We start from the raw sequence: 56371 nt of genomic DNA, 5'->3' as shown, positions 1-56371 counted from the left end.
CGGTTGGCGAAGACGTCGCCCGGCAGGAACAGGACCGGCAGGCGGTTGACATGGGCGACGCCCGCCGCCGTGACCATGTTGAGCGCGCCCGGCCCGATCGAGGTGGTGCAGGCCATGAAGCGGCGGCGGAAGCTCGCCTTGGCGAAGGCGATGGCGGCATGCGCCATGCCCTGCTCGTTATGGGCGCGATAGGTGGGGAATTCCTCCTTCACCGCGTGCAGCGCCTCGCCCATTCCGGCGACGTTGCCATGGCCGAAGATCGCCCAGCAGCCGGCGAAGATCGGCAGCGTCTCGCCGTCCACCACCGTCTTCTGCGCCATCATGAAGCGAACGACCGCCTGCGCGACCGTCAGGCGAAGGGTTGCCGCTGCCATCGTCTTCCTGTCCTTCCGATTCCCGTGTCTCTTCCGGCCGGTCCGGCCGGCCCCTACGGGCTCCGGTCGATCGGAGCGGAACCCGTATCGGAGCCCGCGCGGCCCCGGAACCTGTCTGTCCCCGGCCGCCCGAAGGGATCGGCCGGGAACGGCGTCAGTTGTAGAAGGCCGGCTTCGCCCGCGTCTCGATCGGCACGATCTGGCCGGTGCGCTTGGCCTCGACGCAGGCATCCGAGGTGACGGCGGCGAAATAGCCGTCCCAGGCGGTCGGCCCGTCGACCCGGCCGGCGAGCGTCGCGTTCACCCAGTCCTGGAATTCGACGTCGTAGGAGTCGATGAAGCGCAGCTTCCAGTCCATCATGATCGCCTGCCCGGCGATCTGGTTCTTGCGCATCGGCACGGTGGCGGGCTCCGGCAGGTTCGCCGTGCCGTCCTCGCCGACGATCTGGCACTGGATGTCGTAGCCGAACTGGCAGTTCACGAAGATCTCGGTGTCGATGACGACGCCCGACTTCGTCTTGAGGACGACGATATAGGGATCGTCGAGGCCGTTCAGCGCGTGGCGCGAGCGCTTGCCCTGGATGACCTGGGCCGAGACGTAGTCGTCGTTCACCAGCCAGCGCAGCACGTCGATCTCGTGGATGAAGGTGTCGGTGATGCCCATGTCGCCGACATAATGGGCGGGCACCGAGGGGTTGCGATGGGCGCAATGGAGAAGCAGCGGCTCACCGATCTGGCCGGAGGCGACGATCTCCTTCAGCATGCGATAGCCGGCGTCGTAGCGGCGCATGAAGCCGACCTGGACCAGCGGGCGGCCACCGGCGATCTCCGCCTCGACGATCCGCTGGCAGGCCTCGGCGGTGGTGGCGAGCGGCTTCTCGCAGAAGACCGGCTTGCCGGCGGCGATGGCGGCCAGCACGAATTCCTCGTGGCTCGGCCCCCAGGAGGCGACGACGACGGCATCGACATTCGGGTCGTCGATCAGCGCCTGGCCGCTTTCATGGACGCTCGCGCCCGGGCAGAGCTTCTCCGCCGCCGCCCGCGCGCCCTCGGGATTGATGTCGTTCACCGCCGTGACGGTGGAGCCGACGAGCTTGCCGTGCAGCCGGGCGATATGTTCCTGGCCGATGGCGCCGGTGCCGATCACGCCGATCCTCAAGGTCATGGTCTTCGTTCCGTGGAATGGACTGGTTGCTGCGGTCAGGCGAGGTCGATCCAGGCCCGGTCCCGGTGCGAGCGGGCCATGGCATGGACGGCGTCCTCGATGGCGAACCCCGTGTCGAAATCGACGAGGCGCGCCGGTCGGTCGTCGATGGCGGCGAGGAGCTCGTGCGCCTCGATCACCTTCAGGTCGTTGAAGCCGAGGCCGTGGCCCGGCGCCGGCACGAAGCGGCCATAGGGCGCGTGGACCGGTGCCGTCAACACGGTGCGGAAGCCCTGGAGCCGTTCGTCGCCGTCGCGGGTGAAGAGCTGGAACTCGTTCATCCGCTCCTGGTCGTAGGCAAGGGTCCCCTCCGAGCCGAAGACCTGGACGGCGATGCGGCCCTTGCGGCCCCAGGCGGCGCGATTGGCGACGAGAAGGCCCGAGGCGCCGCTCTCGAGGCGCAGGAGCGCCATCGCGATCTCATGCGTCTCCACCGCCCGCCCCTCGCGGCGCGCATAGGGCTGGGCCTGTTCCGCCATGACGGCGGCGACCGGCCCGGCGAGCCGCCAGAGAATCGAGAGCGGATGGACGGCGAAGTCGTCGAGCGCGCCATAGCCGGATTCGGCGCCGTTCTTGAAGGCGAAGGGCGCCGCCGCGTCCGCCATGAAGTCCTCGTCCATTTCGAGGCGCACATGGTTGACGGTGCCGATGGTGCCCTCGGCGATCAGCGCCTCCATCTGCCGGATCGCCGGATTCTGGATGTAGTTGTAGCCGAGCGCCGCGACGGTGCCGGCGCGCCGGGCCGCCTCGCGCATGGCGGCGGCGTCCTCGCGGCGCGTCGCCATCGGCTTCTCGCACCAGACATGCTTGCCGGCTTCGAGCGCCGCGATCGCCATTTCGGCATGGAAGGGATTGGGCGCGGCGATCGACACCACGTCGACCTCCGGGTCGGCGACGAGCGCCCGCCAGTCCGCCGTCGCCTTGGCGAAGCCGAACTCGGCCGCCTTGGCGGCGGCGAGCTCGCCATTGGCCTCGGCGAGATGGACGAGGCGCGGCCGCCGCGCCTCGCCGAAGGTTGTCGCCACCGCGTTCCAGGCGAGCGCGTGGCACTTGCCCATGAAGCCGGTGCCGATGAGGCCGACGCCGATCTCGGATCTCGTCATGGAAACGGTCCTCCCGCCTTCCCGCTCAGGCCCTGGCCCGCTTGCGCTGGCGATACTGGTCGACGATGACGGCGGCGACGATGATCACGCCCTTGACGATCTCCTGGTAGTAGGCGTCGATCCTGAGGAAGGTGAAGCCCGAGGTCATGACGCCGAGGATGATGACGCCGATGACGGTGCCGGTGATGCGGCCGACGCCGCCGGCGAGCGAGGTGCCACCGATGACGGCCGCGGCGATGGCGTCGAGCTCGTAGGAAACGCCCATGCCGGCCTGGCCGGAGACGGCTCTGGCCGAGGTGACGATGCCGGCAAGGCCGGACAGCGTGCCGGCGATGGCATAGACCAGGATCAGGTGGCGCGCGACATTGATGCCGGAGACCACCGCCGCCTGCCGGTTGGCGCCGATCGCATAGGTGAACTTGCCGTAGCGGGTGTAGCGCAGCGCGACGTGAAAGATCAGGGCGACGACGAGGAAGATGATGACGGGCGTCGCGCCGCCGCCGATCGCGGCATAGCTGTCGGAAAGCATCGAGACCGGCTGGCCGCCGGTATACCACTTGGCCGCGCCGCGCGCCGCCACCATCATGCCGAGCGTCGCGATGAAGGGTGGGATGCCGGTATAGGCGATGAGCCAGCCGTTCACGAGCCCGGCGCCGAGACCGACGAGAAGGCCGGCGATCACCGGCACGATCACCGGCAGGCCAGTGAGCGAGGGATAGACGGCCCGGGCATAGTCGGGATTCTGGGCGAGCGAGGCCGCCACCATCGCGGTGAAGGCGACGACCGAGCCGGACGAAAGGTCGACGCCGGACGTGATGATCACCTGCGTCACGCCGACGGCGATGATGCCGATCACCGAGACCTGGAGGATCATGACGATCAGGCGCTGCTTGTTGGCGAGAAAGCTCTGGCCGACCAGAAGCCAGCCGAGCGCCTCGAAGACCAGCGCGATGCCGACGAGGACGAGGAGGATCGAGATCTCGGTCGGCAGCTTGCGCCGGCGCTTCGTCGGGCGGTCGACGGCCGGAGCCGGCGGCACGCCGCCATGCGTCGCTTCGTGAAGGGTCATCGTTCTCTCCCGGTTCTTCGCGATGCGCCGCCGCCCGGAACGTGTCGATCCGCGACGCTCACCGCCTGGGGTCTCTTCGCGCCTTGCCCGCTCAGGCGGAGGCGAGGTCCATGACCTTTTCCTGCGTCGCCTCGGCGCGATCGAGAATGCCGGTGACGCGGCCCGAATGGACCACCATCACCCGGTCGCTCATGCCGAGCACCTCGGGCAGTTCCGAGGAGATCATGATCACCGCCAGCCCCTCGCCGGCGAGCGTGGAGATGAGGCGGTGGATCTCGGCCTTGGCCCCGACATCGATGCCGCGCGTCGGCTCGTCGAGGATCAGGATCTTCGGCTTGGTCAGCAGCCAGCGGCCGATCAGCACCTTCTGCTGGTTGCCGCCCGAAAGGTTCTCGATCCGCTCATCGAGATCCGGCGTCTTGACGCGCATCGCCTTCGACATCTCGTCGCAGCGCCGGTCCACCTCGCCCTGGCGCACGAAGCCGCCGGCGGTGAAGCGGTCCTGGATCACGGCCATCTGCATGTTCTCGGTGATCGAGAGCGGCAGGAAGCAGCCGGTATCCTTGCGGTCCTCGGTGAGGAAGGCCATGCCGTGGCGCATCGCCACCGCCGGACTGGCGACGCGCACCTCCCGGCCGAAGAGCGTGATCGTGCCGCTCGTCGCCGGCGTCACGCCGAACAGCGTCTCGGCGATGTTGGAGCGGCCGGAGCCGACGAGGCCGGCCAGCCCCAGGATCTCGCCGGCGCGCAGGTCGAAGGACACGTCCCGGAAGACGCGGCCGAGCGAGAGGTCGCGGACGGAAAGGACGGTCTCGCCGATCTTCGCCGCCTCCTTCGGGAACATCTGCGTCAGCTCGCGCCCGACCATCATGCGGATGATGTCGTCGCGGGTGACGGTCTTGGCGTCCTCGGTGCCGATATACTTGCCGTCGCGGAAGATCGAGACCTCGTCGGCGATCTCGGCGAGCTCGTCCATCTTGTGCGTGATGTAGACGATGCCCTTGCCCTGGGCGCGGAGCTGGCGGACGATGCGGAAGAGATGCTCGACCTCCCGGTCGGTCAGCGCCGAGGTCGGCTCGTCCATGATGAGGACGTCGGAATTGTAGGAGACGGCCTTCGCGATCTCCACCATCTGGCGGGAGGCGATGGAGAGGGTCTGCGTCTCGACCTCCGGGTCGATGTCGATCGAGAGGTCGGCGAAGAGCTTCTCGGTGCGCCGGTTGAGCTCGCGATGATCGACGAAGCCGAGCTTCGTCAGCGGCTCGCGGCGGATCCAGATATTCTCCGCCACCGTCATGAAGGGCATCAGGTTGAGTTCCTGATGGATCATGGCGATGCCGTTCTCGAGCGCGTCGAGCGGACCGTTGAGGCGGATCGGCTGGCCGCGCAGGCGGAACTCGCCGCCGTCCGGCGTGTAGACGCCGGCGATGATCTTCATCAGCGTCGACTTGCCGGCGCCGTTCTCGCCCATCAGCGCATGGACCGTGCCGCGCTTCACCCGGAACTGCACGTTGTCGAGCGCGACGACGCCCGGAAACACCTTGCGGACCCCGTCCACCTCCAGGAGATAGTCCGAGCCCGGAACCGCCCCGCTCTCGCGCACCGCCCGCATCGTGGTCGGGCTGATCGTCTGAACCGTCATGCCTTGCCTCCCGGGCGTTCCGACGCGGCGGCGCGCGAGGCGCCGCCCTTGTCTCACTTCGCCTTGGCGTATTGGTCCATGTTGGCGGGCGTCACGAGCTCGAACGGCACCCAGATGTTGCGCTCCGTCGTCTCGCCCTTGGCGAGCTTCACGGCGGCGTCCACCGAGGCGGCGCCCTGCGCCGTCGCGTTCTGGAAGACGGTGACGTCGAGATCGCCCGCCTTCATCGCGGCCAGCCCGTCCGGCGTCGCGTCGATGCCGGCGACGACGACGCTCTTCGGATCGCGGCCGACCGCCTTCAGCGCCTGGATGGCGCCGATGGCCATCTCGTCGTTATTGGCGATCACCGCATCGAAATCGGAGGCCGAGGACAGCCAGTTGGTCATGATGTTCTGGGCCTCGATCCGGTCCCAGCCGGCGGCCTGACGGTCGACGATCTTGATGCCGGCGCAGTCCGGCGTCGCCAGCACATCCTCGATGTCCTTGGTGCGCACGATCGAGGAATGGTTGTTGAGCGGGCCCATCAGCACATAGGCATTGCCCTTGCCGCCGAGGAGCTTGCAGACTTCCTTCGTCTGCATGGTGCCGGACTGCGTCTCGTCCGAGCCGACGAAGGCGGTCTTCTCCGGCAGCGTCTCCAGATCGCCCGGCGGATGGACCGCGTAGACGATCGGAATGCCGGCGGCCGTCGCGAGCTTGGTCATGGCCGGCGTGCCGTCGCCATCGACTGCCGCGACGACGATCGCGTCGACCTTCGCCGCGATGAAGTTCTGCACTTGGTCGATCTGGCGCTGCGGATCGTTCTGGGCGTCTTCGACCTGGAGCCGCACGTCCGGCAGCTCCTTGGCGCGGGCCTCCATGCCCTGGCGCAGGATGGTGAGGAAGACCGAGTCGGCACGGGCGACCGTCACGCCGATCGTCGCGGCGAGGGTCGGCGTCGCAGCAGTCGCGAGAAGTCCGGCGGCGAGCGCCGCGCGGAGAAGGAAAGTCGTCATGAAGATCGAACCGGCTCTGAGGGGATGAGGACGGGGCGCCGGCCGCGCGGCGGCGCCCCGTCGCGGATCGTCAGTTCTTGGCTTCGTATTTCGCCATGTTGGCGGGGGTCACGAGCTCGAAGGGCACGTCGACGACCTTCTCGACCTTGTCGCCCTTGATGAGCTTCTGGATCGTGTCGATGGCGCCCGAGCCCTGGCCGGCGGCGTTCTGGAACACCGTGACCTTGAGGTCGCCCGCCTTCATCGCGGCGAGACCGTCCTGCGTCGCGTCGACGCCGGCGACGATCACGTCCTTCATGCCGGCGGATTTCAGCGCCTGGATCGCGCCGATCGCCATCTCGTCGTTGTTGGAGACGACGGCGGCGGGCTTCAGCCCGGCGGAGATCCAGTTCGTCATCAGGTCGGTCGCCTGGGTGCGCTGCCAGTTGGCCGTCTGCTTGTCGAGGATCTTGATGCCGGTGCAGGGCTCCTTGGCGATCACGTCCTCGACGTCCTGGGTGCGCTGGCGGGCGGCCTGGTTGGAGAGCTCGCCCATCATCACCACGATGTCGCCCTTGCCGCCCATCAGCTTGCAGACTTCCTGCATCTCGAGCGTGCCGGACTTCTTCTCGTCCGAGCCGACGAAGGCGACCTTGGCCGGCAGCTTGTCGAGATCGGCGGGCTGGCGGTTGACATAGACCAGCGGGATGCCGGCATCGGCCGCGAGCTTCGTCATCTGCGCCGTCGCGTCGGTATCGACCGGGTTGACGATGATCCCGTCGACCTTCTGCGCGATGAAGTTCTGGATCTGGTTCAGCTGCTTGCCGATGTCGTTCTGCGCGTCCTCGACCTGGACGGTGACGCCCGACGTCTTGGCCGCGTCCTGCATGCCGTTGCGCAGGACCGTCAGGAAGTTGTCGTCGAAGAGCGCCATGGAGACGCCCACATTGGCGGCCTCGGCCGAGGCCATCATCGCGGCCGAAGCCGCGAGCATGATGAGAATGCGCTTCATCCGGTTTTTTCCTCCCAGTCGTTGCGGACCGCCCTGCTCTCCCGGCGCGCCCGATCCTCTTCCAAGCCGCCGGCCCTCTCGCCGGCGGCCTTGCCTTTCGTCAGGCGGCGTCGGCCCGCAGGCCCGCCGCGACGAATTCCATGCTGGCGGCGAGATCGCCGGCAATGTCCGGGCTCGCCGCCACTTCCGCCGCGAAGGGCTCGAAGGACAGGGGCCCGCGATAGCCGCCGGCGACCAGCGCGCGGATCTGGCCGAGATTGTCGAGGCGGTCGGCCGGCCCGACGAGGACGCGATGCGGATCGCGCATCGTCTCGCGCGGCACGGCGCCATCCTCGACGCCCGAGATGTGGACGAGGCCGGTGCGCTCGGGGAAGAGCGCCGTCTCGCCGGCCACCACATGATGGAACGTGTCGTGGACGAGCTTGAAGCGCTCGGCGCCTCCGACGGCATCGATCGCCGCCACCGCCTCGCCCTTCAGGCGCAACGAACATTCGGCAAAGCCCAGCGGCTCGACGAGGCCGACGAGCCCGGCCTCTTCGAGGATCGGCGCCAGACCCGCCAGCGCCTCGCGCAGCGCGGCCTGCCGTTCCCCGTCGCCCTCGCGCCAGCCTGCCTCGTTCACCGGGCAGAGCACCAGCGCCTCGGCGCCCGCCTCTCTCGCCTGACGGGCGAGCGCCCGCGCCTCGCCTTCCCGCGCCGGCGTCCATTCGTTGAAGCGCTGCAACGCGTTGATGGACAGGATACGCAATCCTCTGGCTTTCGCCGCCGCGCCGGCCTCGGAGGCCGGGCTGCCATCGGCCAGCGCCACGCCCGGCAGGTCGTTGCGGATCTCGACCGCGCCGACGCCGAGGCGCTCGGCGAGCGCGAAGAAATCCGCCAGCCCGAGCCGCGACGCCGCCATGTGATTGAGCGCAAATTCCACCACGCGCGATCTCCCTTCCCGCTGGTCCGTCCGCTCCCGGCGGCCCCGCATCCCGCGCCGCCAATTTGGAACGTGTATATCGTTTTTATTCGATATGGAAATCTGTATTCTATCGCAAAGAAGCCTGTCAAGCCGGATCGCGTCCTCCCGATTTCCGGCTTGCCAGGCTCGCGCGGGAGGGTGAAGAGGATGACGGACGGCACGGAGGTGATGGACTTGGACGCGGCGCCGGAGACCTATGCCGAATTGCGCGACCGCCTGGCGAGCGGCCATGTCAGGCTGTCGAAGCGGCTGAAGCAGGTGGCGTCCTTCGCCCTCGCCCAGCCGGACGAGGTGGCGCTCGGCACGGTGGCGAGCATCGCGGAGAAGGCGGAGGTGCAGCCCTCGACGCTGATCCGCTTCAGCCAGGCGCTCGGCTTCGCCGGCTTCTCGGATCTCCAGACCTTGTTCCGCGAGCGCCTGCGCAATCAGGTCTCGAACTATGACGAGCGGCTCCTGTCGCTGCGCGCCAAGAACGGCGACGCCTCGCGCTCGGCCGTGCTGTTCGACGGCTTCTGCGAGGCGGCGACGCGCTCGATCACGGCGGCGCACGACCGGATCGACCTCGGCGCGGTGGACGAGGCGGCCCGGATTCTCGCGAAGGCCGAGACGATCTACCTCATCGCCCAGCGCCGCTCCTTTCCGGTCACCTCCTATATGAGTTACGCCCTCGGCAAGCTCGGCATCCGCAATGTCCTCATCGGCTCGGCGCTCGGCACCGATGCCGAGACCGTGTCCTTCGCGACGCCGCGCGACGCCGCGCTCGCCATTTCCTTCACGCCCTATGCCTCCTCGACGGTCGCCTTCGCCCGTCAGGTCGCCGAACTCGGCACGCCGCTCGTCGTCATCACCGACAGTCCCTTCAGCCCGCTCGTCGGCGAGGGCCGCCTCTGGTTCGAGGTGGTGGAGGCCGATTTTCAGGGCTTCCGCTCGCTGGCCGCCAGCCTGTCGCTCGCCATGACGCTCGTCGTGGCCCTGGCGGACCTGCGCCGGGAGATGGCGCCGCCGCGCGCGCCGAAGGAAGACGACGGCTGATATTGGAACTATTATTCTAGATTGACGATGATTGAACATCGTGCTTCATAACCCACCCGAAGCCGGCATCGTCCGCGCCGGTCGGGACCGGCCTCGAACGGCCGACCGATGCGCGGCGCCCGGACGGCCGGACCGGACAGGAAGGGCGAAGAGGGGGAGCCATGACCAAGGCACTTGACGTCGTCACGATCGGGCGGTGCTCCGTCGATCTCTATGGCCAGCAGATCGGCTCGCGGCTGGAGGACATCGCCTCCTTCGCCAAGTCGGTCGGCGGCTGCCCGGCCAATATCGCGATCGGCACGGCGCGGCTCGGGCTGAAGTCGGCGCTCCTCACCCGCGTCGGCGCCGAGCAGATGGGCGGCTTCGTGCGCGAGCAGCTCGCCCGCGAGGGCGTCGAGACGCGCGGCGTCACCGTCGATGCCGAGCGCCTGACGGCGCTGGTCCTTCTCGCCGTCGAGGACGAGGGCGTCTCGCCGATGATCTTCTACCGTTCCGACTGCGCCGACATGGCGCTCTGCGAAGAGGACGTCGCCGAGGATCTGATCGCCTCCGCCGCCTCGATCGTCGTCACCGGCACGCATTTCTCCAAGCCCAATACCGAGGCGGCGCAGAAGAAGGCGATCCGTCTCGCCAAGGCCCATGGCGGCAAGGTGGTCTTCGACATCGACTACCGCCCCAATCTCTGGGGCCTCGCCGGCCATGCCAGCGGCTTCGAGCGCTACGTCGCCTCCGACGCCGTGTCCGCCAAGCTCCAGGCCGTCCTGCCGGACTGCGACCTCATCGTCGGCACCGAGGAGGAGATGATGATCGCCGGCGGCACCGGCGATCCGCTCCAGGCGCTGAAGGCGATCCGCGAGGTCTCGGCGGCGACGCTGGTGCTGAAGCGCGGCGCCATGGGCTGCATCATCTTCGACGGGCCGATCGAGAGCCTGGAGGACGGCGTCGCCGGACGCGGCTTCCCGATCGAGGTGTTCAACGTGCTCGGCGCGGGCGACGCCTTCATGTCCGGCCTCCTCGCCGGCTGGCTGCGCGGCAGGCCGCATGCCGAATGCGCCACCATGGCCAATGCCTGCGGCGCCTTCGCCGTCTCGCGCCTGCTCTGCTCGCCCGAATATCCGACCGAGCCGGAGCTCGCCGCCTTTCTCGCCAAGGACCGGATCAAGCGCCGCCTGCGTCAGGACGAGGAGCTGAACCAGATCCATTGGGCGACGACGCGCCGGCCGGGCCCGGAGCGGCTGATGGCGCTCGCCTGCGACCATCGCATGCAGATCGAGGAGATCGCCGACGCTGCCGGCGTGCCGCGCGAGCGGATCGAGGACTTCAAGGTGCTAACCGTCGAGGCGGCCGCCGCGGTGGCCGGCGGCGAGCCCGGCTTCGGCATGCTGCTCGACGGCATCTACGGCCAGCGCGCCATGTACAAGGCGGCCGGGCACGGCTTCTGGATCGGCCGCCCGGTGGAGAAGCCCGGCTCGCGCCCGCTCGATTTCGACCATATGGACGATCTCGGCAGCCATCTCGTCGAATGGCCGGTCGACCACGTGATCAAGTGCCTCTGCTTCTATCACCCGGACGATCCGGCCGAGCTGCGCGAGCGCCAGGAGCGCGAGCTCCTGCGCCTCTGGGACGCCTCGCGCACCGTCGGCCGCGAACTGCTGGTCGAGATCATCGCCGGCAAGCACGGGCCGCTCGGCGAGGACACGGTGGCCTCCATCGTCCGGCGCATCTACGATCTCGGCATCAAGCCGGACTGGTGGAAGCTGGAGCCGCAGCGGAACGCGGCCGCCTGGACGCGGATCGAGGCGGCGATCGCCGAGGCCGATCCCTATTGCCGCGGCATCGTGCTGCTCGGCCTCGACGCGCCGGAAGCCGAACTCACGGAGGCCTTCCGCGCCGTCGCCGGCGTGCCGATGGTCAAGGGCTTCGCCGTCGGCCGCACGATCTTCGCCCATGCCGCGCGGGCCTGGTTCGCCGGCGAGATGGACGACGCGGCGGCGGTGGCCGACATGGCGAAGCGCTTCGCGACGCTCGTCGCCGCCTGGCGGGGCGCGACGAATCAGGCCAAGGCGGCCTAAGAAGCCTGACCCGTGACTCCGGGCCGCCAGGACGGCGGCCCGCTCTCTTTCGCTATCCGGAGGAAGCATGATCCGCATCGGCGCCAACCCGATCTGCTGGTCCAACGACGACAAGCAGGACATCGGCGGCCATATCAGCCTGGAACAGTGCCTGTCCGAGGCGAGCGCCATCGGCATCGAGGGCATGGAGCTCGGCCACAAGTTCCCGAAGAACGGGGCGGCGCTGAAGGCCAAGCTCGGCGAATACGGCATGGCCTTCGTCGGCGGCTGGTACTCGACCTTCCTGCTCGACCGCGACGCGGAGGCCGAGTTCGAGGCGGCGCGCGCCCATATCGACCTCGTGAAGGGCGCGGGCACCGACATCTTCATCGTCTGCGAATGCACGCGCACCGTTCACGGCAACGAATCCGTGCCGCTGCGCGCCCGCCCCGTCCTCACCGAGGCGGAATGGGAGGTCTTCCTGCCGCGCCTCACCCGCTTCGCCGAACTCCTGGCCGGCGAGGGCCTGAAGATCGCCTATCACCACCATATGGGCACGGTGGTGCAGACGGGGCCGGAGATCGACCGCCTGATGGCCGGCACCGGCCCGGCCTTCACGCTTCTCCTCGATACCGGCCACGCCACCTGGGGCGGCGCCGATCCGGCCGATCTGGCGCGGCGCTATCGCGACCGCATCGTCCATGTCCATGTGAAGGACGTGCGCGCCGATGTCGCGCGGCAGGCCGAGCGCGAGGACTGGAGCTTCCTCACCTCCGTGCTCGCCGGCGTCTACACGGTGCCGGGCGACGGCTCCATCGACTATGTCTCGGTCCTGAAGGAACTGCCGGCCTATTCCGGCTGGATCGTCATCGAGGCCGAGCAGGACCCGGAAAAGGCCCACCCGGCCACCTATGTGAAGATGGGCTTCGAGAACCTGACCCGGTTCATCGCCGAGGCCGGACTGAAGCGCTGAGCGGAGCCGCACCATGGCCAGCAGGCTGCATGTGAAACAGAGCGCCGCGACCGGCCGGGTCGTGGACGTCACGCCGGCCAGCGCCGGCTGGACCTATGTCGGCTTCGCGCTCCACCGGCTCCAGCCGGGCGAGAGCGTTTCCGGCGGCGAGGCGGAGCGCGAGGCCTGCCTCGTCCTCGTCTCCGGCAAGGCCGCGATCGCGGCCGGCGGCACCGACTTCGGCACGGTCGGGCGGCGCATGTCGCCCTTCGACGGCAAGCCCTCCTCAGTCTACGTGCCGGCCGGCATGGACTGGCGGGCGACCGCCGAGACGGCGGTGGAACTCGCCGTCTGCACCGCGCCCGGCACGGCCGGCGCCCGGCCGCCGCGCCTCATCGGCGAGGACGACAACACCCAGGAGGTCCGGGGCAAGGGCGCCAATGTGCGCCATGTCACGAACATCCTGCCGGAAACGGCGGAGGCCGACGGCCTTCTCGTGGTGGAGGTCATCACGCCCGCCGGCAACACGTCCTCCTATCCGCCGCACCGGCACGACGAGGACGACCTGCCGCGCCAGTCCTTCCTGGAAGAGACCTATTACCACCGGCTGAACCCGCCCCAGGGCTTCGCCTTCCAGCGCGTCTATACCGATGACCGCTCGCTGGACGAGGCCATGGCGGTGGAGGACGGCGACGTGACGCTGGTGCCGAAGGGCTACCACCCCTGCGCCACCATCCATGGCTACGATCTCTACTATCTCAACGTCATGGCCGGCCCGCACCGCACCTGGAAGTTCCACAACGCCGCCGAACACGAGTGGCTGTTGAAGGGCTGAAGCCGGCAGACGAAGGAACTGCGGGGTCGGAGGCGACGCACCTCCGCCGATAGCCGTCCGCCTTCCCGCTTCGTCATCCCGGCCTTGAGCCGGGATCCATTCCAAGCCCGTAGCGGCGAGGCGGGAGCGGTTGTGGAAGGACGCTTTCCTGAAACGTCATCGCGATGATCTCGCTGAGGCATGGATCCCGGCTCGAAGGCCGGGATGACGAAGCGGAAATGAGGTCAGCCAAGTTGCGAAGCTTGGACACGTTAATTTCCAGACGGCAGAAAGCGAATTCAGCCGCTTCCGATCCTCACGCATTCTCCGGCAGATAGATCCGGAAATCTGTGAGCACCGTCGCTACCTCGCCGTCCAGGCGGCCGAGAAGCCGCGCCATGGTCTCGACCGCCAGACGCGCCTCGAGCTCCGGCTGCTGGTCGATCAGCGCCGCGATCGCCCGCTCGCGCAGGAGCGCGCGGCGATCCTCGGTCAGTTCGTGCGTGACGAACACCGTCTCGCCGGCGCGCCCCAGGCGCCGCAGCGCCTCGACCACCGGTCGCGCCCCCGCCGACATGTGATAGATGCCCCGGATCGCCGGATCGGCGCCGAGCCGTTCGAGCACGAGATGGCCGGCGCGCTCGCCATCCTCGCGGCTCTCGGCGACGGCGGCGACCACGATGCCCGGATGACGCTCGGCGAGGATCGCGCGAAATCCCTCCTCCCGCTGCCGCTGCCCGGCGATGTCGCGCCGCCCGGCGATCAGCAGCACCCGGCCGCCCGCCGCGCCGAGGCAGAGCCCCATCAGGTCGCCGGCCACCCGCCCGGCCCGGCGATCGTCCGGCCCGACATAGGCGGCGCGGCCGCAGTCCGGCAGGTCGGTGGCGAGCGTCACGACCGGACGATGCGCCGCGAAGTCGCGCAGCGCCCGCCCGATGCGTGGCTCGTCCGGGCATGTGACGATCATCCCGTCGACCCGGCCCGCCTGCCGCCGGACGAGCGCGGCGATGGCGGCCGGATCGTTCGGATCGAGATGATGGACGAGGAACTGGAGATTCAGTTCGGCATGCAGCCGGGCGGCGAGATCGAATCCCGCCTGGAGCGCGGCGTGGAACGGATTGCCGGGCCCCTGGATCAGCACCGCCACCCGCAGCGTCCGGTTGGGCCGCAGCTGGAGCGCGCGGTCGAGGCGCAGGCGCCGCGCGGCGGCGAGGATGCGCGCCTCCTTGTCCGGAGCGACGCCGCCGCGCCCGTTCAGCACGCGGTCCACCGTCGCCACCGAGACGCCGGCCGCCGCCGCCACATCCGCCATCGTCGCCTTGCGCCCGGCCATCCTGCCCTCCCCGTTGAAGGGATTCCATCAAATCGGCGCTGAAGAAAGAGCGCGTTCCGGCCTATCGAAGGGCGGGAGGAGCCCGCCATGACGATCACCATCACCACCGCCCCCTGCTGCTGGGGCGTCGACGACGTGACGAATCCGAACCTGCCGCCCTGGGAACGGGTCTTCGACGAGGCGGCGGCCGCCGGCTATGGCGGGCTGGAGCTCGGCCCCTACGGCTATGTGCCGCTCGACGCGCCGCGCGTCGCGGCCGCCCTGGCGCGCCGCGACCTCTTCATCGTCGCCGGCACGATCTTCGACGACCTCGTCTCGCCCGGCAATCGCGAAGCCCTGCTGCGCCAGACCGACGAGATCTGCGCGCTCGTGACGCGGCTGCCGCAGCCGGAGCGCCGGCCCGGCCAGCGCTTCGCCACCCCCTATCTGACCGTGATGGACTGGGGCCATGACGAGCGGGACTATGCCGCCGGCCATTCCGACCGCGCGCCGCGACTGTCGGAGGCCGCCTGGGCCGGCATGGTGGAGAACATCCGCGCCATCGCCGCGCTGGCGCGCGACCGCCACGGCGTGCGCGCCGTGATCCACCCGCATGCCGGCGGCCATATCGAGTTCGCCGACGAGATCGCGCGCATCGCCGCCGACATTCCGCCGGACCTCGCGGGCTTCTGCCTCGATACCGGCCATAGCCACTATGCCGGGATCGACCCGGTGGAGCTGATCGAGCGCTATGCCGACCGGCTCGACTACATCCATTTCAAGGATATCGACCCGGTCGTCTTCGAGCGGGTGCTGGGCCGGCGCATCCGCTTCTTCGAGGCCTGCGCCGAAGGCGTGATGTGCCCGATCGGGCGCGGCGCGATCGACTATCCGGCGATCCGCGCCCTGCTGACGCGCCTCGGCTACGAAGGCTTCATCACCGTCGAGCAGGAGCGCGACCCGCGCCATGCGGGCGGCAGCCTCGCCGACGTGAAGGCGAGCCGCGACTATCTGACGAGCGTCGGCTTTTGAGGAGGACGGACCGATGATCCATGGCGAACGTAAGACGGCGGCGCCGATCCGCTGGGCGATGGTCGGCGGCGGCCGGGGCAGCCAGATCGGCTATATCCACCGTTCGGCGGCGCTGCGCGACCGGCATTTCGAACTGGTCGCCGGCGCCTTCGACCTCGATCCCGAGCGCGGCCGCGCCTTCGGCGCGGAGCTCGGCCTGGAGGCCGGGCGCTGCTACCCGGACCATGCGACGATGTTCGCCGAGGAGGCCGCCCGGCCCGACGGCATCCGGGCCGTGTCGGTCGCGACGCCCAACAACACGCATTACGCCATCACCAAGGCGGCGCTGGAACATGGGCTTCATGTCGTCTGCGAGAAGCCGCTCTGCTTCACGACGGCCGAGGCGCTGGAACTGGCGGATCTGGCGCGGGCGCGGGGCCGCATCGTCGGCGTCACCTACGGCTATGCCGGCCACCAGCTCATCGAACAGGCCAGCGCCATGGTGGCGCGCGGCGATCTCGGCGAGATCCGACTCGTCAATCTGCAATTCGCCCACGGCTTCCATTCCGAGGCGGTGGAACTGGAGAATCCCGCGACGCGCTGGCGCGTCGATCCGCGCTTTGCCGGTCCGAGCTACGTGCTCGGCGATGTCGGCACGCATCCCTTCTACATCTCGGAGGTGATCCTGCCGCATCTGAAGGTGAAGCGGCTGCTCTGCGCCCGCCAGAGCTTCGTCAGGAGCCGCGCGCCGCTGGAGGACAATGCCGTCACGCTGATGGAATACGACAACGGCGCCTTCGGCACGGTCTGGTCGAGCGCGGTGAATGCCGGCTCGATGCACGGCCAGAAGGTGCGGATCACCGGCGCCAAGGCCAGCCTCGAATGGTGGGACGAGCGGCCGAACCAACTGTCCTTCGAGGTGCAGGGCGAGCCGGCGCGGATCCTGGAACGCGGCATGCCCTATCTCCATCCCGAGGCGCTGGCCGACGACCGGATCGGCGGCGGCCATCCCGAGGGCCTGTTCGAGGCCTGGTCCAATCTCTACGACCGCTTCGCCATCGCCATGGAGGCGAGCGACCGGGGCGATACGGCCCGCCTCGCGGCCTTGCGCTATCCCGACATCGCCGCCGGCGTCGAGGGCGTGCGCTGGGTCGAGAACTGCGTCCGCTCGGCCGACCGGGGCGGCGTCTGGGTCGATTACGAATAGGCGGGGGCGCGCCGTCCCGTCGGGCTTTCGCGGAATGCTTGCGCCGCGCCTCGTTCTCCCGCATGGGAACCGGAGAGGCAGACAGGCGACTCCGGCGCGGTCGACGCGCCGGCCCGCCGCAATCGCAGGCGACCATGGTGCATTTCTCCGGCCCGAGACCAACCCATGCTTGAGATCCGCGCGCTCTCTCTTCCGGAGGTTTTGGAGTTGCGGCCTCGCCGGTTCGGGGACGACCGGGGCTTCTTCGCCGAGACCTACAATCGGGACCGTCTCGCCGAGGCGGGGATCGCGCTCGACTGGATGCAGGACAACCAGTCCTATTCGGCCGAAGCCTTCACGCTGCGCGGCCTGCACTATCAGGAGCCACCCTTCGCCCAGGCCAAGCTCGTGCGCGTCCTGCGCGGCCGCATCCTCGACGTCGCCGTCGACATCCGCCAAGGCTCGCCGAGCTTCGGGCGCTCCGTCGCGCTCGAACTCTCGGCGGCAGACTTCAACCAGCTCCTCGTGCCCGTCGGCTTCGCCCACGGCTTCCTGACCCTGGAGCCGGACACCGAGGTCTTCTACAAGGTCACCGCCCCCTATTCCGGCGCCCATGACCGCGCCATCCGCTTCGACGATCCGGCGCTCGCCATCGACTGGCCGCTCGCCGGACACAAGCCGGTGCTCTCGGCCAAGGACGCCGCCGCCCCCAGCCTCGCCGAGGCGAACCCGCCCTTCACATACGAGGACACCCGCCCGTGAAGATCCTCGTCACCGGCGGCGCCGGCTTCATCGGCTCGGCCGTCTGCCGCCACCTGATCGCCGACACCGACCACAGCGTCGTCAATCTCGACAAGCTGACCTATGCCGCCAGCCTCGCCTCGCTCGCCGCGATCGAGGCCGATCCGCGCTACCGCTTCGCCAAGGGCGACATCTGCGACCGCGCCTTCGTGCTCCAGCTCCTCGAAGCCGAGCAGCCGGACGCGATCATGCATCTCGCCGCCGAAAGCCATGTCGACCGCTCGATCGACGGGCCGGGCGACTTCATCCGCACCAACATCCTCGGCACCTACGAGCTCCTGGAAGCCGCCCGCGCCTATTGGCAGCGCCTGCCCGACGCGCGCCGCGCCGCCTTCCGCTTTCACCATGTCTCGACCGACGAGGTCTATGGCGACCTGCCGCTCGATGGCGGGCTCTTCACCGAGGACACGCCCTACGCCCCCTCCTCGCCCTATTCGGCCTCCAAGGCGAGCTCGGACCATCTGGCCATGGCCTGGCACCACACCTATCACCTGCCGGTGGTGCTCTCGAACTGCTCCAACAATTACGGCCCGTTCCACTTTCCCGAGAAGCTCATCCCGCTGATGATCCTCAACGGGCTGGAAGGAAAGGCGCTGCCGGTCTACGGGCGGGGCGAGAACGTGCGCGACTGGCTCTATGTCGACGACCATGCCCGCGCCCTCGCCCTCGTCGCGACGAAGGGCGAGCCCGGCCGCTCCTACAATATCGGCGGGCGCAACGAGCGCTCGAACCTCGGGGTCGTCGAGACGATCTGCGACACGCTCGACCGCCTGGCGGCACGCCCCGGCGCCGGCCCCCGGCGCGAGCTGATCCGCTTCGTCACCGACCGGCCCGGCCATGATCTGCGCTATGCGATCGACGCGACGCGCATCGAGACCGAGCTCGGCTGGCGGGCCGAGGAGACCTTCGAGACCGGGCTGGAGCGCACGGTTCGCTGGTTCCTCGCCAACGAGGCCTGGTGGCGCCCGATCCGCGCCGAGCGCTATGCCGGCACGCGGCTGGGCGCCGCCCCCGCCCCGGCGCCGAGCGAGAGCACGATCAAGAGCCCAAGCGCCGGCGCCGACGCGGGAGAGGCGCCGTGAAGCTTCTCGTCACCGGGCGGAGCGGCCAGGTCGCGCAGTCGCTGGCCGCTCTGGCCGGAACCGATCTCGAGATCGTCGCGCTGGGACGGCCCGAGCTCGACATCACCGACCGCGCGACGATCGAGGCGGCGCTCGCCGCCCATCGCCCGGACCTCGTCGTCTCGGCCGGGGCCTATACGGCGGTCGACAGGGCGGAAAGCGAGGAGGCCGAAGCCTTCGCCGCCAATCGCGACGGCGCCGGGCATGTCGCGGCCGCCGCCGCCGCGCTCGGCCTGCCGGTCCTGCATCTGTCGACCGACTATGTCTTCGCGGGCGATGCCGAGCGGCCCTATCGCGAGGCGGACCCGACGGGCCCTGCCAGCGTCTATGGGCGCTCCAAGCTCGCGGGCGAGGCGGCGGTGCTCGGCGCCAATCCGCGCGCCGCGATCTTCCGCACGGCCTGGGTCTACAGCCCCTTCGGCCACAACTTCCTGAAGACGATGCTGCGGCTCTGCGCCGAGCGCGACACCTTGCGCGTCGTCGCCGACCAGAGGGGCACGCCGACCTATGCGCCGGACATCGCGGCGGCCCTCGTCGCGGCGGCGCGCACCGCCCTCGCGGCGCCGGACGACCCGTCCTGGCGCGGCCTCTTCCATCTCGTCGCCCAGGGCGAGACGACCTGGGCGGGCTTTGCCGAGGAGATCTTCCGCCAGTCGGCGGCACGCGGCGGCCCGAGCGCCAAGGTCGAGCCGATCGCCACCGCCGACTACCCGACCCCCGCCCAACGCCCCGCCAATTCCCGCCTCGACAGCACGAAGTTCCAACAGGTCTTCGGCCATCAACTGCCCCCCTGGCAGACCGGCGTCGAACGGTGCCTCGAAAGTCTGGCGGCAGGGTCCGCTTGAGCGCGGCCGTCGAGACGAAGGACGCGGCCAAGGCGACGATCGCCGTCGCGATCACGGTTTACCGCCCGGACGGCCTTGCGCTCGAGGCCCTGGCCGCGCGCTTCCTGGCGGCGGGCTATCCGGTCTATCTCCATGTCGACGGGCCCGTCGGCGAGGCGATCGAGGCGACGGACCTCGCGCGCCTGCGGGCCCTGGCCGGCGCGCGGATCGCGCTGGCGCCGCGAAATGCCGGAATCGGCGCGGGGCTCAACCGTCTCGCCGAGGCGGCGGAGCGCGACGGCTGCAACCGCGTCCTCTTCTTCGACCAGGATTCCCTCCCGGCCCCCGACCTGCCGGAACGCCTTCTCCAGGCTTTCCGCGAATTGGAAGGGCTCGGCCTGCGGCCCGCCGTCGTCGGCCCACGGCCGGTCAGCCCGCCGGGCGGCGGTTCCAAGCCGCCGCGCTACCGGCGGCGCGACGGCGTGGCGAGCGTCGGGGCCTGCCGTCCGGTCGACTATGTCATCACCTCGGGCAGTCTCGTCAGCCTCGCCGCCTGGCACGAGATCGGCGCCTTCGCCGAGCGCTACCGGATGGACGCGATCGACGTCGAATGGGGGTTTCGCGCCTGGAGGCGCGGCCGTTCGGTCTGGGTTCTCGACACGGCCGAGATGCCGCATCAGATCGGCTCCGGCATCCTGCGCTGGGGCCCGATCGCCTTTCCCGACCAGAACCCGGCGCGGATGCGGACCTATGTCCGCAACCAGTTCGACATGCTGCGACTCGCCCATGTGCCGCTCGGCTGGAAGCTGCGGACGCTCGTCTACGTGCCGCTCCAGGCGGCCGTCTATGCGGCGAAATCCGGCCATGGCAAGCGCCGCGCCGGGCTCGACCTCTTGCGCGCCGCCTTCGAGGGCCTCGGCGGGCGCTGAGGCAGGCGCCCTGGAGGGCCTCCGCGCCTGCCCGTCCGCATATCCTGATCGAGGTCGCGAACCATCGAAGGCGCGGGGCGTTCGATCGGCGGAAGGAGACGCCCATGGACCGCTTCACCGGCGGCTGCACCTGCGGCCAGGTCCGCCTCGTGGCGACGGGCCGGCCCTATCGGGTCGGCCTCTGCCATTGCCTCAACTGCCGCAAGCATCACGGCGCGCTGTTCCACGCCTCCGCGATCTTCCCGGAAGACGCGGTGACGATCACCGGCGAGGCGCGCGACTATGCCGGCCGCTTCTTCTGCCCGCGCTGCGGCTCGTCCGTCTTCGCGCGGAGCGGCGACGAGGTCGAGGTCAATCTCGGTTCGCTCGACGCGCCCGATCAGCTGACGCCGACCTACGAGAGCTGGACCATCCGCCGCGAGGCCTGGCTGCCGCCTTTCCCGCTGGCCCACCATTACGAGCGGGATCGCGACGGAGGGAGCCGCACGGAATGAGCGGCGGCCGGGCTTATGCGTCGATCTTTGCTCACGCCGTTTCAGCTTCGTCATCCCGGGCCCGACCCGGGATCCATGCCTCCCGCAGAGTCGCATGGTTAAGGGTGGAGATGGGCGTCTTTCCGCATCGCTCTCGGCCTGTCATGACCGGCTTGGAATGGATCCCGGCTCGGGGCCGGGATGACGAAGCGGTAAGGTGAGTGCGTCCAGGCAAAGGCGTGGCGATATGAGTTTGCTACAAGCCTGAGACATTTTCGACCGGCCGCGCGATGCGGCTTGCCGGACCGAGCCCGCCGCCAATCTAGGAACGGGCCGCGCCGGAACTCCTCAGCCGGCGACCGAAACGCCGCGCCGAAGGACTCATGACGATCGAAGCCGGACGCATCCGTCGCCTGAACGAGGCCGAGCCGAATCCGAAGGGGCGCTACGTCCTCTACCTCATGCAGCAATCGATGCGCGCCCGCTTCAACCCGGCTTTGGAGCGCGCCGTCGCGGAGGCGAACCGCCTGGACCTGCCGGTCGTCGTCTGCTTCGGCCTGCTCGACGGCTCGAACGGCTTTCCGGAGGCCAATGCCCGGCACTACGCCTTTCTCCTCGAGGGCCTGCGCGACGCGGCCGGCCATCTCGCCGAGCGCGGCATCGCCTTCGTGCTCCGCAAGGCCTCGCCGGCGGCGGTCGCCGTGGATCTCGCGCGCGACGCCGCCCTGCTCGTCCTCGATCGCGGCTATCTGGCGATCCAGAAGCGCTGGTACGGCGAGATCGCCGATGCTGTGAGCGTGGCGCTCGTCCAGGTCGAGGGCGATGTGGTGGTGCCGGTCGACATCGCCTCCGACAAGCACGAGCACGCGGCGCGCACGCTCCGGCCGAAGATCCGGCGCCATCTCGGCGACTTCCTCGAACCGGTGCGGGCGGTGAAGGTGAAGCATCCGGCGACGAGGCTCGGACTCAAGAGCGAGATCGAGATCGGCGATCCGGCCGCCGTCCTTGCCGGCATGGTGCTCGACCGGACGGTCGGGCCGGTGAAGCGCTTCACGGGCGGCGAGAACGCGGCGAGAACGCGCCTCAAGGCCTTCGTCGGCGACGCCCTTTCCCGCTACGGCGCCGAGCGCGGCCGGCCGGAAGCCGGCGCCGCCTCGCATTTCAGCCCCTATCTCCATTTCGGCCAGATCTCACCCGTCGAGATCGCGCTCGCCGTGCGCGCGGCGAAGAGCGGCACGGCTGAAGACAAGGACGCCTTCATCGAGGAACTGGTGGTGCGGCGCGAGCTCGCCGCCAACCATGTCCATCACACGCCCGGCTACGACCGCTTCGCGACGGCGGTGCCGGACTGGGCGCGCAAGGCGCTGGCCGACCATGCGAAGGACGAGCGGCCGCATCGCTACAGCGAGGAGGACCTCGCCGAGGGCCGCACGCACGACCGCTACTGGAACGTCGCCATGGCGGAGATGCGGGTGACCGGCTTCATGCACAATCACCTGCGCATGTATTGGGGCAAGAAGATCCTCGAATGGTCGCCGAGCGCCGAGGAGGGCTTCGCGCGGACGCTGCGCCTCAACAACCGCTATTTCCTCGACGGGCGCGACATGAACTCCTTCACCAATGTCGCCTGGGTCTATGGCCTGCACGACCGGCCCTGGGCGCGGCGGCCGATCTTCGGCACGGTGCGCTATCAGAGCGAGAACTCGCTGCGCAAGATCGACGCCAAGGCCTATGAGCGCGACGTCACGCGGCTCTGCGCGGCGGAAGGGGTGACGGATCTGCGGTTCTGACGGGGAAGCGGAGTCCCGACATGCGAAAGGCGGCCGCGGGCCGCCTTTCCTGTCGATTCCGCGATGGGCTGCGCCTCAGCGGCAGACCCGCGTCGTCTTCACGATGCGCTCGCCATGCACATGGGTCACGACGCGCTTGGTGAAGCAGTCGTGGTTGCGCCGGTCCACCACGCGATGCGGCCGGTGCGGCGGGCCGCGATGATGGGTCGTCTCCTTGACGATGACGCGGGTCGTATCGGCCTGCGCGACACTGCCGACGGCGAGCGGGGCGGTGACGGCGATGAGGGCGGCGGCGAGAAGATGACGCATGGGACTCGTACCTCTTGTTCCGGTGCTGCTCCAACTGCTCCCGCCGCGCGCCCGTTCCGATCGGGCCTTGGCGGGAACGATAGCCGGGAGCGTAACGGACCGGCGATGAGCCGGGGCTGAAGGCACCGTTCATCCGGCCTTCAGGCGCCCGGCGGGGCGAGCGGTCAGAGATGCCGGGCGGCCATCCAGAGCGCCATGGCGATCATCATCAGGTTCTCGGTCAGGGAGACGAAGCCGAGCGGCACATTGGAGCCGCCGCCGACGCAGGCGCATTTCAGGTCGCGCCGGTCGAGATAGACCGCCTTGAACACGGAGACGGCGCCGATCGTGCCGATGAAGAGCGCGAGCGGCACGGAGGCCCATGTCAGCGCGCCCGCCACCATCAGCAGGCCCGCCGCGAGTTCGGCGAAGGGATAGACATAGGAATAGGGCACGACGCGCTGCGCCAGGAGATCGTAGCCGAGGAACATGCGCGAGAAGCTCTCGATGTCCTGGAGCTTCAGCATGGCGAGAAGGCACATGCTGAAGGCGACGAACCATTCGCCGGCGCGGATCGTGGCGAGGCTGCCGGTCGCGGCGAAGCTCGCGGCGAGCGCCATCAGGGCCGCGACGCCAAACACGGCGAGAACCGGCCGGTAGGACGTCGCCTTGGGATCGCGCACCGCAAGGCCGAAAGAGCGGCGCAGATCGTCGTAGCCGCCGACGCGCCGGCCCTCGATGAAGACCTGCGGCGTCGTCTTCACGTCATGCTCGGCCTTGAAGGCATCCTGCTCGGCGCGGCTGCGCAGCGGATGGTCCTCGACCTCGAAGCCGCGACGCTGGAGAAGATCCTTCGCCTTCAGGCCAAAGGGGCAGACATGCTGCGGCGTCACCATCCGATAGAGGACAGCCCGCTTCTTTGCCTCATAGGTCGCCATGCTTCGCATTCCTTCCGCAAACCCGCCGCCGACGCGTCGAAACGCCGCCGAGGGCGGGATCGATGCCGGGGACATGGGGCTTCCAGTCACTGGAAGGTCAAGGGTGGAAACGATCGATCGCATCCATGTGCGATCGGCGATCTTCCTCCGTTGAGGGCAGCGGCCGGACGCGAAGTCCGCCCTTCCAGCTGCTGCGAGACTCGAAGGCTGCCGCCTTCGCACCCCCCTCTGCCTGCCGGCATCTCCCCCTCAAGGGGGGAGATCAGGCTAACGGCATAGGTGAGTGTTCGGCATCGCGGCGGAGGCAGGAAGTGCGAGACCTCAACGCTGCGCAATCTCCCCCCTTGAGGGGGAGATGGGCGGCAGCCCAGAGGGGGGTGGCGAGCGACAGCGAGGCCCACCCATTCCACCGCCGCGACGATCGAAGGCTCGCGCCTTCGCACCCCCCCTCTGCCTGCCGGCATCTCCCCCTCAAGGGGGGGAGATCAGGCTAACCGCGAAAGATGCCGCAGCATCCGTCAGTGCGAATGCGGATCGACCGCGTCGCGCAGACCGTCGCCGAGGAAGGAGAAGGCGAGCACCACCATCATCACCGGCACCATCGGGAAGAGGAGCCAGGGATAGAGGGCCACGGCCTCGATGTTCTGCGCCTCCGACAGGAGCACGCCCCAGCTGGTGATCGGCGGGCGCAGGCCCAGCCCCAGGAAGGACAGAGCCGTCTCGGCGAGGATCATCGAGGGGATCGACAGGCTGGCCGAGGCGATGAGATGGCTCATGAAGTTCGGCAGGAGATGGAGCGCGATGATGCGCGAGGGCTTCGCGCCCATCATCACGGCGGCGGCGGTGAAGTCCTCCTCGCGCAGCGACAGGAGCTTCGAGCGCACCGCGCGCGCCAGGGCCGGCCAGTCGAGAAGGGCGAGGATGATGGTGATGCCGAAATAGACGAGGATCGGACTCCAGGTCACCGGCAGCGCCGCCGAAAGCGCGAGCCAGAGCGGCAGTTCGGGAATGGAGCGCAGCGTCTCGGTGGTGCGCTGCACCCACCAGTCGATCCGGCCGCCGAAATAGCCGGCAAGGCCGCCGAAGAACAGGCCGAGCATGAAGGAGATGGTGACGCCGACGAGGCCGACGGTCAAAGAGATGCGCCCGCCATGGATCAGCCGGCTCAGCATGTCGTGGCCGAGCCGGTCGGTGCCGAGCGGGAAGAGCGTGCCGCCCTCCGGCGGGCAGACGAGATGGAAGTCGCCCTCGATCAGGCCCCAGAACTCGTAGGGATCGCCTTGGCAGAAGAAGCGGATGGGCAGCGGCTGCGAACGGTCCTCGGTATAGCGGCGTTGCAGCGTGTCGAGATCGAGCGTCCCGGTCGTCTTATAGGTGAAGGGTCCGACGAAGCGCCCTTCGTGGAAGAGATGGATCGGCTGCGGCGGCATGAAGATATGCGCGGTGTTGCGCGTCTCCAGCCCATAGGGGGCGATCACCTCGGTGAAGAGGACGCTGAGATAGGCCGGCGCCAGGAAGACCAGCGCCAGCATCGCGATCCGATGGCGCCGGAAGCGCCACCAGATGAGCTGGCGCTGCGAGGCGCGCATGTATTTCTCGGAATATTTCGAGCCCTCCGCCATGGTCCGGCGGGGATCGAAGGGCGCCTCCGAGACGAAATGGGGCAGCGCGCTCACGCCTTGCGTTTCCTTTCCAGCCGGACGCGCGGATCGATCACCGCGAGAAGGATGTCGGAGACCAGCATGCCGGCGACGGTGAGCATCGCCAGGAACATCAGGAAGGAACCGGCGAGATACATGTCCTGGCTGCGCAGCGAGGAGAGCAGCATCGGCCCGGTGGTCGGCAGGCTCATCACCGCCGAGACGATGACGGAGCCCGAGACGATCTGCGGCAGGAGCGTGCCGATGTCGGAGACGAAGGGGTTCAGCACGGCGCGCAGCGGGTATTTGCGCAGGATGCGCCCTTCCGGCAGGCCCTTCGCCCGCGCCGTGACGACATAGGGCTTCTGCAGCTCGTCCAGGAGATTGGCGCGCAGGCGCCGGATCATGCCCGCCGTGCCGGCGGTGCCGATCACCACGACCGGCACGACGAGATGGGCGAGGAGCGAGCCGACCTTGCCGAGCGACCAGCCCTCGTCGACATAGGCCGGGTCCATCAGGCCGCCGATCGAGATGCCGAACCAGGTGTTCGACAGATAGAGGAGGATCAGGGCGAGCAGGAAGTTCGGCGTGGCAAGGCCGATATAGCCGAGGAAGGACAGGCTGTGATCGGCGGCGCTGTATTGATGCGTCGCGATATAGACGCCGATCGGGAAGGAGACGCCATAGATGAAGAGGACCGTCAGGAAGTTCAGGACCATAGTCAGGAACAGACGGTCGCCGACGACATCCGCGACGGGCAGCTGATATTCGAAGGAATAGCCGAGATCGCCGTGAAGGAGCCCGGCGACCCAGTTGACGTACTGGATCGGCAACGGCTGATCGAGGCCGTACTGCTGGCGCAGGAAGTCGATCTTCTCGCCGCTCGCATCCTCGCCCTGGGCCTGGAGGTCGGCGATATAGGTCGTGAGATAGTCGCCGGGCGGCAGTTGGATCACCGCGAAGACGAGGACGCTGATGACGGCGAGCGTGCCGATCATCGTCGCCACCCGCCGGAGGAGGAAGCCGAGCATCGCGTTAGATCCCTTGCAGCCGGGTCACGGCATGGCCGCCTGGCGTTGGTCCGGCTCGCCGAAGAAGAAGGTCTCCATGCGATAGGTGCCGAAGAAGGCGCCGGGATTCCAGTTGTAGACGCCGCGATCCGGCACGTTCTGGAGCTTCTTCGAGACGACGACGATATTGTCGATGCCGGAGACGATGCCGATCCTCAGCGCCTCGTCGGCATTGATGTCGAGCATCTCCTTCCAGATCGCCGTCCGCTCGCCCTCGTCGCTGGAAAAGGTCCAGCGCCGGTTGAGATCCAGGAGCTTCTGCGCCACCGGCAGGTCGGGCGCCGTGCCCATCGTGCCCTTGGTCTCGAAATGGCTGCCCCAGTTCGGCCATTCCGGCTGCTCGCCATTCGTCGGGGCGAGCTGGGCCGGGCTCCAGTCCGGCGTCGGCAAGCCGTTCTCGAGCCCCGTCCAGACCGACATCAGGGTTGAGCCGGCGGCGAGGCGGCTGGACAGCGTGTCACGCTCGGAAGGCTTGATCAGGAGCTTGATGCCGATCTTGCGATAATCCTCGGCGATGAGGCCGAGCACGTCGACCTGCTCGGTATCCTCGCCCGCCGTCTCGACCACGATGATCATCTGCCGGCCGTCGGGCAGGAGGCGAACGCCGCTTTCCTTCTCGGTGAGCCCGATGGAATCGAGCAGCCGGTTCGCCTCGTCGGGATCGTAGGCGGCATAGCGCGCCGCCCGCGCCGCGTCGTAGAGCGGCGAACCCTCCTGCGCCGTGTCGATCACCGGCTTGCCGAGCCCGTAGAAGATCGCCTGGTTGATGTCCTCGCGATTCATGCCGAGCGACAGGGCGCGGCGGAAATCGACATTCTGGAAGAGTTTGCGCCAGACCTCGTCCTTGGCGTTCAGATTGGGATAGAGCGTGATCTTGGAGCCCTTGCCGCTCGCCCAGCGGCGCACGTCGAAATCGCGGTTGCGCGCCGCCTGCCGCAGGAAGGCGTAGTTGTTGAAGACGAGATAGCTCGCCTGGAGATCGGCCTCGCCGGCGCCGGTCTTGGCGGGGATGAGCTTGGAACTGGCGATCGCCATCGCCACCTCGTCGAGATAGGGCAATTGGTGCCCCGCTGTGTCGATCCGGTGGAAATAGGGGTTGCGGGCGAAGACGAAGCGATCGGACGGCGGCTTGGTGCGCAGGACGAAGGGCTCCAGCGACGGCAGCTTCGGATCGGAATTCTTGTACATCTGGTCGTATTTGAAATGCAGCGCCACCCAGTCGCGCTGGCCGGCATCCTTCACCTTCTGCGCCAGCTTCTCGGCATCGACATATTTGGCGTGATACTTCTTCAGGTAATGCGCCGGCCGGTAGATGTAGAGCGGCTGCGGCCCGGCGATCGCCGGCAGGAAGAAGGGATTGGGCTTCGACCATTCGTAGCGGATGGTCTCGGCGTCGATGAAGCTCACCTTCGGCGGCTCGCCGTCGACCAGCATCTCGCGCGGCGGCCCGAAGGGCGTCAGCTGCTTGTTGCCGATCACGTCCTCCCACCAGTAGCGGAAGTCGTCGGCGGTGAAGGGCTCGCCGTCGGACCATTTGTGGCCGCGCCGCAGGTGGAAGGTGAAGACGCGCTCGTCCTCGACATCCACCGCCTTGGCGATGTCGGGCTGGAGCTTCTGGTCGGGCGTATAGCCGACGAGCCGGGCATAGCCGTAGACGACCATGCGGCGCGTGTCCTTCGCCTGCCCCTCGATCATGCGCAGCGAGCCGCCATAGTCGCCGACGCGCTTGCCCTCGGCGGCGAGATCCACCACCAAGGGCTCGGCCGGGATGCGCTCGGCGACGGGCGGCAGCTTGCCGCCCGCGACATCCTCCTTCAGCACCGGCGGCTCGATCATCTCGGCGCCCCAGGCCGGCGCGACGCCGAGAAGAAGACCGAGAGCGAGAGCGCCGCGCCTGAAGGCGGGTCCGAAGCTGAGTGCCTGCATCATGTCGCCCTCCTTCGCCGGTCCGTCAGTCCCGCGGCGCGATCAGATAATTGGCATGGCCCTTGTCGGAGAAGATGCGCTCGATCCCGTATCCGGCAAGCGCCAGCCAGTCGAGGAAGCGCGCCGTATTGGCATTCGCGATCTCGACGAAGATCAGCGGGCGGGCCCGCCGGATCGTGGCCTCGGCGCCGGCCAGGACCTCCAGTTCCATGCCTTCGACATCGATCTTCAGAAGGCCGGGCGCCTCCGTCAAGACGTCGTCGAGCCGCACGACCTCGATCGTCCCCTTGGGATCGTCGACGAGATGGGCGGCGCCGAGCCCGCCGCGCTCCGAGGCGACGACCCGCATGCGCCCCGGCGCGGCGCCGACGCCCTTGCCGAGCTGCGCGAGATCGACATTGCCGAGACGGTTGATCGCCACGGTGCGAGACAGCGCCAGCGCCGTGTCCGGCGCCGGCTCGAAGGGCAGGACGCGGGCCGCCCGCATCGGCCCGGCGAAGAAGACGGTGTGGTTGCCGGTATTGGCGCCGACATCGACCACGCGAGCGCCCGGCCCGACCCGCTCCTTGAGGATCGAGAGCTCTTCGGCCTCGAAGAACTGGCCGCGCGTCTGTTCGCGCTCGATGCCGGCGTTCCGGCCCGTATAGGGCAGGCGGTAGATCGTCTCGCCATGGCGCACCGGCAGGAAGACCGGCTCGGCCGCCAGCCGTTCGAGCACGGCGCGCCGCTCGTCGGCGTCCAGGCCCAACGGCTCGACCAGGGTTTCGGCGAGCGGCGCGGCGAGCTTGATGCAGCGCGCCCCGGTCCACAGCCGGAACAGCCGCTCGATGCGCGTCGCGCCCTCGTCGCCGGCCGCCAGGAGATCGGCGAGCACCGTCCGGCGGATGAAGCGCGGCTCGCCCACCCACCAGTGCAGCAGCGCGTGAGGCAGGCGTTCCGGCGCCTCGAAGGCGAGGCGCGACAGGCGCCAGACGGTGCCGCTCGCCGGGGCGCGGATCGCTCCGAAGACGGCGTCGAAGAGCGGCAGGGCGGGCGCGGCGAGCATCTCCGCCTCTTCCGCCAGCCTCTCGCCCGGCGCGACGAAGCTCAGCCAGTCGGCGCCCTCGGCTTCGGCGCGGCGGAGGGCGGCGCGCATCGCGGCGAGGTCGCCGAGCCGCGCCTCGACGCCGACGACATTCGGGACGGGGCGCATCAGACCGGCTCGAGCGCGGCCGGCGCCGGATGGAGCTTCGAGGGATCGACCGCGTCGAAGGACGGGCCGCGGCTGTAATTGTCGTGATAGGCGACGAGCGGCGCGTCGATCGCCGCGCTCGCATAGAGCCCGAGCTTGAAATAGGGCGCCTTCTCCTCGTTGCGGTAGCCGAGCGGTCCCCAGAAGCTGAAGAGCGGCTTGCCGTTCAGGAAGGCCTCGATCGCCGAGTCGCCCTCGCGCGACCAGCGGATGCGGAAGACGAAATCCATCCAGGTGCCGAGCGGCGCCGGCATCTCGTGGAAGACATGCGGATGGGCGGGATTGGCGGAGGCGACCTCGTCGAAGGCGCCGGTGAAGCGCAGGCGCCCGTCGCGGAAGCGGATGGCGAGCGGCGGCTTGCCGGAAGGCTCGCCGAGCCGCGCCTGGTCGTGCCATTGCGCCAGAACGATGCCGGTGCCGAGCGGCGGGGCGAAATCCGCCGGCAGGAGGGTCGAGAAGCCGTACCAGGTCTCGGTGTCGAAGGGCGCGTTGTACCAGTCGCGCAGTTCCGCCCGCCGGCCCTGGCTGACATGGTCGTCCGGCCGCAATTCGAAGCGGCAGGCCCTGGTGCCGACGCGCACCACCTCGCCCTGGACGCGGGCCGAATGCGCGCCCGCGAGGCGCCGGGTCGACCAGCCGGCCAGCGTTCCGCTCTCGAAGTCGAGATGGACGATCGGTTCGCCGGCCGGATCGGTGGCGAGCGACAGCGCGATCTCGCGATGCTCCTCGATCGTGCGGCCGCCGAGATCGGCGACGGGCGGCAGTTCGTGCGCCCGCACGTAGTGATCCGGGCCGATGCCGATCCAATGCGGCTCGCCCCGCTCGTCCGGCGCGAAGGGCGCTCCCCAGGCATCCGGCGAGGACTGGCGCGACAGGCTGATCTTCGAGAAGTCGAGGCGCTGCTTCGGGTCCGGCTGGGGCACCGCCGCCATCAGCGCCTTGGTATAGGGATGGCGCGGCGCGCGGAACAGTTCCTCGCGCGGGGCAAGCTCGACCAGCCGGCCGGAGGCCATCACCGCGATGCGGTCGGCGAGATAGTCCACGACCGCGAGATTGTGCGAGATGAAGAGATAGGTGAGGCCGAGCGCGTCCTTGAGATCGCGCAGGAGGTTGAGGATCTGCGCCTGGATGGAGACGTCGAGCGCCGAGACCGGCTCGTCGAAGATGATGAGCTCGGGATCGAGCGCCAGGGCGCGGGCGATGCCAATGCGCTGGCGCTGGCCGCCCGAGAAGGAATGCGGGTAGCGGTTCATGTGCGTCGCGTCGAGGCCGACGAGCCGCAGGAGCTCGGCGACGCGCGCCTTGCGCTCCGGCCGGTCGCCATAGCCGTGGATCTGCAACGGCTCGGCGATGATCTGCCCGACGGTGAGGCGCGGATTGAGGGCCGAGAACGGGTTCTGGAAGACATATTGCACGCGGGTGCGCCAGCGCCGCAGCGCCTCGCCTTCGAGGGCCAGCACGTCCTCCGCCCCGTTCGGCCCGCGCATCTCCACCGAGCCCTCGTCGGCGGGCACGGTGCGCACGATCATCTTCGAGAAGGTCGTCTTGCCGCAGCCGCTCTCGCCGACGAGGCCGAGGCACTCGCCCCGGCGGATGTCGAGATCGACGCCGTTGACCGCCATGGCGAGCGGCCCGGTCGAGCGCTTCAGCCAGCGCCGCTCGCTGCGATTGGTGAAGCCCTTGGCGAGGCCCCGGATCTTGATCAGCGGCTCGCCGGCGGCGCAGACGGCGGCGGCCGGCGCCTTGCCGCGCCGCGCCGTGCCGGCGACGTCCACCGCGATCTCGCGCACCGGCGTCAGCCGCTCGCCCGGCTCCATGCCGATGCGCGGCACCGCCTTCAGGAGGGCCTTCAGATAGGGATGGCGCGGATCGGCGAAGAGCGCCTCGGCCGGGCCGCTCTCCATGACCTCGCCGTGATAGACCACCACCATCTCGTCGGCCATGTTGGCGACGACGCCGAGATCGTGGGCGATGAGGAGGATGGCGGTGCCGTTCTTCTCCTGAAGCGCGCGCATCAGCTTCAGGATCTCGGCCTGGACGGTGACGTCGAGCGCCGTCGTCGGCTCGTCGGCGATGAGAAGCGCCGGCTTGCAGATCATCGCCATGGCGATCATCGCGCGCTGGCAGAGGCCGCCCGACAGTTCGAACGGATAGGCGTCGACCGAACGCTCGGGATGCTTGAAGCCGACCTCGCCGAGCGCCCGGATCACCGCCTCGCGCGCCGCCTTGCCGTCGATGCCCTCGTGCAGCTTCAAGACCTCGCCGATCTGGTCGCCGATCGTGTGGAGGGCCGAGAACGAGGTCGTCGGCTCCTGGAAGATCATCGAGATGCGCCCGCCCCGGATGCCGGCGAAATCCTTCGAGCGGGGTGACAGGGCCGCCAGATCGAGCTCCGGCCGGTTGCCGTCGCGAAACAGGATGCGGCCGGAGCGGCGGCGGGCGATGCCGGGCAGGATGCCGAGAATGGCCTGCGCCGTCACCGACTTGCCGGAGCCGGACTCGCCTACGATCGCCACCGTCTTGCCGGGCGGCACCCGGAACGACAGGTTGCTGACGGCGCGGGTCGTGCCGGCCATCACCTTGAACTCGACCGTCAGGTCCTCGACGCGCAAGAGATCGGTCATTCGCTCACCGCTGCTGGGCTATTGGCCGAACGATGAGCCAGCTAGGAGTTCATCGACGAAAAGAAACCGGCAATCGCTTCGTTTGGCCAGATAGCGCAACAAATCCCCGAGGAATATGAAGGTCGCCGCATCTTGTGCGAGATGGTGCGACAGGATGCCGGTCGGCTCGGCCGGGTCGTGCTCGCCGGACAGGAGCTGGCCGAGGCGCTTGCCCAGCATTTCGAGCGCCCGCTCGCGTCCGACGAAGCCCCCGCCCCCGCGCCAGTCCACCGGATCGAAATGCGTGTTCACCTGCCGGAGGCCCGGCGCGGCGGGATTGCGGCGCCGGTCGCCATAGAGCGACAGGCCGCGAAAGCCGAGCGCGGCGAGACCCGCTGCCACGCCCGGCCCGATCCGGTTCCACGGCGGCACCAGCAGCGGCGCGTAATGGGGAAAGCCGGCGAGCCGCGCGTGACCGGCGGCAAGTTCCGCAAGGACGAGTTCGGTCGGCCGATGGTCGCCGAGCTCGGTCTTTTTCTCGTTTGCCGGCGCATGATTGCGATGGGCGAAGCCATGCGGCAGCACCGCGACGCCGGAGAGCGGCGCGAGACGGGCGGCGAGCGCGCTTTTCGCCCCGGCCGGGATCACCGCGAGCGCCAGCGGCGCGCCGGCCGCCGCCGCCATCGCCAGAAGGGCGTCGAGCCGGGGCGTCGGGCCGACCGCGTCGTCGTCGCGCAGCCAGAACCGCGTCTCGCCGTCCCGCGCCGCCAAGCGGTCCAGCCGCTCGCCGACGAGGGACCAGAGCTCGGCTTCGCGGCTCATCCGCCGCGATGCCGGGCGGCGTGATCCGCGACGATCGCGGCCGTCCGTGCCGCGCCGTCGAGGGCGAAATCGACCGGCGGCATCGCCCGGCGGCGCGGCGCGTCGGCGAGCGCCCGGTCGATGGCGGCGCCGAGTTCGGTCGCGAGCGAAGCCTCGGGCAGGACATGGAGGAAGCCGCGCTCGGCGAGGCGGCCGGCGCGCTCGGCCTGTTCGGTTTCCTCCTCCGCGCCGATCGGCACGACGATCGCCGGCACGCCGGCGCGCAGGAGATCGATCGTCGTGTTGTAGCCGCCTTGTGAGATCGACAGCGCCGCTCGCTGGAGAACGGCGGGAAAATCCTGCCGGAAACGCTCGATCCGCACCCGGCCGCCGGCATCGTTCGCCGCGTCCCGCGCCAGCGCGGCGAGCGCGTCGAAATCCGGCTGCGGCAGGCGCGGGCCGGTGAGGAGCCGCCAGTCGAGGCGATGGGCGGCCGAGCGCGTCCGAGCGGCAAGCGCCGCCCGGAGAAGCGTCGCGCCGACCGCGCCGCCGCCCGCCGAAACGATCACCTCGCCCGCCCCCTCCCCTTGCGGATCGGCGCGGGTGCTGGGATGGAGCGCCGCGAGATCGGAGGAAACATAGCCGGTATAGCGCAGCTTCGCGGCGATCCGCGCCGCCTCGCCGAAGCTCGCCTCGAAGGGCACGAAGCCGGGATCGCCATGGACCAGCACCTCGTCGAAGGCGGCGAGCACCAGATCGGCCGCCTCCGTCTCGCGCGAGGCCTTGGCCGGCCGCACCAGGATGTCGCGCACCGAGGAGAGGATCGCCGGCGGCGTCTCGCGGCGCCGCGCCGCCTCGATGAGCGGCAGGAGTTCGAAGCGGAACTGGCGGCGGCCGAAGGGGAAGAGTTCGAGAAGGATCGCCTGCGGACGCAGCTCGTCGGCGATGGCGAGCAGCGCATCGCGCCGCGCCGCGCGCCAGGCCTCGTCGGCGGGCGCGCCATTCGCGGTGATCAGCGTCGAGAAGTCGCCGCCCCGGATCGTCGCCGATGGCAGGGTGCGGACCTCCGCGCCCGGATAGTCGATGCCCTCCTCCCAGGTGCCGCCATGCACCACGGTGACGGCGAGCCCGGCCTTCGCCATCGCCGCCGCGATCGCCCCGGCGCGCTTCAGATGGCCGACGCCGAGAAGATGCTGGACATAGAAGAGGACGCGATCCGTCACGGCTGAGACCTTTCGCCAAGCGGCACATTGGCCTGGAGGAGAATGAGCCCGTCCGCGCCGAGGCGGAAGAGCTGGGCGGCGGCGGGAGCGAGGCGGACCGGCGCCTTGCCGCGCATGTCCCAGTCGAGCGCCCGCGCGAGGAGCGCCCGCAGCACGCCCTTGTGGGTGACGATGACATGGGAGGCGCCGAGCGCGCCGAGTCCGGCCAGCGCCCGGACGCCGGTCTCGCGCGGCGTCTCGCCGCCTTGCGGGCGAAAATCGAGACCCCGCGCCTCGTCGGCGGCGAAGGCCGCGCCGCCTTCCGCCCGCAATTCGGCGAGCGTCCGCCCCTCGCAGGCGCCCCAGTCCATCTCGACGAAGGCGGGCGCGGGTACAGGGGCGAGGCCCATCAGGACGGCCGTCTCCATCGTCCGGCGGAGCGGGCTCGCCAGAACCGGCCAGTCCGCGACGAGATCCGGCACGCGCCAGGACGAAGCCGCCGCGCGGCCGGCGGCGGAGAGCGGCGGATCGGCCCGGCCCTGCAACCGGCCCGCCGCGTTCCAGTCGGTCGGCGCGTGGCGCAGCATCAGGAAATCAGGCATGCCGCGCCTCGCTAAGCCGGCTTACCAAGAGCGGCAGGTCGGCCGCGAGGGCGCGCGCCGCCGCCGCGACGTCGTTCACCGCCAGCGCCCGTTCGGCGGCCGCCCGGCCCATCGCGCGGCGCTCCTCCGGGCGGTCGAGAAGCTTTGCGAGACCGTCCGCCAGCGCATCCGCGTCGCCCGCCGGCACGATCCATCCGGTGCGCGCCTGTTCGACGATGTGGTCGATGCCGCCGGAGCGGCCGGCGACGATCGGCAGGCCGCTCGCCGCCGCCTCGATGAAGGCGAGGCCGAAGGCTTCCTTGACCGAGGGCCAGGCATAGAGATCGGCCGCCGCGTAGACCTCGCGCAGCGCCGCGCCGTCCTTCCGGCCGGCCAAGGCGACGCGGGACCCGAACGGCGCCATCAGGCGCTCCACCTCCGCCCTGGCCGGACCGTCACCGACCAGCAGCGCCCCCCAGGGCCGCGCCGCGATCCGCGCGAAGGCCTCGGCGAGAACGGCATAGGACTGGAGCTTCTGATCCCGCCGCATCATCGCGACCGTCAGGATCAGTGGCGCGACCGGATCGAGACCGTGACGGCGCGCGAGTTCGGCGCGAAGACGATCGCGAACCGAGGGCGCAGCGTCAACGGAAGGCGCGCTGTCGACGAGACTGGCGTTGCGGAACGGCGCGGTGTCGATGAAGGGCGGCAGGTCCAGGAGGGCGCCGGGTCGGGCGAGCGGGGCGAGGCAGGCTCGGTCGGCGGGATTGAGGCCGTAGATCCGGTCGGCGCGGCGGATCGCCGTCTCGGCCGCGCGGAACCCCGGATCCCAGCGCCCGCCCGCCTGTTTCGGCGCATGCGAGGCTTCGGCGACGACATAGGGGATGCTGAGCGCCTGGGCGACGACCGGGCCGAGATGGTCCGGCGCCTTATGATAGAGATGGTAGGTGAACCAGAGCGCCGGCCGCTCGGAAGCCGGCCGCTCGGAAGCCGGCCGCGCGCCATAAGCCGCGAGAAGCCGCGCGGCCTCCGCCCGCCCCGTCGCCGCGAGTTCCGCCTGGCGCACGGCATCGCCCGTCTTGTCATAGGCGCGGAAGGTCGAGGCGATCTCGACGGTGAATCTCGCCGCGCGAAGCGCCGCGACGAAGAGTTCCGCCATCCGTCCCTCGCCCGAGGGCACCGGGTCGAAGGGCGGCTTCATCGGGGCGTAGAAGGCGATCCTCATCGCGCGAGAACGCGGCGGATGCGCTCGAACACCGCGCGAATGCCGGCCTCGTGCCCGAACCGCGCCCGAAGATGCGCCTCCCCCGCCGCGCCGAGGCGGGCGCGCAGCTCCGGCGCGCCGATCGCGGTCCGCAGCACGGCGGCCAGCGCCTCCGGGTCGTCCGGCGACGCGAGAAGGCCGGTCTCCCCGTCGCGGATGATTTCGGGCACGGCCGAGACGGCGGTCGAGACGGCGGCGAGCCGCTGGCTCTGCGCTTCCATCAGGACGTTCGGCAGACCGTCGCGGTCGCCGTCGTCCGAAACGCGGCAGTTGAGGACGAAGAGATCGGCGGCGCGGTAGCGCTCCAGAAGCTCGCTCTGCGTCATCGAGCCGGCGAAATGGATGCGCTCGGCAATGCCGAGCCGTTCGGCCCGCGCCTTCAGCTCGGCCTTCAGCGGACCGCCGCCGGCGATCTCCAGGCGCCAGGCGAGGTCGCGCAGGCGCCCGAGCGCGTCGAAGAGGCCGGCATAGCCCTTCTTGTCGACGAGGCGGCCGACGGAGAGAAGCCGCACCGGATCGGCCGGGTCGGTGCCGTCGCGCCCACCCGGCGCGGCGGGCGGCGGCGCGGGAAAGCGGTGGAGGTCGAGCCCGTGATAGACGAGGCCGACCCGCGCGGGATCGGGCGCCAGCGCCGCAAGATGCGCGGCGTTCGCCGCCGTGCAGGTGACGAGAAAGGCGCAGTCGGCGAGCTTCTCGCGCTTTTCCCAGGCCGGGATCGTCCAGATGTCCTTGGCATGGGCCGAGACGGCGAAGGGCAGGCCGCGCATGATGCCGGCATAGCGCGCCACCGAACCCGGCGTGTGAAGGAAATGGACATAGATGAGGCCCGTCTCGGGCGGCAGCTCGGCGGCGAGGACGAGGGCCTGGCCGAAGCGCCGGCCGCGATTGGGCGTGCGGTCGCGCCGCCAGTCGGACAGGAACAGGCGCCTCGCCTCGGCATAGCCCGGCAGGCGCCGCGCCTTCAACCAGGAGCGGAAGACGCGCGGAATGTCCGTATAGAGATATTCCGGCAGGTAGTTCGGCACCTGCCCGATCTCGCGATGCACCGGGTGCTCGCGCTCGTCCGTCGGCAGGCGCAGCGACACCAGCCCGACATCGAGGCCGAGGCGGATCAGCCCCAGGATCTCCTGCGCGATGAAGGTCTCCGACAGGCGCGGATAGCCCTTCAGGACGATCGCGACACGCGGCCGCTCCGTCTCGTCCGTCATGCGTGATCCTTCAAGCGATGCCGATCAGGGCGGGCCGGCGGCGGCGTTCGGCGACCGCGTCGACGAAGAGGCGGTCGATCTCCTCCAGGCCGGACAGAAGACCCGGCAGGCGAGCGGCGGAGGGCGGCGGCTGGTCCGGCAGGGCGCGCAGGGCCGCCGCCATGCGCTCCGGATCGCGCTCGCCGTCCGGCAGCATGACGCGCAGCAGGCCGAGCTCCTCGGCGCGCGTCGCGCGGATATATTGCTCCAGCCGGGGGCGGGTGCGCGGCACCATCAGCGTCGGCTTGTCGAAGCTCAGCATCTCGCAGAAGGTGTTGTAGCCGCCCATGGTCACGAGACCGGAGGCGCCGTCGACCAGGGCCTCCATATTGGTCACGAAGGTCTCGGCGCTGAGCTTCGGCACGGCGGCGATGCGGTCGCGGAACGTCGCCTTCTCGTCGGCGGACAGGAAGGGGCCGAAGACGATGCGCGAGCGCCAGGGCAGCGCCGGGTCGCGCTCATAGGCCGAGATCACCCAGTCGATGACGAGGGCGCCGTCGCCGCCGCCACCGGCATGGACGAGGAGATAGGGCTCCACCGGCCCTTCCGGCATGGGCGGCGCCTCGTCGGACAGGACGCGGCGCAGATAGCCGGTATAGCGGGCGCGACGCAGCGCCTTGTCCGAAAGGCCGAGCCCGTCGAGCGGCCGGTAGACGTCGCGCGGGCCGTAGATCCAGATGTCGTCATAGAGCGTCTCGACGGCGTCGAGCGCGCCCTTGCGCTCCCACTCGTCCTTGAGAAGCACCGTGTCGTCCAGCACCTCGCGGATGCCGAGGACGTTGCGCGTGCCCTCGCGGCGCAGGAAGCCGAGCGCCTCGCGCACCTCGCCCCGAAGGCCGAGCGGCTCCTTGTCGACCAGGAACACGTCCGGCCGGAAGCGCCGGGCGGTTTCGAGGATGATGACGGAGCGGATCTCCATCATCTCCTCGGCGGCGAGACCCGCGACGCTGGAGGCGTATGTATTGCCGTCGAGCTTCACGATGCCCGGCACGCGGATGAAATCGACGCGCGGATGGAAGTCGAAGGAGCCGACCACCGGCGAGCCGGTGATGATGATGACCGCCAGATCCTCGTGCGTCGCCGTCAGATGGTTGGCGATCGTCTGACATCGGCGCAGATGGCCGAGGCCGTAGGAATCGTGGCTGTAGATGAGGAGCCGCTGGCCGTTCATCGTCCGTCTTCCGTGAACCGCACTCTCACTCGGGTCGCGAGCCATCCTCACGTCCCTTTCGACTTAGGTGCATTCTGACGCAAAGCCAACAAGGCGCGATCGCGGCGCCTGCATTTTGCCGTGAGAAATTCGCGTTTTGGGGTGTCCTTTCAACGATGCGCGTCGACGACGATGCGCCCGCGCGTTCGTCCGTCGAGAAGGGCGGAGGCCGCTTCGACGGCCTCGCCGAGGCCGATCTCGCTGGTCGCCTCCTCGAGAAGGGCCGGGTCGAGAAGCTCGCCGAGCCGGCTCCAGGCGGCCTCGCGCTCGGCGCGGGGCCGATAGACGCTGTCGATGCCGAGCAGCGCCACGCCGCGCAGGATGAAGGGGGCGACGGTGGCCGGAAAGTCCATGCCGCCGGCGAGCCCGCAGGCGGCGACCGCCGCGCCGCGCCGCAGCCCGGCGCAGACATTGGCGAGCGTGTGGCTGCCGACATTGTCGATGGCGCCCGCCCAGCGCTCCCGGGCGAGCGGCTTGGCCGGCCCCGCGAATTCCGCCCGGTCGAGGATCTCGGCCGCGCCGAGATGCCGGAGATAGTCGCCATGTTCGGGTCGGCCGGTGACGGCGGCGACCGAATGACCGAGCTTCGCCAGCACCATGACGGCCACCGAGCCGACGCCGCCCGTCGCCCCGGTGACGAGCACCGGCCCGTCGCCGGGCTCGAGGCCGTGGCGCTCCAGGGCGGTGACGGCGAGCATCGCCGTATAGCCGGCGGTGCCGATCGCCATCGTCTGGCGCGGCGTGAAGGCGGCGGGGCGGCGGATCAGCCAGTCGCCCTTCAGCCGCGCCTTCTCGGCGAGCGCCCCCCAATGGGATTCGCCGACGCCCCAGCCGTTCAGCACCACCTCGTCGCCCGGCCGGAAGTCCGGATGGCGGCTGGCGCTCACCCGGCCGGCCATGTCGATGCCCGGCACCATCGGATAGGACTTCACCACCGGCCCGCGCCCCGTGATGGCGAGGGCGTCCTTATAGTTCAGCGTCGAATAAAGGACGTCGACGTCGACGTCGCCATCTGGCAGACTGTCTTCGTTCAGCTCGCGAAGCGCCGTTTGCGTATCGTTTCCGGTCTTCGTGACCACGAGCGCGCGGAACATGGATCGTCTCCCGTTCGTATCGAGGCGGGACATGTCGCGGAAGGCGGCGTTCCGCAAGTCGCGCGCCCTCGCCGCCGCCGATTTAACGTTCGATCGAGTCTGTTTGGAAAGATTCCGGATACCGTCATCGTCCCGACGAGATTGGGGCGCATCAGCCCGACCATCGGATCAGCACGTCAAAGGAGGGGTGCCGTGTACAACATCTTCCACCAGCGCAAGGACCCATCGATCGTGTGCGTGATCCCGGATGTCGGCGTGCTGCCGACCTTCCTGCGCGACACGGGCTGGAGTTATGCCGGGCGGGCGGAACGTGTGGCGGGCGCCTTCGGCGATTTCGACAATGCCTCGGCCCATGCCGTGATCGAGCGCACCGGCTTCTACGTCTATACGGCGCAGTAAGCTCTTATAGGCTCGACGCGCGGCCCCGTCGCGCTAGCCTTTCTTTCCCGCCGAACGATCCGCCGGCGGGAAAGGAGACCTGGAACCGATGACGCGATGACGGCCGGCGACACGGCTGCCCGCTCTCCCTCCGCCGGCATGTGGCGCCGCGCCGCCCGGCGGCTGGGCCGCTTCGCCTCGCCCGATCCGGCCCGCTTCGCCTATGCGACGAACATCGCGCTCGTCACCATCCTGTCGCTCTTCGTCGCCTTTCTGTTCAATCTCCAGAACACCTACTGGGCGCTGATCAGCATTCCCTTCGTCGCGCAGATGGGCTCGGGCATCACCATCTGGCGCAGCGTGATGCGGCTCCTCGGCACGCTGGTCGGCGGCGTCGTCGGCATCGCCATCGTCGCGCTCTTCGCGCAGAGCCCCGTCGCCTCCCTCGCCGCCCTGGCGCTTTGGGCCTTCGGCGTCGGGTTTCTCGCCCGGCTCGAAATGGGGCTCGACGCCTATGCCTACGGCACGGCCGGGCTGACGGCGACGGTGATCGTCTTCGATACCGGCCCCAGCGCCGATGCCGCCTACGGGCTGATGCTGGCGCGGATCACCGAAACGCTGATTCCGATCGGGGCCGCCTTCGCGGTGCTGCTCGTCGTCTTCCCGCAATCGGTCCGCCGCACGCTGGAAAACGGCCTGCTCGACGCCCGCGACCGCGTCATGGCGATCGTGCGCGAGGCGGCGACGCCGGCGGCGCAGCCCGCGCCCGCCGACCGCCAGGCCGCCACCAAGGCGCTCGCCACCGCCTATTCCAATCTGCGCGCCTTCAAGTTCGAACGCTCGCATCGCGGCCCGGACCTCGACCGCGTCGCGGCGGCCGCCAATGCGCTGAACCATGTCCTCATCGCGGCCGAGACCCTGTCGCTGGTGCTCGATCACCAGGACGAGGGCGAAACGCCCGCCGAGCCGGAGGCGCTTCTCGACGAGTTGCGCGCCCTTCTCGGCGCGATCCCGCCGCGCTTCCACGACGCAGGCACGGCGCTGGCGCTCGCCGGACGGTTCCGCGACTTCGTCGCGCGGATCGACGGCGACGCGACGACTCGCCTCTCGGCCTCGCAGGTCCCCGCCGGCGCCTCCGACGCGCTGGCGGTGATCTATGCCATCCGCCGCTTCGCGAACACGATCGCGAGCTTCGCGGAGGCCGAGGCGACGGTCTTCGACCCCGCCCGCCCCGCGCCGCGCCGGCAGACGATCGTCGCGCGCTATCCTGACTATCGCGCGGCGGCGGAGCGCGGCCTGCGGCCGGCGCTGCTGCTCCTCGTCCTTTCCGCCCTCTGGATCGCGACGGCCAGCCCGACGCTCCTCACCGTCGCGCTCCTGTCCGGCACCTTCAGCCTCGTCCTGCCGACGATCGCGCCCCGGCCGGCGCTGACCGCCAGCGGCCTCGCCATCGGCCTCGGCATCGCCGCGATGGTGCCGCCGGTGCTCGCCCTCGAGACCGTGCTTCCCTATGTCGAGAGCTTCCCGCCCTATGCGCTGCTGATCGGGCTGACGATGTTCGTGTTCTTCTATATCGGCAGCGCGCCGGGCCGGCTGATCTACGCCTTCGGCGGCTCGATCCTGCTCGCCGTGGCGCTGCGGCCCTCGAACATGCAGGTCTACGATCCGCTCGGCCTGTTCAACGCGCTGGCGGGTCTGGCGCTCCTTCCCGCCTGCATCGCCGTCGCCTTCACGGTGATCGTGCCAGAGGACCAGGGCTGGCTCCGGCGGCATCTCGCCCGCGCCTCGCGCCATCTCCTGCGGCGCGCGGCGCGCGGGCGCGACGCCAAGGCGGACGAGTTCCTCGCCCAGTCGCTCGACGCGATCAGCGACTATGGCGGCGATCTCGATCTCGCCGAGGGCCGCAACCGGGCGCTTCTCGCCCGCAGCCGCATCGCGGTGACGGCGGGGCTCGAACTCTACGAGCTGCACCGCCTGCGTCGGCTCGGCCACCTGCCGCCCGATCTCGCCGGGCTCGTCCCCGAGCTCGGCGCGGCGCTGGTCGCGGCGGCCGAGGGCCGCCCGGCGACGACGGGTGCCGAGCCGTTCCGCGCCGCCGAGACGCGCGCCCGCGCGGCTCTCGCGGCCGAGGGCGCGCCCGGCCCGGAGCGGGCGGCGACCTTGCGCTTCCTCATCGGCGCGCGCTTCCTCGGCGGCCTTCTCGACCATGGCCGGCTCGCGCCGGAAGGACGGGCCTGATGCGGCACGAGATTTCCGTCCTCGGCCTGATGTTTCCCTCGCTCCTCCTTTGCGCGGGGCTCGCGGGCCTTCTCTGGTTCCTGGTCGACTGGGCGATGCTGCGCCTCAAGGGCTGGACGCTGTTCTGGCATCCGCCGCTCGCCCGGCTCGCCTTGTTCTTCGTGCTCCTCGGCGCCGTCGCCGCCGCCTATCCGGACTTCTAGCGCGTCATGATCGTCGTCCGCCTCGCCCTCACCGCCCTTCTCGTCATCGGTGCCGTCTTCGGCGCGACCTATGTCTGGACGACCTATTTCGAGAATCCCTGGACGCGGGACGCCCGCGTCTTCGCCCGCAGCGTGCAGGTGGCGAGCTATGTCGCGGGCAACGTGATCGAACTGCCGGTGCACAACAACAGCCCGGTGAAGAAGGGCGATCTCCTGATGCGCATCGATCCCGCCACCTATCAGTCGGCGGCGCGTCAGGCGGAGGCGCAGCTCAACGTCGCCATCGCCAATCGCAATGTCCAGGCGGATGCGACGGAGCGCGTGACCAAGCTGAAGGGCACCGACACGAACACCGTGTCGGAGGCCTCCGTCGTCCAGGCGCAATTGCAGCTCGCCTCGGCGGACGCCTCGGTGCGGGCCTCGGAGGCGGGATTCGAGGATGCCAGGATCAATCTGGCGCGCACCGAGATCCGCTCGCCGGTCGACGGCTTCGTCACCAATCTGCGCGTCGATGTCGGCGACTATGCCCAGTCGGGCTCGGCGGTGATGGCGGTGGTGGACGCCAGTTCCTATCGCATCGACGCCTATTTCATGGAGACCAAGCTGCCGCGCATCCAGGTCGACGCGCCCGCCCGCATCCGGCTGATGGCGAGCGGCACGGTGCTGGAAGGCCGGGTGCGCTCCATCGCGCGGGCCATCGCCGACGCGCAGAACCCGACCGCCTCCGATCTCCTCCTCGCCCCCGAACCCTCCTTCGAATGGATCCGGCTCGCCCAGCGCATTCCGGTCGACATCCGCTTCGAGAACCTGCCGGCGGACATCCCGCTCGTTTCGGGCGCGACGGCGACGGTGATCGTCGAGCCGACCGGCGCGGACGAGGCCCTGCCCTGGTATCGCCGCGCCTGGCGGCCCTTCGGCGCGTGGCTGGCCTTTCATTGACGCGGCGGCGGCGCAAGGCGCGCCGCCGTGCGATTGTGTTTCTTCAGGAAGCCGCCGGGTCGAGCGCCCGGTCGAGATGGACATAGCCGCCGTCGACGAAGAGCCATTGCCCCGTCGTGTGGCTCGCCGCGTCCGACAGAAGGAAGACCACCGTATTGGCGATCTCCTCGGCCGTCGTCATCCGCTGGCCGAGCGGGATGCGCCGCGTGATCTCCTGAAGGCGCGCTTCCGGGTCGTCGAAGGTCTGGAGCCAGCGCTCGTAGAGCGGCGTCATCACCTCCGCCGGCAGCACCGCGTTGACGCGCACGCCGTCATTGCGCAGCGAGGCGGCCCATTCGCGGGTCAGCGAGAGCTGCGCGCCCTTGGCGGCGGTATAGCCGCTGGTATTGCCCTGGCCGGTCAGCGCCGTCTTGGACGAGACGTTGACGATCGCGCCCCGCGCCGCCTTCAGCGCCGGCAGGCAATGATGGGCGAGCGTGTAGTAATGGATGAGGTTGCGCTCCAGCGAGGCGCGGAACGCCTCCGGCCCGGCCTCCAGCCCGACGCCGTCATTGACGCCGGCATTGTTGACGAGACCGTCGATGCGGCCGTGCCGCTCCAGCGTCGCGGCGACGGCGCGGGCCGAGGCCGCGTCGTCGGCGAGATCGAGCTGGACGAAGCTCGCCTGCGGCGCCGTCTCACGCAGCCGCGCCTCGAAATCCGGCGCAAGCGGACTGCGGCCGAAGACGACCGGCACCGCGCCCTCGCGGGCGAGACCGAGCGAGACGGCGCCGCCGATGCCGGCGCCGCCTCCCGTCACGATCACCACCTTGTCCTTCAGGCCGAGATCCATGCCGCGCCTCAGCCCTTGAAGCGGAAGTCGCGGAGCGTTTCCGGCTTCATCTCGATCGAGTAGCCCGGCGCCTGCGGCGGCATATAGGCCGCGCCCTCGATCACGCAGGGCTCCTTGAAATGCTCGTGCAGATGGTCGACGAACTCGATCACCCGCCCCTCGCGCGAGGCGGAGACGGCGACATAGTCGATCATCGACAGATGCTGGACATATTCGCACAAGCCGACGCCGCCGGCATGCGGGCAGACGAGAAGCTTGTGCTTCGCCGCCATCAGGAGGACAGCCAAGACCTCGTTGACGCCGCCGAGCCGGCAGGCGTCGATCTGCACGACGTCGATGGCGCCGCGCATGATGAACTGCTTGAACATGATGCGGTTCTGGCACATCTCGCCGGTCGCGACCTGGACCGGGGCGACGCCCTCGCGGATCTTGCGGTGTCCCTCGACATCGTCGGGGCTGGTCGGCTCCTCGATGAACCAGGGCTTGACGAAAGCGAGCTGCTTCACCCAGTCGATCGCCTGATCGACCTCCCAGACCTGGTTGGCGTCGATCATCAGATTGACGTCCGGGCCGACCGTCTCGCGCGCGATGGTCAGGCGGCGGATGTCGTCCTGAAGGTCGCGGCCGACCTTCATCTTGATATGGTGGAAGCCGGCATCGACCGCTTCCTTGGCGAGGCGCCGCAGCTTCTCGTCGGAATAGCCGAGCCAGCCCGCCGAGGTCGTGTAGCAGGGATAGCCTTCGCGCTTCAGCGTCGCGATGCGCTCGGCCTTGCCCGGCTCGACCGCCTTCAGAAGCGCGATCGCCTCGTCCCGGGTGATGCAGTCGGTGATGTAGCGGAAGTCGATGCAGCGCACGAACTCTTCCGGGCTCATGTCGGCGACGAGCTGCCAGACCGGCTTCTTCTCGATCTTCGCCCAGAGATCCCAGACGGCGTTGATCACCGCGCCGGTGGCGAGATGGATCGCGCCCTTGTCCGGGCCGATCCAGCGCAGCTGGCTGTCGGAGGTCATGTGGCGCCAGAAGGCGCCCATGTCGGCCGCGACCGTTCCCATGTCCGTGCCGACGACGAGATGGCGCAGCGCCTCGATCGCCGCGCAGCAGATCTCGTTGCCGCGCCCGATGGTGAAGGTGAGGCCGTGACCTTCGAGGCCCTCGGCATCCGTCTTCAGGATGACATAGGCCGCCGAATAGTCGGGATCGGGATTCATCGCATCCGATCCGTCGAGATGCTGCGAGGTCGGGAAGCGCAGGTCGAGGACCTGCATGTCGACGATTCTGGTCATGGGACGGTCCGGTTCGCTCAGGCGGAGACGGTGCGCTGTTCCTGCTCGCCCAGGCCCTCGATGCCGAGGCGCATGGTCTGGCCGGCCGAGAGGAAGACGGGCGGCTTCTGGCCGAGGCCGACGCCGGGCGGCGTGCCGGTGGAGATCACGTCGCCGGGCTGGAGGCTCATGAAGCGCGACAGATAGGACACGATCTGGCGGACGGTGAAGATCATCGTCTTCGTCGAGCCGTCCTGGTAGCGCTTGCCGTCGACCTCGAGCCAGAGCTTCAGGTCCTGCGGATCGGCCACCTCGTCGGCGGTGACGAGCCAGGGGCCGGTCGGGCCGAAGGTGTCGCAGCCCTTGCCCTTGTCCCACTGGCCGCCGCGTTCGATCTGGAATTCGCGCTCGGACACGTCGTTGACGACGCAATAGCCGGCGACATGCTCCATCGCCTCATCCTCGGAAATATAGCGGCCGCCCTTGCCGATCACGACGCCGAGTTCGACCTCCCAGTCGGTCTTCACCGAATCGCGGGGGATCTCGACATCGTCGTTCGGGCCGACCACGGCGCTCGTCCACTTGGCGAAGATGATCGGCTCGGCCGGGATCGGCGCGCCGGTCTCGGCGGCATGGTCGGCATAGTTGAGGCCGATGCAGATGAACTTGCCGATCCGCCCGACGCAGGCACCGAGGCGCAGGTCCTTTTGCGGCGTGCCCGGCACGAGCGGCAGGCTTTCGGGGTCGAGAGCCTTCAGCCGCTCCAGCCCCGCCGGCGTCAACGCCTCGCCCGCGATGTCGGCGACATGGGCGGACAGGTCGCGCACGCGGCCGGCGGCATCGAGAAGGCCGGGCTTTTCCTGGCCCGGGGCGCCATAGCGGAGGAGTTTCATCGAAGGATCTCGGCTGGTTCGGAGGAAGGAGCGACGCGCGCCGCGCGCCGCTCCGGGGCGATCGCGGAGGCGATCAGTCGTAGAGGACGGCCGCGATCTTCGGGTCGTCGATATTGGTCTTGTCGTACCAGAAGAAGCCGGTATCGATCTTCGGCTGCACCTTCTCGCCCTTGGCGGCGGCGACGGCGGCCTTCACGGTCTCGTAGCCGATGCCGACCGGGTTCTGGGTGATGGCGCCGGCCATCGTGCCGTCCTTGATCGCCTGCTTCTGCTGGGCGCCGGAATCGTAGCCGATGATGATGATCTTGCGGCCGAGCTCGCGCGCCCCGTTGACGACGCCGATGGCCGAGCCCTCGTTCGCGCCGAAGATGCCCTTCAGGTCGGGATTGGCCTGGAGGATCGACTTGGTGATCTCGGTCGACTGAAGCTGGTCGCCGGCGCCGTACTGGATGTCGACGATCTCGATCTTCGGATGCTTGGCCTTGATCTCGTTGACGAAGCCGTCGCGGCGATCGACGCCGGTGCGGCTGGTCTGGTCGTGGACGACGAGCGCGATCTTGCCCTCGTCGCCGATGAGGCCGGCCATCTTGTCGGCGGCGAGCGCGGCGGCGGCGACGTTGTCGGTCGCGGCGGTGGTCACCGGGATGTCGCTGTCGACGCCCGAGTCGAAGGCGACGACCGGGATGTTGGCGGCCTTCGCCTGCTGAAGCAGCGGGATCGCCGCCTGGCTGTCGAGCGCGGCGAAGCCGACGGCCGCCGGCTTCTTGGCGAGCGCCGCCGAGAGCATGTCGATCTGGCGGTCGACCTGGGCTTCCGTGTCCGGCCCCTCGAAGGTGGTGGTGACGCCGAACTCAGCCGCCGCCTTGTCGGCGCCCGACTTCACGGCCTGCCAGAACTGATGCTGGAAGCCCTTGGAGATGATCGGGATGTAGAGTTTGCCCGAGTCCTGCGCCCCGGCGAGGCCGGAGCCGGCGAGAAGCGCGAGCGCCGCGCCGGCGCCCACGAGGCTGCGTCTGGAAATCATGGTCTTCCTCCCTGGAAACCCCGCCCGGCGGGGATGGCGATGATGCGGCAGGCCTCGTCCCGAGAGGCCCGTGCGGCGTCAGACCTTCCGGCGCCGCAGCATGTCCGTGTAGACGGCGAGAATGATGATCGAGCCGGTCACCACCGTCTGCCATTCCTGCGCGACGGACAGGATGCGCAACCCGTTGGCGAGAACCGAGATGATGAGCGCGCCGATCAGCGTGCCGATGATGGTGCCGCGCCCGCCCGACAGCGAGGTGCCGCCGATGACGACCGCCGCGATCGCGTCGAGCTCGTAGCCCTGGCCGAGCGCCGGCTGGGCGGAGTTGAGGCGCGAGGCGATGAGGAGGCCCGCGACGCCGCAGATGCCGCCGGCCAGCGCGTAGACCGCGATCTTCCAGCGGTCGGTGTCGACGCCCGACAGGCGCACCGCCTCCTCGTTCGAGCCGAGCGCGAAGGTGAAGCGGCCGAGGATGGTGCGGCGCAGGATGAAATGGGCGACGAGCGCCACGAGGAACAGGATCAGGACGCCGTTCGGCAGCGGCACTTCCGGCAGGATCGAGCCGACGATCGAGCCCTGCGCGATGGAGGTGAAGCCCGGCGTCGAGTTGAAATAGATCGGCCGCGTGCCGGAGATGACGAGCGACAGGCCCTTCAGGATCAGCATCATGCCGAGCGTCGCGATGAAGGGCGGCACCTTCAGCTTGGCGATGATCGAGCCGGAGCAGAGGCCGGACAGCGTGCCGGCGGCCAGCGCCGCCAGGATGCCGAGCGGCAGCGGCATGCCCCAATTGGTGAGGACGGTGCCGGCGGCGACGGCGCAGAAGGTCATCAGCGTGCCGACCGAGAGATCGATGCCGCCGGTGATGATGACGAGCGTCGCGGCGACGGCGAGCACGCCGTTCACCGAGGTCGCCTGCAGGATGGCGAGGACGTTCGAGGTCTGGAGGAAGTTCGGCGAGGCGAGCGAGAAGCCGATCACCAGGATGATGAGGCTCGCGAAGGCGAGAAGGCGCTGCTGGGCGCCGGAGAAGCGGGCGCGCGCCGCCGCTCCCGGTCCCGCCGTCGCTGCCGTGTTGCCGGTCGTGCTCATCGCGTTTCTCCCGTTGCGACGCGCGCGGCCTCGCCGGCAGGCGCCGAGGGGGCGCCGCGCAGGGTGGCCAGATGCATGATCTCGTCCTGGCTGGCGCCGGCCGGCAGGAAGCCGGTCAGCCGCCCCTCGCACATCACCGCGATGCGGTGGCTGAGGCGCAGCACCTCCGGCAGTTCGGAGGAGATCACGACGATCGCCCGGCCTTCGGCGGCGAGCGCGTTCACCAGCTTGTAGATTTCCGCCTTGGCGCCGACATCGATGCCACGCGTCGGCTCGTCGAAGAAGAGGATGTCGCAGTCGCGCAGGAGCCACTTGGCGATCACCACCTTCTGCTGGTTGCCGCCCGACAGGAGCCGCGCCTCCTGCTCGTCGGACGGCGTCTTGACCGCGAGTTGCTGGATGAAACGCCGCGCCGTGTCGCGCATCTCGCCTTCCTTCAGCCGGCCGAGCCGGTCGACGAAGCGCGGCAGGCTGGCGAGCGCCACGTTGTCGCGCACGCTCATACCGGTGGCGAGGCCGAAATGCTTCCGGTCCTCCGAGAGATAGCCGATGCCGGCCCGCACCGCGTCGCGCGGATTGCGGATGTCGACGAGGCGGCCGCCGACGCGGATCTCGCCCGCCTCGCGCGGATCGGCGCCGAAGATCGCACGCGCCACTTCCGTGCGCCCCGCGCCCATCAGGCCGGCGAAGCCGAGGATCTCGCCGCGCCGCACCTCGAAGGAAACGTCGCGGATCGCCGTGCCGCGCGTCAGGTGGCGCACGTCCAGAAAGACGTCGCCCGGCACCGCTGGCACCTGGGGCCGCGAATCGTCGGCGAGTTCGCGCCCTACCATCATCGAAATGATGCGCGAGACCGGGGTCTCGGCCATCGGCACCGTCGAGACATATTCGCCGTCGCGCATCACGGTGACGCGGTCGGCGATGCGCTTCAGTTCGTCCATCTTGTGCGAGATGTAGACGATGCCGACCCCGTCCGCCTTCAGGCGCTGGATGATGGCGAAGAGATCGGCGATCTCGGCATCGTTCAACGCGGCCGTCGGCTCGTCCATGATCAGCACGCGGGAGCGGAAGGACAGGGCCTTGGCGATCTCGACCATCTGCTGCTTGGCGACGGTGAGGCCGCCCACCACCGTGCGCGGATCGAGATCGAGACGCATCGTCTCGAAGATCGCCTTCGCGTCGGCATTCAGCTTGCGGTCGTCGAGCAGGCCGAAGCCGCGCTTCGGCTCGCGCCCGATGAAGATGTTCTCGGCGGCGGTGAGATCCGGCATCAGGTTGAGTTCCTGATGGATGATGGCGATGCCGAGATCCTGCGCGGCGCGCGGCGAGCCGATCTCCACCGACCGCCCTTCGAGGAGGATCTCGCCGCCGCTCCTCGGATAGATCCCGGACAGGATCTTCATCATCGTCGACTTGCCGGCGCCGTTCTCGCCCATCAGGGCATGAACCTCGCCCGACTGCAGGTCGAAGCGCGCCCCCTTCAGCGCCTGGACGCCCGGAAAGCTCTTGTCGATTCCCGTCATGCGGACGAGTTCGGTCATGCGTGCCCTCCCCGGCCCGCCAGTCGCGGCATCCCAGCGATCGTCAGATCGTCACGCCGCCATCCACCAGGACCGCCTGGCCGGTGACGAAACGCGATTCGTCCGACAGAAGGAAGACCACCATCGGCGCGATGTCGTCGACGGTGGCGAGGCGCCCCATCGGCTGGCGCGCCACGAAATCCTTTTCGGCCTGCACCGGATCGGCGGCGGCGGCGATGCGCCCGCGCAAGGACGGCGTGTCGACAGTGCCCGGGCAGAGTGCGTTGCAGCGCAGACCCTGCTTCACGAAATCGGCGGCCACCGATTTCGTCAGGCCGATCACCGCCGCCTTGGTCGTGCCATAGGCGAAGCGGTTCGGAAATCCTTTGATGGACGAGGCCATCGAGGCCATGTTGAGGATCGAGGCCCCGCCCGTGGCGCCGGCCCGCTCCAGCAGTCCCGGCAGGAGGGCGCGGGTGACGTGGAACATGGACTTCACGTTGAGATCGAAGGCGAAGTCCCAGTCGGCGTCGCCGCATTCGAGGATCGTGCCGTTATGGACGACGCCGGCGCAGTTGAAGATCGCGTCGAAGGGCGCCTGCGCGGCGGCGAAGGCCGCGATGGCGGAGGCGTCGCGCACGTCGAGGCGGACAGTCTTGATCCGGTCGCTCTCGGCGGCGAGCGAGCGCAGCCCGTCCTCCTGGATGTCGGTCGCGACGACCTCGGCCCCTTCGGCGGCGCAGGCCAGCGCGCTGGCTCGGCCGATGCCTTGCGCGGCGGCGGAAATGAAGACGCGCTTGTCCCTCAGTCGCATGATCCGGCCGCTCCTCCCCAAGCCCGCAATTCCGCATTTTTGTTCCTATACGAACAATCTATTCATATGTAAATAGGAGCCACGGCACAGCACGCAGGACGTCGGGGAGGACGCCAGCCGGCATGAGCACCATCTTGAAGCCCGCCGAGGCGGAGGCGCGCTACCGCGCCCCGGCTCTCGACAAGGGCTTGGACATTCTCGAACTTCTGTCGCGGGAGCCCGGCGGCCTGACGCGGGCCGAGCTGGTGAAGGCCATGGGCCGCAGCCCGGGCGAGGTCTATCGCATGCTGGAGCGGCTGGTGGCGCGCGACTATGTCGCCCGCTCGCCGGAGGGCGACCGCTACGCGCTCACCATGAAGCTCTTCGTCCTCGCCCATCGCCATCCGCCGGTGCGCCGGCTCGTCGCCCAGGCTCAGCCGCTGATGGACGGCTTCGCGCGCGAAACCGGCCAGTCCTGCCATCTCGCCGTCGCCGATCGCGACGCGGCGCTCGTCGTCGCGCAGGCCAGCGGGCCGGGCGCCTGGGAATTCGGCATCCGCATCGGCGCCTCGCTCGACCTCGTCGCGACCGGCTCCGGCCAGACGCTGCTCGCCTTTCTGGAGCCAGAGCTCCGCGACGATCTCGTCCGGCGCTGGGAGGGCGCGGAGCGGCAGGCCGCCTTCGCCGCCGTGGAAGCCGAACTGGCGATCCATCGCCGCTCGGGCTACCGTGTCGCGGAGAGTCGGCAGGTGCGCGGCGTCGAGGATATCAGCGTGCCGGTGCTGGCGCCCGGCGGCCATGCCCTCGCGGTGCTGACCTGCCCCTATGTGCACCGGCTCGATGGACCGCACGCGGCCATCGCCGCCACCTTGACGCTGCTTCGCGGCGTCGCCGAACGCTTGTCGCTCGCCTGACCGGGCGCGCCGCCGATGCCCGTCCGCCGGGCCGGCGAGACCGGAACGAAGCCATGTCGCCGATCCCTCCTTCTCCTTCCGCATCGCCCGGCGCCCGCCCCGAGGTGGCGCTGTTCGTTACCTGCCTCGTCAATGTCATGCGCCCGCAGATCGCCGAGGCGACGATCGCGCTGCTCGAACAGGCCGGCTGCGCCGTCGTCGTGCCGCCGAGCCAGACCTGCTGCGGCCAGCCGGCGCTGAACGCCGGCGACGCGGAGGGCGCGAAGGCCATGGCCCGCCACCAGATCGAGGTGCTGGAGCCCTATGCCCATATCGTCGTGCCGTCCGGCTCCTGCACCGCGACGCTCGCCCACGACTATCCGACGCTCCTTGCCGGCGATCCCGTCTGGGAACCGCGCGCCCGCGCCCTCGCCTCCCGCATCCACGAGGTCCTGAGCTTTCTCCACGACGTTCTCGGCCACCGCCCGGCGCCGGTGCGCCTCGAGGCGAGCGCCACCTATCACGACACCTGTTCGGGCCTGCGCGAGCTCGGCATCCGCGCCCAGCCGCGCCAGCTCCTGCGCTCGGTCGAGGGGCTGGAGCTCCGCCCCCTGCCCGAGCCCGACACCTGCTGCGGCTTCGGCGGCACGTTCTGCGTCAAGTATCCGGCCATCTCGGATGCCGTGGTGGCGGAAAAGACGGCGGCGATCCGCTCCACCGGCGCCGAGATCCTCCTTGGCGGCGATCTCGGTTGCCTGATGAACATGGCCGGCAAGCTGAAGCGCGAGGGCTCGGCCATCCGCGCCTATCACACGGTCGAGCTTCTGGCCGGCCGGGGCGGCGAGCCGGCCCTCGGGGAGGAGAGGTGATGGGCAGCGCCGCCGATTTTCTGGCGCGCAGCGACGCCGCCCTCGCCGACCGGCAGCTGAAGACCGCCATCGACCGCACGGCCGGCACGGCGCGCCTGAAGCGCGCCCGGATCGTCGGCGAATGGCCGGATTTCGCGGTCGCGCGCGAGCGCGGCAAGGCGATCCGCGACCATGTCGTCGCCCATCTCGGCCATTACCTCGCCGAGTTCGAGCGGAACGCCGTGGCGAGCGGCGCCAAGGTCCATTTCGCCCGCAATGCCGACGAGGCGGCGGGCATCGTCGTCGCCATCTGCGAGAAGGCGGGGGCGCGCGGCGTCACCCGCTCGAAATCGATGCTCGGCGAGGAGATCGGCCTGCCACACGCGCTGGAGGCGGCCGGCATCGAGCGCACCGAGACCGATCTCGCCGAACATATCGTGCAGCTCGCCGGCGAGCGGCCGAGCCACATCATCTGGCCGGCGATGCACAAGACGCGCGAGGAGATCCACAAGCTCTTCCAGGCGAGCCACGCGGCGCCCGAGCTCGGCGAGACGCCGGTGGAAATGGCGGCCTCGGCCCGCCGCTTCCTGCGGGAGAAGTTCCGCGCGGCCGATGTCGGAATCTCGGGCGCGAACTTCCTCGTCGCCGACTCGGGCAGCGTCGCCGTCGTCACCAACGAGGGCAATGCCGAGCTCACCACCACCCTGCCCCGCATCCATATCGTGACGGCGGGGATCGAGAAGCTGGTGCCGACCGCCGGCCATGCCTTACAGATGCTGCGCCTTCTCGTGCGCTCGGCGACGGGCGCGGCGCTCACGCAATACACGACCTTCCATACCGGGCCGAAGCGGGCCGGCGATGCCGACGGGCCGGAGGAGTTCCACATCGTCCTCGTCGACAACGGCCGCACCCGCATGCTGGCCGAGGCCGGGGGCCTGCGCGACATGCTGCGCTGCATCCGCTGCGGCGCCTGCATGAACCATTGCCCGGTCTTCAACCAGATCGGCGGCCATGCCTATGGCGGTACCTATCCCGGGCCGATGGGCGCCGTGCTCACCCCGGCGCTCGACGGGCTGAGCCTCGCCAATCGCGATCTCGCCCATGCCTGCACCCTCAACGGCCGCTGCCGCGAGGTCTGTCCGGTCGACATTCCGCTGCCGACGCTTCTGCGCGGCTGGCGCACCAAGAGCTGGCGCGAGGGGCTGGAGCCGGTGACGATGCGCGCCGGGCTCGGCCTCTGGCGGCGCCTCGCGACGACGCCCGCCCTTTACGGCCTCGCCACCCGCCTCGCCTCGCTGGCTCTGCGGGCGCTGGGCGGGCGGCGGCGCCTCATCCGCTCGCTGCCGCTCGTCGGGAGCGCCTGGACCCGCCATCGCGACATGCCCGCCCCTTCCGGTCCGACCTTCCTCTCCTCCGCCGTCGCCCGCGCCCATGCGCCGGAGGCGCGGCGATGAGCGGCGCGCGGGAGGCGATCTTCGGAGCGATCGGCGCGGCGCTCGGCCCCCTCGCCGAGACACCGCGCGCCGTGATCGAGGCCGAGGCGCGCGCCCTGCTGGAGGCGCCCGAAACGGTGCGGCCGCGCCTGCCGGAGGGCTCGGCGGTGGACCTCTTCATGGCGGCGATCGCGCGCCTGCCGCCCGGCGCCTCGGTGGAGCGTCTCGGCGCGGCGGCGGACGTGCCGCGCGCCGTCGCGGCGCATCTCGGCCGGCTCGGCCTCGCCGGAGCGGTGCGCCTCCAGCCGGTTCCCGCCCTCGGCCGGCTCGACTGGGCGGCGGCGGGCCTCGCGCCGGGCGCCGAAGCCGATGACGGCGTCGCGGTGACGCTCGCCGAGAAGGGGGTCGCCGAGACCGCGAGCCTCGTCATCCGCTCCGGGCCGGACAGCGCCGTTCTCGATGCGATCCTGCCGCTCCATCACGTCGCGGTGCTGCGCGAGGCGGATGTCGTGCCCTATCTCGAAGACGCCTTCGCGGGCTTCGACCTGCAGCGCTCGCGCAATGTCGTCCTCGTCACCGGTCCGTCCGGCACGACGGATATCGAGGGCAATCTCGTCATCGGCGTCCACGGGCCGCGGACGCTGCACGTCCTCCTCGTGCCGACCCTCTAAAGTTCAACCGATCCTCATCGCCGCAAGGGAGATTTCCGCGATGCTGAAGACCATTCCGCCCCTGATCACGTCCGAGCTTCTGACCGTGCTCGCCGAAATGGGGCATGGCGACGATCTGGTGATCGTCGACCGCAACTTCCCGGCGGCCGCCGTCGCCGGCTGCACGACCTCCGGGGTTCTGATCCAGCTCGCCGGCTGCGACACGACCGAGGCCTCGCGCGCCATCCTGTCGCTCCTGCCGCTCGACAGCTTCGTCGACAAGCCGGTGAGCCGCATGGCGGTGGTGGACGATTTCGACGCCGTGCTCGATGTCCATCAGGAGGTGCAGCAGGTGGTGAACGAGGCGGAAGGCCGCGAGATCCCGATCGTGCCCCTGGAGCGCTTCGCCTTCTACGAGGCCGCCAAGCGCTGCTACGCCGTCGTCCGCACGACGGACGCCCGGCCCTATGCGAATTTCGTCTTCAAGAAGGGCGTCGTCTTCGACTGACAGGGGCGACACCGGCAGGGCGCGGCCGGTGCCACCGCATTCTTCGAGCGTCTCAAGGAAGAGGATGCGGCCGGCCCGTAGGATGCCGCCGCGAAGCCGCTTTCTTCTCCCCTGCGGGGAGAAGTGCCGGCAGGCGATGAGGGGTCGGCGCAGCCGAGCGGCTTTGGGAAAGTGTCCACCGCCGCATGCCCCTCACCCGGCCCTGCGGGCCACCCTCTCCCCACTGGGGAGAGGAAGGGCGCCTTCCCTTCTCCCAAGGTGCTTTGCATCAACCGCCTCTCCGGCTCCGAATGAGGCGGAGGCCGCAAAGCTTCCTCCTTCTCCCGAATCGGGAGGAGGTCGCGGCAGCGGGATGAGGGAATGACGGGCGCCGGCCTTTGCGCCAAGTGGCGGAAGCCAGCGTCAGCGCCCTACGGCTCCCTCACCCGCCTGCCGGCACCCTCTCCCGGCTCGGGAGAGGGACGCGGTGGTGCCGTCCGCGCTCGCTCGCATCGGCCGCTTCTGCGGTGTCCGACGGGACGAAGCCGCGCCACCGCTTTCTTCTCCCCAACGGGGAGAAGTGCCGGCAGGCGATGAGGGGTCGGCGGAGCCGAGCGGCGGTCCGCCAGTCTCCACCGCCGCATGCCCCTCACCCGGCCGCTTCGCGACCACCCTCTCCCCGCTGGGGAGAGGAAGGGCGCTCTTCCGTCGACCGACCTCGCTGTACCAACCGCTTCTTCGGTGCCGGGAAGGCGGAGGGCGTGACGCCTCTTCCTTCTCCCGAGTCGGGAGAAGGTCGCGGCAGCGGGATGAGGGAATGACGGGCGCTTCGCGATCCGCGTTGCGGTCGCAAAGCAGTTTCGCCGCCGCTGTCCGGCGGCGACGTCAGCGCCCTACGGCTCCCTCACCCGCCTGCCGGCACCCTCTCCCGGCTCGGGAGAGGGGACGCGGCGGCATCGGCGGTGGGAGTTGGCTCCGTCGCGGCGGTGGTGTCGCTCAGAACTCTTCCCAGTCGTCCGCGCTCGCCGCCGGCTTCGGCGCCGCGCCGCCGTGGCCGGTGGTGCGCAGCTGCGCCACGGGGCGGGACGGAGCGGGGGACGACGGGCGGCGGCTCGGGGTGCGGTTCGCGGCGGCGGGTGCCGGTGCGCCG

Annotated in this window: 51 protein-coding genes (1 of these 51 cut by a window edge); 21 read left to right on the top strand and 30 right to left on the bottom strand. The window is 69.7% G+C overall.

Features of this window, described 5'->3' with window-relative positions:
- The 8 genes from iolD to IEY14_RS19405 all read right to left on the bottom strand — a co-directional run.
- On the bottom strand, positions 1-374 hold the 5' end (the start) of the coding sequence (gene iolD, locus IEY14_RS19440) for a 3D-(3,5/4)-trihydroxycyclohexane-1,2-dione acylhydrolase (decyclizing) (protein WP_188911548.1). The gene continues 1483 nt to the left of window position 1, outside the view; 374 of the gene's 1857 nt are visible here — the first part of the coding sequence; it begins with the start codon at positions 372-374; its stop codon lies beyond the left edge, outside the window.
- Between the two features lie 154 nt (positions 375-528).
- The gene (locus IEY14_RS19435) at positions 529-1539 is read right to left on the bottom strand and encodes a Gfo/Idh/MocA family protein (protein ID WP_188911546.1); all 1011 of its coding nucleotides are present in this window, start codon (positions 1537-1539) and stop codon (positions 529-531) included.
- 35 nt (positions 1540-1574) lie between these two features.
- Positions 1575-2681 carry a Gfo/Idh/MocA family protein gene (locus tag IEY14_RS19430; RefSeq protein WP_188911545.1) on the bottom strand — a complete coding sequence of 369 codons (1107 nt, stop codon included), beginning with the start codon at positions 2679-2681 and terminating at the stop codon, positions 1575-1577.
- Between the two features lie 25 nt (positions 2682-2706).
- The gene (locus IEY14_RS19425; protein WP_188911544.1) at positions 2707-3750 is read right to left on the bottom strand and encodes an ABC transporter permease; all 1044 of its coding nucleotides are present in this window, start codon (positions 3748-3750) and stop codon (positions 2707-2709) included.
- A 91-nt stretch (positions 3751-3841) separates the two neighbouring features.
- Entirely contained in the window at positions 3842-5392 is a 1551-nt protein-coding gene (locus IEY14_RS19420; RefSeq protein WP_188911543.1) for a sugar ABC transporter ATP-binding protein, read from the bottom strand.
- A gap of 53 nt (positions 5393-5445) precedes the next feature.
- Positions 5446-6387, bottom strand: coding sequence for a sugar ABC transporter substrate-binding protein (locus IEY14_RS19415; protein ID WP_188911542.1), 942 nt, complete (start codon positions 6385-6387; stop codon positions 5446-5448).
- Positions 6388-6457: 70 nt separating this feature from the next.
- Positions 6458-7378, bottom strand: coding sequence for a sugar ABC transporter substrate-binding protein (locus tag IEY14_RS19410; protein WP_188911541.1), 921 nt, complete (start codon positions 7376-7378; stop codon positions 6458-6460).
- A 100-nt stretch (positions 7379-7478) separates the two neighbouring features.
- Positions 7479-8279, bottom strand: a complete 801-nt coding sequence (locus IEY14_RS19405) for a TIM barrel protein (RefSeq protein ID WP_244639610.1) — start codon at positions 8277-8279, stop codon at positions 7479-7481.
- 210 nt (positions 8280-8489) lie between these two features.
- On the opposite strand from IEY14_RS19405, the gene IEY14_RS19400 reads away from it, so the two are divergent.
- The 4 genes from IEY14_RS19400 to iolB all read left to right on the top strand — a co-directional run bounded on the left by IEY14_RS19400 (position 8490) and on the right by iolB (position 13212).
- Positions 8490-9374, top strand: a complete 885-nt coding sequence (locus IEY14_RS19400) for a MurR/RpiR family transcriptional regulator (protein WP_244639596.1) — start codon at positions 8490-8492, stop codon at positions 9372-9374.
- A gap of 161 nt (positions 9375-9535) precedes the next feature.
- The gene (locus IEY14_RS19395; RefSeq protein WP_188911537.1) at positions 9536-11446 is read left to right on the top strand and encodes a bifunctional 5-dehydro-2-deoxygluconokinase/5-dehydro-2-deoxyphosphogluconate aldolase; all 1911 of its coding nucleotides are present in this window, start codon (positions 9536-9538) and stop codon (positions 11444-11446) included.
- A gap of 67 nt (positions 11447-11513) precedes the next feature.
- The gene (gene iolE, locus IEY14_RS19390; RefSeq protein ID WP_188911535.1) at positions 11514-12398 is read left to right on the top strand and encodes a myo-inosose-2 dehydratase; all 885 of its coding nucleotides are present in this window, start codon (positions 11514-11516) and stop codon (positions 12396-12398) included.
- A gap of 13 nt (positions 12399-12411) precedes the next feature.
- On the top strand, positions 12412-13212 hold the full coding sequence (gene iolB, locus IEY14_RS19385) for a 5-deoxy-glucuronate isomerase (protein ID WP_188911533.1): 801 nt from the start codon (positions 12412-12414) through the stop codon (positions 13210-13212).
- Positions 13213-13507: 295 nt separating this feature from the next.
- Here the strand turns inward: iolB and IEY14_RS19380 are convergent, their stop codons facing one another.
- Positions 13508-14524 carry a LacI family DNA-binding transcriptional regulator gene (locus IEY14_RS19380; RefSeq protein WP_188911531.1) on the bottom strand — a complete coding sequence of 339 codons (1017 nt, stop codon included), beginning with the start codon at positions 14522-14524 and terminating at the stop codon, positions 13508-13510.
- A gap of 87 nt (positions 14525-14611) precedes the next feature.
- Here IEY14_RS19380 and IEY14_RS19375 point away from each other — a divergent pair, with 87 nt between their 5' ends.
- The 8 genes from IEY14_RS19375 (at position 14612) to IEY14_RS19340 (ending at position 22638) form a co-directional block, all read left to right on the top strand.
- Positions 14612-15535 (top strand): TIM barrel protein, encoded by a 924-nt coding sequence (locus IEY14_RS19375; RefSeq protein WP_188911529.1) that lies wholly within the window; start codon positions 14612-14614, stop codon positions 15533-15535.
- 13 nt (positions 15536-15548) lie between these two features.
- Positions 15549-16721: a Gfo/Idh/MocA family protein gene (locus IEY14_RS19370; RefSeq protein WP_188911527.1), complete on the top strand. Its 1173-nt coding sequence runs from the start codon at positions 15549-15551 to the stop codon at positions 16719-16721.
- Between the two features lie 165 nt (positions 16722-16886).
- A complete protein-coding gene (gene rfbC / locus IEY14_RS19365) occupies positions 16887-17462 on the top strand; it encodes a dTDP-4-dehydrorhamnose 3,5-epimerase (protein WP_188911525.1) in 576 nt (191 codons plus the stop codon).
- Positions 17459-18583 carry a dTDP-glucose 4,6-dehydratase gene (gene rfbB / locus IEY14_RS19360; RefSeq protein WP_188911523.1) on the top strand — a complete coding sequence of 375 codons (1125 nt, stop codon included), beginning with the start codon at positions 17459-17461 and terminating at the stop codon, positions 18581-18583. Before rfbC ends, rfbB begins: the two co-directional genes overlap by 4 nt.
- Positions 18580-19467 (top strand): dTDP-4-dehydrorhamnose reductase, encoded by an 888-nt coding sequence (rfbD, locus tag IEY14_RS19355; protein ID WP_188911522.1) that lies wholly within the window; start codon positions 18580-18582, stop codon positions 19465-19467. The genes rfbB and rfbD overlap by 4 nt, the downstream gene beginning before the upstream one ends.
- The gene (locus IEY14_RS19350; protein ID WP_188911520.1) at positions 19464-20375 is read left to right on the top strand and encodes a glycosyltransferase family protein; all 912 of its coding nucleotides are present in this window, start codon (positions 19464-19466) and stop codon (positions 20373-20375) included. Before rfbD ends, IEY14_RS19350 begins: the two co-directional genes overlap by 4 nt.
- A gap of 104 nt (positions 20376-20479) precedes the next feature.
- Positions 20480-20869, top strand: a complete 390-nt coding sequence (locus tag IEY14_RS19345; protein WP_188911518.1) for a GFA family protein — start codon at positions 20480-20482, stop codon at positions 20867-20869.
- A 362-nt stretch (positions 20870-21231) separates the two neighbouring features.
- Positions 21232-22638 (top strand): deoxyribodipyrimidine photo-lyase, encoded by a 1407-nt coding sequence (locus tag IEY14_RS19340; protein WP_188911517.1) that lies wholly within the window; start codon positions 21232-21234, stop codon positions 22636-22638.
- 75 nt (positions 22639-22713) lie between these two features.
- Here IEY14_RS19340 and IEY14_RS19335 read toward each other — a convergent pair whose 3' ends face one another.
- The 14 genes from IEY14_RS19335 to acuI form a co-directional block, all read right to left on the bottom strand.
- Complete coding sequence (locus IEY14_RS19335) at positions 22714-22947, bottom strand: hypothetical protein (protein ID WP_188911515.1); 234 nt, start codon at positions 22945-22947, stop codon at positions 22714-22716.
- A gap of 164 nt (positions 22948-23111) precedes the next feature.
- A complete protein-coding gene (locus IEY14_RS19330; RefSeq protein ID WP_188911513.1) occupies positions 23112-23864 on the bottom strand; it encodes a MauE/DoxX family redox-associated membrane protein in 753 nt (250 codons plus the stop codon).
- A gap of 518 nt (positions 23865-24382) precedes the next feature.
- Positions 24383-25486 carry an ABC transporter permease gene (locus IEY14_RS19325; protein WP_188911792.1) on the bottom strand — a complete coding sequence of 368 codons (1104 nt, stop codon included), beginning with the start codon at positions 25484-25486 and terminating at the stop codon, positions 24383-24385.
- A 50-nt stretch (positions 25487-25536) separates the two neighbouring features.
- On the bottom strand, positions 25537-26535 hold the full coding sequence (locus tag IEY14_RS19320) for an ABC transporter permease (RefSeq protein WP_188911511.1): 999 nt from the start codon (positions 26533-26535) through the stop codon (positions 25537-25539).
- A 24-nt stretch (positions 26536-26559) separates the two neighbouring features.
- Complete coding sequence (locus IEY14_RS19315; protein WP_188911509.1) at positions 26560-28503, bottom strand: ABC transporter substrate-binding protein; 1944 nt, start codon at positions 28501-28503, stop codon at positions 26560-26562.
- 22 nt (positions 28504-28525) lie between these two features.
- A complete protein-coding gene (locus IEY14_RS19310) occupies positions 28526-29692 on the bottom strand; it encodes an FkbM family methyltransferase (protein ID WP_188911506.1) in 1167 nt (388 codons plus the stop codon).
- Positions 29692-32355 carry a dipeptide ABC transporter ATP-binding protein gene (locus tag IEY14_RS19305; RefSeq protein WP_188911504.1) on the bottom strand — a complete coding sequence of 888 codons (2664 nt, stop codon included), beginning with the start codon at positions 32353-32355 and terminating at the stop codon, positions 29692-29694. Before IEY14_RS19305 ends, IEY14_RS19310 begins: the two co-directional genes overlap by 1 nt.
- A gap of 18 nt (positions 32356-32373) precedes the next feature.
- Positions 32374-33156 carry a polysaccharide deacetylase family protein gene (locus tag IEY14_RS19300; protein ID WP_188911502.1) on the bottom strand — a complete coding sequence of 261 codons (783 nt, stop codon included), beginning with the start codon at positions 33154-33156 and terminating at the stop codon, positions 32374-32376.
- Positions 33153-34358, bottom strand: coding sequence for a glycosyltransferase family protein (locus IEY14_RS19295; protein ID WP_244639595.1), 1206 nt, complete (start codon positions 34356-34358; stop codon positions 33153-33155). The genes IEY14_RS19300 and IEY14_RS19295 overlap by 4 nt, the downstream gene beginning before the upstream one ends.
- Complete coding sequence (locus tag IEY14_RS19290) at positions 34355-34939, bottom strand: histidine phosphatase family protein (RefSeq protein ID WP_188911500.1); 585 nt, start codon at positions 34937-34939, stop codon at positions 34355-34357. Before IEY14_RS19290 ends, IEY14_RS19295 begins: the two co-directional genes overlap by 4 nt.
- Positions 34932-36143 carry a glycosyltransferase family 4 protein gene (locus IEY14_RS19285; protein ID WP_188911498.1) on the bottom strand — a complete coding sequence of 404 codons (1212 nt, stop codon included), beginning with the start codon at positions 36141-36143 and terminating at the stop codon, positions 34932-34934. Before IEY14_RS19285 ends, IEY14_RS19290 begins: the two co-directional genes overlap by 8 nt.
- The gene (locus IEY14_RS19280) at positions 36140-37390 is read right to left on the bottom strand and encodes a glycosyltransferase family 4 protein (RefSeq protein WP_188911496.1); all 1251 of its coding nucleotides are present in this window, start codon (positions 37388-37390) and stop codon (positions 36140-36142) included. Before IEY14_RS19280 ends, IEY14_RS19285 begins: the two co-directional genes overlap by 4 nt.
- A gap of 10 nt (positions 37391-37400) precedes the next feature.
- Complete coding sequence (locus IEY14_RS19275; RefSeq protein WP_188911494.1) at positions 37401-38600, bottom strand: glycosyltransferase family protein; 1200 nt, start codon at positions 38598-38600, stop codon at positions 37401-37403.
- A 149-nt stretch (positions 38601-38749) separates the two neighbouring features.
- Entirely contained in the window at positions 38750-39733 is a 984-nt protein-coding gene (gene acuI, locus IEY14_RS19270) for an acrylyl-CoA reductase (NADPH) (RefSeq protein WP_188911492.1), read from the bottom strand.
- A gap of 192 nt (positions 39734-39925) precedes the next feature.
- Between acuI and IEY14_RS19265 the strand changes: the two genes are divergently transcribed.
- From IEY14_RS19265 to IEY14_RS19250, 4 genes are all read left to right on the top strand, one after another.
- Complete coding sequence (locus IEY14_RS19265; protein WP_188911490.1) at positions 39926-40132, top strand: hypothetical protein; 207 nt, start codon at positions 39926-39928, stop codon at positions 40130-40132.
- A 96-nt stretch (positions 40133-40228) separates the two neighbouring features.
- Entirely contained in the window at positions 40229-42349 is a 2121-nt protein-coding gene (locus tag IEY14_RS19260; protein WP_188911488.1) for an FUSC family protein, read from the top strand.
- Positions 42349-42552 (top strand): DUF1656 domain-containing protein, encoded by a 204-nt coding sequence (locus tag IEY14_RS19255; protein ID WP_188911486.1) that lies wholly within the window; start codon positions 42349-42351, stop codon positions 42550-42552. The genes IEY14_RS19260 and IEY14_RS19255 overlap by 1 nt, the downstream gene beginning before the upstream one ends.
- 6 nt (positions 42553-42558) lie before the next feature.
- Positions 42559-43491, top strand: a complete 933-nt coding sequence (locus IEY14_RS19250) for an efflux RND transporter periplasmic adaptor subunit (protein WP_188911485.1) — start codon at positions 42559-42561, stop codon at positions 43489-43491.
- Positions 43492-43534: 43 nt separating this feature from the next.
- Here IEY14_RS19250 and IEY14_RS19245 read toward each other — a convergent pair whose 3' ends face one another.
- The 7 genes from IEY14_RS19245 to IEY14_RS19215 form a co-directional block, all read right to left on the bottom strand.
- The gene (locus IEY14_RS19245) at positions 43535-44323 is read right to left on the bottom strand and encodes an L-fucose dehydrogenase (RefSeq protein ID WP_188911483.1); all 789 of its coding nucleotides are present in this window, start codon (positions 44321-44323) and stop codon (positions 43535-43537) included.
- Positions 44324-44331: 8 nt separating this feature from the next.
- Positions 44332-45609, bottom strand: coding sequence for an L-fuconate dehydratase (locus IEY14_RS19240; RefSeq protein ID WP_188911481.1), 1278 nt, complete (start codon positions 45607-45609; stop codon positions 44332-44334).
- A gap of 17 nt (positions 45610-45626) precedes the next feature.
- On the bottom strand, positions 45627-46481 hold the full coding sequence (locus IEY14_RS19235; RefSeq protein WP_188911479.1) for a fumarylacetoacetate hydrolase family protein: 855 nt from the start codon (positions 46479-46481) through the stop codon (positions 45627-45629).
- A 73-nt stretch (positions 46482-46554) separates the two neighbouring features.
- The gene (locus tag IEY14_RS19230; protein WP_188911477.1) at positions 46555-47505 is read right to left on the bottom strand and encodes an ABC transporter substrate-binding protein; all 951 of its coding nucleotides are present in this window, start codon (positions 47503-47505) and stop codon (positions 46555-46557) included.
- A 78-nt stretch (positions 47506-47583) separates the two neighbouring features.
- On the bottom strand, positions 47584-48597 hold the full coding sequence (locus IEY14_RS19225) for an ABC transporter permease (RefSeq protein ID WP_188911476.1): 1014 nt from the start codon (positions 48595-48597) through the stop codon (positions 47584-47586).
- The gene (locus IEY14_RS19220) at positions 48594-50138 is read right to left on the bottom strand and encodes a sugar ABC transporter ATP-binding protein (protein ID WP_188911474.1); all 1545 of its coding nucleotides are present in this window, start codon (positions 50136-50138) and stop codon (positions 48594-48596) included. Before IEY14_RS19220 ends, IEY14_RS19225 begins: the two co-directional genes overlap by 4 nt.
- 43 nt (positions 50139-50181) lie before the next feature.
- Positions 50182-50931 carry an SDR family oxidoreductase gene (locus IEY14_RS19215; protein WP_188911472.1) on the bottom strand — a complete coding sequence of 250 codons (750 nt, stop codon included), beginning with the start codon at positions 50929-50931 and terminating at the stop codon, positions 50182-50184.
- A 122-nt stretch (positions 50932-51053) separates the two neighbouring features.
- On the opposite strand from IEY14_RS19215, the gene IEY14_RS19210 reads away from it, so the two are divergent.
- The 5 genes from IEY14_RS19210 to IEY14_RS19190 are packed head-to-tail and all read left to right on the top strand — an operon-like array spanning position 51054 to position 55242.
- Entirely contained in the window at positions 51054-51824 is a 771-nt protein-coding gene (locus IEY14_RS19210) for an IclR family transcriptional regulator (protein ID WP_188911470.1), read from the top strand.
- A gap of 53 nt (positions 51825-51877) precedes the next feature.
- On the top strand, positions 51878-52672 hold the full coding sequence (locus IEY14_RS19205; protein ID WP_188911469.1) for a (Fe-S)-binding protein: 795 nt from the start codon (positions 51878-51880) through the stop codon (positions 52670-52672).
- On the top strand, positions 52672-54105 hold the full coding sequence (locus IEY14_RS19200) for a lactate utilization protein B (protein ID WP_188911468.1): 1434 nt from the start codon (positions 52672-52674) through the stop codon (positions 54103-54105). Before IEY14_RS19205 ends, IEY14_RS19200 begins: the two co-directional genes overlap by 1 nt.
- Complete coding sequence (locus tag IEY14_RS19195; protein WP_188911467.1) at positions 54102-54755, top strand: LutC/YkgG family protein; 654 nt, start codon at positions 54102-54104, stop codon at positions 54753-54755. Before IEY14_RS19200 ends, IEY14_RS19195 begins: the two co-directional genes overlap by 4 nt.
- A gap of 40 nt (positions 54756-54795) precedes the next feature.
- Positions 54796-55242: an RbsD/FucU family protein gene (locus IEY14_RS19190; RefSeq protein ID WP_188911466.1), complete on the top strand. Its 447-nt coding sequence runs from the start codon at positions 54796-54798 to the stop codon at positions 55240-55242.
- The last annotated feature ends 1129 nt before the right edge of the window (positions 55243-56371 follow it).

Source organism: Aureimonas endophytica (assembly GCF_014642635.1).
Lineage (GTDB): Bacteria > Pseudomonadota > Alphaproteobacteria > Rhizobiales > Rhizobiaceae > Plantimonas > Plantimonas endophytica.
Note: the sequence above shows the minus strand (reverse complement) of the source record. Positions and strands in the feature narration are given on the sequence as shown.

Excerpts from the sequence above, each read along its gene's own strand:
- IEY14_RS19220 (WP_188911474.1), bottom strand. The coding sequence starts at position 50,138 with ATGACCGAACTCGTCCGCATGACGGGAATCGACAAGAGCTTTCCGGGC.
- IEY14_RS19425 (WP_188911544.1), bottom strand. The coding sequence starts at position 3,750 with ATGACCCTTCACGAAGCGACGCATGGCGGCGTGCCGCCGGCTCCGGCC.
- IEY14_RS19370 (WP_188911527.1), top strand. The coding sequence starts at position 15,549 with ATGATCCATGGCGAACGTAAGACGGCGGCGCCGATCCGCTGGGCGATG.
- IEY14_RS19395 (WP_188911537.1), top strand. The coding sequence starts at position 9,536 with ATGACCAAGGCACTTGACGTCGTCACGATCGGGCGGTGCTCCGTCGAT.
- IEY14_RS19250 (WP_188911485.1), top strand. The coding sequence starts at position 42,559 with ATGATCGTCGTCCGCCTCGCCCTCACCGCCCTTCTCGTCATCGGTGCC.
- IEY14_RS19340 (WP_188911517.1), top strand. The coding sequence starts at position 21,232 with ATGACGATCGAAGCCGGACGCATCCGTCGCCTGAACGAGGCCGAGCCG.
- iolE (WP_188911535.1), top strand. The coding sequence starts at position 11,514 with ATGATCCGCATCGGCGCCAACCCGATCTGCTGGTCCAACGACGACAAG.
- IEY14_RS19310 (WP_188911506.1), bottom strand. The coding sequence starts at position 29,692 with ATGCGCCCCGTCCCGAATGTCGTCGGCGTCGAGGCGCGGCTCGGCGAC.
- IEY14_RS19320 (WP_188911511.1), bottom strand. The coding sequence starts at position 26,535 with ATGCTCGGCTTCCTCCTCCGGCGGGTGGCGACGATGATCGGCACGCTC.
- IEY14_RS19205 (WP_188911469.1), top strand. The coding sequence starts at position 51,878 with ATGTCGCCGATCCCTCCTTCTCCTTCCGCATCGCCCGGCGCCCGCCCC.
- IEY14_RS19325 (WP_188911792.1), bottom strand. The coding sequence starts at position 25,486 with ATGGCGGAGGGCTCGAAATATTCCGAGAAATACATGCGCGCCTCGCAG.
- IEY14_RS19280 (WP_188911496.1), bottom strand. The coding sequence starts at position 37,390 with ATGACGGACGAGACGGAGCGGCCGCGTGTCGCGATCGTCCTGAAGGGC.
- IEY14_RS19255 (WP_188911486.1), top strand. The coding sequence starts at position 42,349 with ATGCGGCACGAGATTTCCGTCCTCGGCCTGATGTTTCCCTCGCTCCTC.
- IEY14_RS19245 (WP_188911483.1), bottom strand. The coding sequence starts at position 44,323 with ATGGATCTCGGCCTGAAGGACAAGGTGGTGATCGTGACGGGAGGCGGC.
- IEY14_RS19345 (WP_188911518.1), top strand. The coding sequence starts at position 20,480 with ATGGACCGCTTCACCGGCGGCTGCACCTGCGGCCAGGTCCGCCTCGTG.
- IEY14_RS19240 (WP_188911481.1), bottom strand. The coding sequence starts at position 45,609 with ATGACCAGAATCGTCGACATGCAGGTCCTCGACCTGCGCTTCCCGACC.
- IEY14_RS19420 (WP_188911543.1), bottom strand. The coding sequence starts at position 5,392 with ATGACGGTTCAGACGATCAGCCCGACCACGATGCGGGCGGTGCGCGAG.
- IEY14_RS19190 (WP_188911466.1), top strand. The coding sequence starts at position 54,796 with ATGCTGAAGACCATTCCGCCCCTGATCACGTCCGAGCTTCTGACCGTG.
- IEY14_RS19260 (WP_188911488.1), top strand. The coding sequence starts at position 40,229 with ATGACGGCCGGCGACACGGCTGCCCGCTCTCCCTCCGCCGGCATGTGG.
- iolB (WP_188911533.1), top strand. The coding sequence starts at position 12,412 with ATGGCCAGCAGGCTGCATGTGAAACAGAGCGCCGCGACCGGCCGGGTC.
- IEY14_RS19230 (WP_188911477.1), bottom strand. The coding sequence starts at position 47,505 with ATGATTTCCAGACGCAGCCTCGTGGGCGCCGGCGCGGCGCTCGCGCTT.
- IEY14_RS19405 (WP_244639610.1), bottom strand. The coding sequence starts at position 8,279 with ATGGCGGCGTCGCGGCTCGGGCTGGCGGATTTCTTCGCGCTCGCCGAG.
- IEY14_RS19215 (WP_188911472.1), bottom strand. The coding sequence starts at position 50,931 with ATGCGACTGAGGGACAAGCGCGTCTTCATTTCCGCCGCCGCGCAAGGC.
- IEY14_RS19410 (WP_188911541.1), bottom strand. The coding sequence starts at position 7,378 with ATGAAGCGCATTCTCATCATGCTCGCGGCTTCGGCCGCGATGATGGCC.
- IEY14_RS19435 (WP_188911546.1), bottom strand. The coding sequence starts at position 1,539 with ATGACCTTGAGGATCGGCGTGATCGGCACCGGCGCCATCGGCCAGGAA.
- IEY14_RS19210 (WP_188911470.1), top strand. The coding sequence starts at position 51,054 with ATGAGCACCATCTTGAAGCCCGCCGAGGCGGAGGCGCGCTACCGCGCC.
- IEY14_RS19305 (WP_188911504.1), bottom strand. The coding sequence starts at position 32,355 with ATGACCGATCTCTTGCGCGTCGAGGACCTGACGGTCGAGTTCAAGGTG.
- IEY14_RS19375 (WP_188911529.1), top strand. The coding sequence starts at position 14,612 with ATGACGATCACCATCACCACCGCCCCCTGCTGCTGGGGCGTCGACGAC.
- acuI (WP_188911492.1), bottom strand. The coding sequence starts at position 39,733 with ATGTTCCGCGCGCTCGTGGTCACGAAGACCGGAAACGATACGCAAACG.
- IEY14_RS19200 (WP_188911468.1), top strand. The coding sequence starts at position 52,672 with ATGGGCAGCGCCGCCGATTTTCTGGCGCGCAGCGACGCCGCCCTCGCC.
- IEY14_RS19290 (WP_188911500.1), bottom strand. The coding sequence starts at position 34,939 with ATGCCTGATTTCCTGATGCTGCGCCACGCGCCGACCGACTGGAACGCG.
- IEY14_RS19225 (WP_188911476.1), bottom strand. The coding sequence starts at position 48,597 with ATGAGCACGACCGGCAACACGGCAGCGACGGCGGGACCGGGAGCGGCG.
- IEY14_RS19275 (WP_188911494.1), bottom strand. The coding sequence starts at position 38,600 with ATGAACGGCCAGCGGCTCCTCATCTACAGCCACGATTCCTACGGCCTC.
- IEY14_RS19315 (WP_188911509.1), bottom strand. The coding sequence starts at position 28,503 with ATGATGCAGGCACTCAGCTTCGGACCCGCCTTCAGGCGCGGCGCTCTC.
- IEY14_RS19235 (WP_188911479.1), bottom strand. The coding sequence starts at position 46,481 with ATGAAACTCCTCCGCTATGGCGCCCCGGGCCAGGAAAAGCCCGGCCTT.
- IEY14_RS19430 (WP_188911545.1), bottom strand. The coding sequence starts at position 2,681 with ATGACGAGATCCGAGATCGGCGTCGGCCTCATCGGCACCGGCTTCATG.
- IEY14_RS19335 (WP_188911515.1), bottom strand. The coding sequence starts at position 22,947 with ATGCGTCATCTTCTCGCCGCCGCCCTCATCGCCGTCACCGCCCCGCTC.
- IEY14_RS19330 (WP_188911513.1), bottom strand. The coding sequence starts at position 23,864 with ATGGCGACCTATGAGGCAAAGAAGCGGGCTGTCCTCTATCGGATGGTG.
- rfbC (WP_188911525.1), top strand. The coding sequence starts at position 16,887 with ATGCTTGAGATCCGCGCGCTCTCTCTTCCGGAGGTTTTGGAGTTGCGG.
- IEY14_RS19400 (WP_244639596.1), top strand. The coding sequence starts at position 8,490 with ATGACGGACGGCACGGAGGTGATGGACTTGGACGCGGCGCCGGAGACC.
- IEY14_RS19285 (WP_188911498.1), bottom strand. The coding sequence starts at position 36,143 with ATGAGGATCGCCTTCTACGCCCCGATGAAGCCGCCCTTCGACCCGGTG.
- IEY14_RS19300 (WP_188911502.1), bottom strand. The coding sequence starts at position 33,156 with ATGAGCCGCGAAGCCGAGCTCTGGTCCCTCGTCGGCGAGCGGCTGGAC.
- IEY14_RS19195 (WP_188911467.1), top strand. The coding sequence starts at position 54,102 with ATGAGCGGCGCGCGGGAGGCGATCTTCGGAGCGATCGGCGCGGCGCTC.
- IEY14_RS19415 (WP_188911542.1), bottom strand. The coding sequence starts at position 6,387 with ATGACGACTTTCCTTCTCCGCGCGGCGCTCGCCGCCGGACTTCTCGCG.
- IEY14_RS19380 (WP_188911531.1), bottom strand. The coding sequence starts at position 14,524 with ATGGCCGGGCGCAAGGCGACGATGGCGGATGTGGCGGCGGCGGCCGGC.